This window comes from Megasphaera sp. ASD88 (assembly GCF_002287425.1).
GTDB lineage: Bacteria > Bacillota > Negativicutes > Veillonellales > Megasphaeraceae > Megasphaera > Megasphaera stantonii.
Genome location: NZ_NQXW01000009.1, coordinates 1 through 55419 on the forward strand (window position 1 = coordinate 1; position 55419 = coordinate 55419).

Annotated in this window: 66 protein-coding genes, 1 tRNA gene and 1 pseudogene (1 of these 68 only partly in view); 58 read left to right on the forward strand and 10 right to left on the reverse strand. The window is 50.7% G+C overall.

The genetic code is table 11. From position 1 onward, the window contains the following. The 36 genes and pseudogenes from tuf to CJ260_RS06485 all read left to right on the forward strand — a co-directional run. A pseudogene (gene tuf, locus CJ260_RS06305) lies at positions 1-290 on the forward strand (elongation factor Tu); the annotation flags it as partial. Positions 291-603: 313 nt separating this feature from the next. Further along, positions 604-915 carry a 30S ribosomal protein S10 gene (gene rpsJ / locus CJ260_RS06310; protein WP_006791160.1) on the forward strand — a complete coding sequence of 104 codons (312 nt, stop codon included), beginning with the start codon at positions 604-606 and terminating at the stop codon, positions 913-915. A gap of 14 nt (positions 916-929) precedes the next feature. Beyond that, positions 930-1568, forward strand: a complete 639-nt coding sequence (gene rplC / locus CJ260_RS06315; RefSeq protein WP_087478761.1) for a 50S ribosomal protein L3 — start codon at positions 930-932, stop codon at positions 1566-1568. A gap of 32 nt (positions 1569-1600) precedes the next feature. Then, entirely contained in the window at positions 1601-2224 is a 624-nt protein-coding gene (gene rplD / locus CJ260_RS06320; RefSeq protein WP_087478760.1) for a 50S ribosomal protein L4, read from the forward strand. Then, positions 2224-2508 (forward strand): 50S ribosomal protein L23, encoded by a 285-nt coding sequence (gene rplW / locus CJ260_RS06325; protein ID WP_087478759.1) that lies wholly within the window; start codon positions 2224-2226, stop codon positions 2506-2508. Before rplD ends, rplW begins: the two co-directional genes overlap by 1 nt. A 31-nt stretch (positions 2509-2539) precedes the next feature. After that, complete coding sequence (gene rplB, locus CJ260_RS06330) at positions 2540-3367, forward strand: 50S ribosomal protein L2 (RefSeq protein ID WP_087478758.1); 828 nt, start codon at positions 2540-2542, stop codon at positions 3365-3367. Between the two features lie 23 nt (positions 3368-3390). Continuing rightward, a complete protein-coding gene (gene rpsS / locus CJ260_RS06335; protein WP_087478757.1) occupies positions 3391-3666 on the forward strand; it encodes a 30S ribosomal protein S19 in 276 nt (91 codons plus the stop codon). 14 nt (positions 3667-3680) lie between these two features. Continuing rightward, a complete protein-coding gene (gene rplV / locus CJ260_RS06340; RefSeq protein ID WP_087478756.1) occupies positions 3681-4016 on the forward strand; it encodes a 50S ribosomal protein L22 in 336 nt (111 codons plus the stop codon). A 13-nt stretch (positions 4017-4029) separates the two neighbouring features. Further along, positions 4030-4701, forward strand: coding sequence for a 30S ribosomal protein S3 (gene rpsC / locus CJ260_RS06345; RefSeq protein ID WP_087478755.1), 672 nt, complete (start codon positions 4030-4032; stop codon positions 4699-4701). Further along, entirely contained in the window at positions 4701-5126 is a 426-nt protein-coding gene (gene rplP / locus CJ260_RS06350; RefSeq protein ID WP_087478754.1) for a 50S ribosomal protein L16, read from the forward strand. The genes rpsC and rplP overlap by 1 nt, the downstream gene beginning before the upstream one ends. A gap of 1 nt (position 5127) precedes the next feature. Then, entirely contained in the window at positions 5128-5328 is a 201-nt protein-coding gene (gene rpmC / locus CJ260_RS06355; protein WP_014015743.1) for a 50S ribosomal protein L29, read from the forward strand. A gap of 44 nt (positions 5329-5372) precedes the next feature. Next, positions 5373-5627: a 30S ribosomal protein S17 gene (gene rpsQ, locus CJ260_RS06360; RefSeq protein ID WP_087478753.1), complete on the forward strand. Its 255-nt coding sequence runs from the start codon at positions 5373-5375 to the stop codon at positions 5625-5627. A gap of 26 nt (positions 5628-5653) precedes the next feature. After that, positions 5654-6022: a 50S ribosomal protein L14 gene (gene rplN / locus CJ260_RS06365; RefSeq protein WP_007391728.1), complete on the forward strand. Its 369-nt coding sequence runs from the start codon at positions 5654-5656 to the stop codon at positions 6020-6022. Positions 6023-6049: 27 nt separating this feature from the next. Continuing rightward, positions 6050-6358: a 50S ribosomal protein L24 gene (gene rplX / locus CJ260_RS06370; RefSeq protein ID WP_162860324.1), complete on the forward strand. Its 309-nt coding sequence runs from the start codon at positions 6050-6052 to the stop codon at positions 6356-6358. 23 nt (positions 6359-6381) lie between these two features. Continuing rightward, positions 6382-6921 carry a 50S ribosomal protein L5 gene (gene rplE / locus CJ260_RS06375; RefSeq protein ID WP_087478751.1) on the forward strand — a complete coding sequence of 180 codons (540 nt, stop codon included), beginning with the start codon at positions 6382-6384 and terminating at the stop codon, positions 6919-6921. An 18-nt stretch (positions 6922-6939) separates the two neighbouring features. Then, on the forward strand, positions 6940-7209 hold the full coding sequence (gene rpsN / locus CJ260_RS06380) for a 30S ribosomal protein S14 (protein WP_087478750.1): 270 nt from the start codon (positions 6940-6942) through the stop codon (positions 7207-7209). 29 nt (positions 7210-7238) lie between these two features. Further along, positions 7239-7631, forward strand: coding sequence for a 30S ribosomal protein S8 (rpsH, locus tag CJ260_RS06385; RefSeq protein WP_087478749.1), 393 nt, complete (start codon positions 7239-7241; stop codon positions 7629-7631). A 17-nt stretch (positions 7632-7648) separates the two neighbouring features. Further along, positions 7649-8191, forward strand: coding sequence for a 50S ribosomal protein L6 (rplF, locus tag CJ260_RS06390; RefSeq protein WP_087478748.1), 543 nt, complete (start codon positions 7649-7651; stop codon positions 8189-8191). Positions 8192-8226: 35 nt separating this feature from the next. Continuing rightward, complete coding sequence (gene rplR / locus CJ260_RS06395; RefSeq protein WP_087478747.1) at positions 8227-8589, forward strand: 50S ribosomal protein L18; 363 nt, start codon at positions 8227-8229, stop codon at positions 8587-8589. Between the two features lie 18 nt (positions 8590-8607). Then, positions 8608-9108 carry a 30S ribosomal protein S5 gene (gene rpsE, locus CJ260_RS06400; RefSeq protein WP_087478746.1) on the forward strand — a complete coding sequence of 167 codons (501 nt, stop codon included), beginning with the start codon at positions 8608-8610 and terminating at the stop codon, positions 9106-9108. 18 nt (positions 9109-9126) lie between these two features. Next, complete coding sequence (gene rpmD / locus CJ260_RS06405; protein WP_087478745.1) at positions 9127-9306, forward strand: 50S ribosomal protein L30; 180 nt, start codon at positions 9127-9129, stop codon at positions 9304-9306. Between the two features lie 21 nt (positions 9307-9327). Further along, positions 9328-9768: a 50S ribosomal protein L15 gene (gene rplO / locus CJ260_RS06410; RefSeq protein WP_087478744.1), complete on the forward strand. Its 441-nt coding sequence runs from the start codon at positions 9328-9330 to the stop codon at positions 9766-9768. A 1-nt stretch (position 9769) separates the two neighbouring features. Then, entirely contained in the window at positions 9770-11032 is a 1263-nt protein-coding gene (secY, locus tag CJ260_RS06415; protein ID WP_087478743.1) for a preprotein translocase subunit SecY, read from the forward strand. A 16-nt stretch (positions 11033-11048) separates the two neighbouring features. Then, positions 11049-11699, forward strand: a complete 651-nt coding sequence (locus tag CJ260_RS06420; protein WP_087478742.1) for an adenylate kinase — start codon at positions 11049-11051, stop codon at positions 11697-11699. A gap of 2 nt (positions 11700-11701) precedes the next feature. Next, positions 11702-12451, forward strand: coding sequence for a type I methionyl aminopeptidase (gene map, locus CJ260_RS06425; RefSeq protein WP_087478741.1), 750 nt, complete (start codon positions 11702-11704; stop codon positions 12449-12451). Between the two features lie 282 nt (positions 12452-12733). Then, positions 12734-12952 carry a translation initiation factor IF-1 gene (gene infA, locus CJ260_RS06435; RefSeq protein ID WP_007391714.1) on the forward strand — a complete coding sequence of 73 codons (219 nt, stop codon included), beginning with the start codon at positions 12734-12736 and terminating at the stop codon, positions 12950-12952. A 24-nt stretch (positions 12953-12976) separates the two neighbouring features. Next, positions 12977-13090 carry a 50S ribosomal protein L36 gene (gene rpmJ / locus CJ260_RS06440; protein ID WP_007391661.1) on the forward strand — a complete coding sequence of 38 codons (114 nt, stop codon included), beginning with the start codon at positions 12977-12979 and terminating at the stop codon, positions 13088-13090. A 22-nt stretch (positions 13091-13112) separates the two neighbouring features. Beyond that, a complete protein-coding gene (gene rpsM / locus CJ260_RS06445) occupies positions 13113-13481 on the forward strand; it encodes a 30S ribosomal protein S13 (RefSeq protein WP_087478740.1) in 369 nt (122 codons plus the stop codon). A 28-nt stretch (positions 13482-13509) separates the two neighbouring features. Then, the gene (rpsK, locus tag CJ260_RS06450) at positions 13510-13902 is read left to right on the forward strand and encodes a 30S ribosomal protein S11 (protein WP_087478739.1); all 393 of its coding nucleotides are present in this window, start codon (positions 13510-13512) and stop codon (positions 13900-13902) included. Between the two features lie 49 nt (positions 13903-13951). After that, positions 13952-14929 (forward strand): DNA-directed RNA polymerase subunit alpha, encoded by a 978-nt coding sequence (locus tag CJ260_RS06455; protein ID WP_095629603.1) that lies wholly within the window; start codon positions 13952-13954, stop codon positions 14927-14929. Positions 14930-14946: 17 nt separating this feature from the next. Continuing rightward, on the forward strand, positions 14947-15285 hold the full coding sequence (rplQ, locus tag CJ260_RS06460) for a 50S ribosomal protein L17 (RefSeq protein ID WP_087478737.1): 339 nt from the start codon (positions 14947-14949) through the stop codon (positions 15283-15285). 60 nt (positions 15286-15345) lie between these two features. Beyond that, positions 15346-15780 carry a DUF3783 domain-containing protein gene (locus CJ260_RS06465; RefSeq protein WP_233127907.1) on the forward strand — a complete coding sequence of 145 codons (435 nt, stop codon included), beginning with the start codon at positions 15346-15348 and terminating at the stop codon, positions 15778-15780. Continuing rightward, positions 15777-16262 (forward strand): 8-oxo-dGTP diphosphatase, encoded by a 486-nt coding sequence (locus tag CJ260_RS06470; RefSeq protein WP_087478736.1) that lies wholly within the window; start codon positions 15777-15779, stop codon positions 16260-16262. The genes CJ260_RS06465 and CJ260_RS06470 overlap by 4 nt, the downstream gene beginning before the upstream one ends. A 122-nt stretch (positions 16263-16384) precedes the next feature. Continuing rightward, positions 16385-17218 carry a hydroxyethylthiazole kinase gene (gene thiM / locus CJ260_RS06475; protein WP_095629604.1) on the forward strand — a complete coding sequence of 278 codons (834 nt, stop codon included), beginning with the start codon at positions 16385-16387 and terminating at the stop codon, positions 17216-17218. After that, positions 17218-17523, forward strand: a complete 306-nt coding sequence (locus tag CJ260_RS06480) for an MTH1187 family thiamine-binding protein (RefSeq protein ID WP_095629605.1) — start codon at positions 17218-17220, stop codon at positions 17521-17523. Before thiM ends, CJ260_RS06480 begins: the two co-directional genes overlap by 1 nt. 61 nt (positions 17524-17584) lie before the next feature. Then, a complete protein-coding gene (locus CJ260_RS06485; protein ID WP_095629606.1) occupies positions 17585-17896 on the forward strand; it encodes an MTH1187 family thiamine-binding protein in 312 nt (103 codons plus the stop codon). Positions 17897-18082: 186 nt separating this feature from the next. On the opposite strand, the gene CJ260_RS06490 is transcribed toward CJ260_RS06485, so the two are convergent. The 3 genes from CJ260_RS06490 to CJ260_RS06500 form a co-directional block, all read right to left on the reverse strand. Continuing rightward, positions 18083-18173 (reverse strand) — tRNA-Ser (locus CJ260_RS06490). A gap of 59 nt (positions 18174-18232) precedes the next feature. Then, positions 18233-19204 carry a YafY family protein gene (locus CJ260_RS06495; protein ID WP_095629607.1) on the reverse strand — a complete coding sequence of 324 codons (972 nt, stop codon included), beginning with the start codon at positions 19202-19204 and terminating at the stop codon, positions 18233-18235. Between the two features lie 68 nt (positions 19205-19272). Beyond that, positions 19273-19563, reverse strand: coding sequence for a hypothetical protein (locus tag CJ260_RS06500; protein ID WP_095629608.1), 291 nt, complete (start codon positions 19561-19563; stop codon positions 19273-19275). Positions 19564-20304: 741 nt separating this feature from the next. Here CJ260_RS06500 and CJ260_RS06505 point away from each other — a divergent pair. From CJ260_RS06505 to CJ260_RS06535, 7 genes are all read left to right on the forward strand, one after another. Further along, positions 20305-20985, forward strand: coding sequence for a class I SAM-dependent methyltransferase (locus CJ260_RS06505; protein ID WP_158221378.1), 681 nt, complete (start codon positions 20305-20307; stop codon positions 20983-20985). A 2-nt stretch (positions 20986-20987) separates the two neighbouring features. Then, positions 20988-22529, forward strand: a complete 1542-nt coding sequence (locus CJ260_RS06510) for a radical SAM protein (RefSeq protein ID WP_158221379.1) — start codon at positions 20988-20990, stop codon at positions 22527-22529. 13 nt (positions 22530-22542) lie between these two features. Further along, positions 22543-23751, forward strand: coding sequence for a radical SAM protein (locus CJ260_RS06515; protein WP_095629611.1), 1209 nt, complete (start codon positions 22543-22545; stop codon positions 23749-23751). A 625-nt stretch (positions 23752-24376) separates the two neighbouring features. Next, positions 24377-24613 (forward strand): DNA translocase FtsK, encoded by a 237-nt coding sequence (locus CJ260_RS06520; protein WP_158099967.1) that lies wholly within the window; start codon positions 24377-24379, stop codon positions 24611-24613. A gap of 210 nt (positions 24614-24823) precedes the next feature. Further along, positions 24824-26389 carry an AbgT family transporter gene (locus CJ260_RS06525; protein ID WP_095629612.1) on the forward strand — a complete coding sequence of 522 codons (1566 nt, stop codon included), beginning with the start codon at positions 24824-24826 and terminating at the stop codon, positions 26387-26389. A gap of 27 nt (positions 26390-26416) precedes the next feature. Beyond that, positions 26417-27679 (forward strand): peptidase T, encoded by a 1263-nt coding sequence (gene pepT, locus CJ260_RS06530; RefSeq protein ID WP_095629613.1) that lies wholly within the window; start codon positions 26417-26419, stop codon positions 27677-27679. 104 nt (positions 27680-27783) lie between these two features. Next, a complete protein-coding gene (locus tag CJ260_RS06535; protein WP_198947411.1) occupies positions 27784-29097 on the forward strand; it encodes a serine dehydratase subunit alpha family protein in 1314 nt (437 codons plus the stop codon). Positions 29098-29171: 74 nt separating this feature from the next. On the opposite strand, the gene CJ260_RS06540 is transcribed toward CJ260_RS06535, so the two are convergent. Both CJ260_RS06540 and CJ260_RS06545 read right to left on the reverse strand, forming a co-directional pair. Beyond that, on the reverse strand, positions 29172-30254 hold the full coding sequence (locus tag CJ260_RS06540; protein WP_095629614.1) for a BMP family protein: 1083 nt from the start codon (positions 30252-30254) through the stop codon (positions 29172-29174). Positions 30255-30336: 82 nt separating this feature from the next. Next, positions 30337-31095: a DeoR/GlpR family DNA-binding transcription regulator gene (locus CJ260_RS06545; protein ID WP_095629615.1), complete on the reverse strand. Its 759-nt coding sequence runs from the start codon at positions 31093-31095 to the stop codon at positions 30337-30339. A 236-nt stretch (positions 31096-31331) separates the two neighbouring features. On the opposite strand from CJ260_RS06545, the gene phnX reads away from it, so the two are divergent. The 4 genes from phnX to CJ260_RS06565 all read left to right on the forward strand — a co-directional run bounded on the left by phnX (position 31332) and on the right by CJ260_RS06565 (position 35785). Further along, on the forward strand, positions 31332-32099 hold the full coding sequence (gene phnX, locus CJ260_RS06550; protein WP_095629616.1) for a phosphonoacetaldehyde hydrolase: 768 nt from the start codon (positions 31332-31334) through the stop codon (positions 32097-32099). Positions 32100-32256: 157 nt separating this feature from the next. Then, positions 32257-33039 carry a xanthine dehydrogenase family protein subunit M gene (locus CJ260_RS06555; protein WP_095629617.1) on the forward strand — a complete coding sequence of 261 codons (783 nt, stop codon included), beginning with the start codon at positions 32257-32259 and terminating at the stop codon, positions 33037-33039. Further along, positions 33039-33506, forward strand: coding sequence for a (2Fe-2S)-binding protein (locus tag CJ260_RS06560; protein WP_095629618.1), 468 nt, complete (start codon positions 33039-33041; stop codon positions 33504-33506). Before CJ260_RS06555 ends, CJ260_RS06560 begins: the two co-directional genes overlap by 1 nt. After that, the gene (locus CJ260_RS06565) at positions 33503-35785 is read left to right on the forward strand and encodes a xanthine dehydrogenase family protein molybdopterin-binding subunit (RefSeq protein WP_095629619.1); all 2283 of its coding nucleotides are present in this window, start codon (positions 33503-33505) and stop codon (positions 35783-35785) included. Before CJ260_RS06560 ends, CJ260_RS06565 begins: the two co-directional genes overlap by 4 nt. Before the next feature lie 78 nt (positions 35786-35863). Here CJ260_RS06565 and CJ260_RS06570 read toward each other — a convergent pair whose 3' ends face one another. Next, entirely contained in the window at positions 35864-37045 is a 1182-nt protein-coding gene (locus CJ260_RS06570) for a cation diffusion facilitator family transporter (protein ID WP_095629620.1), read from the reverse strand. A 184-nt stretch (positions 37046-37229) separates the two neighbouring features. On the opposite strand from CJ260_RS06570, the gene CJ260_RS06575 reads away from it, so the two are divergent. Continuing rightward, positions 37230-37907 carry an HAD family phosphatase gene (locus tag CJ260_RS06575; protein ID WP_095629621.1) on the forward strand — a complete coding sequence of 226 codons (678 nt, stop codon included), beginning with the start codon at positions 37230-37232 and terminating at the stop codon, positions 37905-37907. Further along, on the forward strand, positions 37904-39100 hold the full coding sequence (locus CJ260_RS06580) for a multidrug effflux MFS transporter (RefSeq protein WP_095629622.1): 1197 nt from the start codon (positions 37904-37906) through the stop codon (positions 39098-39100). Before CJ260_RS06575 ends, CJ260_RS06580 begins: the two co-directional genes overlap by 4 nt. A gap of 110 nt (positions 39101-39210) precedes the next feature. On the opposite strand, the gene CJ260_RS06585 is transcribed toward CJ260_RS06580, so the two are convergent. Next, entirely contained in the window at positions 39211-40470 is a 1260-nt protein-coding gene (locus CJ260_RS06585; RefSeq protein ID WP_095629623.1) for a M20 family metallopeptidase, read from the reverse strand. A gap of 18 nt (positions 40471-40488) precedes the next feature. Then, entirely contained in the window at positions 40489-41016 is a 528-nt protein-coding gene (locus CJ260_RS06590; protein ID WP_095629624.1) for a cob(I)yrinic acid a,c-diamide adenosyltransferase, read from the reverse strand. Between the two features lie 169 nt (positions 41017-41185). On the opposite strand from CJ260_RS06590, the gene CJ260_RS06595 reads away from it, so the two are divergent. The 8 genes from CJ260_RS06595 (at position 41186) to CJ260_RS06630 (ending at position 52297) form a co-directional block, all read left to right on the forward strand. Next, positions 41186-41620, forward strand: a complete 435-nt coding sequence (locus CJ260_RS06595) for a MarR family winged helix-turn-helix transcriptional regulator (protein ID WP_087478336.1) — start codon at positions 41186-41188, stop codon at positions 41618-41620. A gap of 98 nt (positions 41621-41718) precedes the next feature. Continuing rightward, on the forward strand, positions 41719-43143 hold the full coding sequence (locus CJ260_RS06600) for a CCA tRNA nucleotidyltransferase (RefSeq protein ID WP_095629625.1): 1425 nt from the start codon (positions 41719-41721) through the stop codon (positions 43141-43143). Next, positions 43140-45122 carry a penicillin-binding transpeptidase domain-containing protein gene (locus CJ260_RS06605; RefSeq protein WP_095629626.1) on the forward strand — a complete coding sequence of 661 codons (1983 nt, stop codon included), beginning with the start codon at positions 43140-43142 and terminating at the stop codon, positions 45120-45122. Before CJ260_RS06600 ends, CJ260_RS06605 begins: the two co-directional genes overlap by 4 nt. A gap of 13 nt (positions 45123-45135) precedes the next feature. Continuing rightward, complete coding sequence (locus CJ260_RS06610; protein WP_095629627.1) at positions 45136-45975, forward strand: bifunctional 5,10-methylenetetrahydrofolate dehydrogenase/5,10-methenyltetrahydrofolate cyclohydrolase; 840 nt, start codon at positions 45136-45138, stop codon at positions 45973-45975. Between the two features lie 22 nt (positions 45976-45997). Next, positions 45998-47164 carry a class I SAM-dependent methyltransferase gene (locus CJ260_RS06615; RefSeq protein ID WP_095629628.1) on the forward strand — a complete coding sequence of 389 codons (1167 nt, stop codon included), beginning with the start codon at positions 45998-46000 and terminating at the stop codon, positions 47162-47164. A gap of 193 nt (positions 47165-47357) precedes the next feature. Then, positions 47358-50891 carry a pyruvate:ferredoxin (flavodoxin) oxidoreductase gene (gene nifJ, locus CJ260_RS06620; protein ID WP_095629629.1) on the forward strand — a complete coding sequence of 1178 codons (3534 nt, stop codon included), beginning with the start codon at positions 47358-47360 and terminating at the stop codon, positions 50889-50891. 128 nt (positions 50892-51019) lie between these two features. Continuing rightward, complete coding sequence (locus CJ260_RS06625) at positions 51020-51595, forward strand: histidine phosphatase family protein (RefSeq protein WP_095629630.1); 576 nt, start codon at positions 51020-51022, stop codon at positions 51593-51595. 105 nt (positions 51596-51700) lie between these two features. Further along, complete coding sequence (locus tag CJ260_RS06630; protein ID WP_198643554.1) at positions 51701-52297, forward strand: nitroreductase family protein; 597 nt, start codon at positions 51701-51703, stop codon at positions 52295-52297. A gap of 62 nt (positions 52298-52359) precedes the next feature. Here CJ260_RS06630 and CJ260_RS06635 read toward each other — a convergent pair whose 3' ends face one another. Together CJ260_RS06635 and CJ260_RS06640 are read right to left on the reverse strand one after the other, a co-directional pair. Next, positions 52360-53883: an L-lactate permease gene (locus CJ260_RS06635; RefSeq protein WP_087478329.1), complete on the reverse strand. Its 1524-nt coding sequence runs from the start codon at positions 53881-53883 to the stop codon at positions 52360-52362. Between the two features lie 311 nt (positions 53884-54194). Continuing rightward, positions 54195-54836: a lactate utilization protein gene (locus CJ260_RS06640; protein WP_095629631.1), complete on the reverse strand. Its 642-nt coding sequence runs from the start codon at positions 54834-54836 to the stop codon at positions 54195-54197. 375 nt (positions 54837-55211) lie between these two features. On the opposite strand from CJ260_RS06640, the gene CJ260_RS06645 reads away from it, so the two are divergent. Beyond that, positions 55212-55419 carry the start of a rhodanese-like domain-containing protein gene (locus tag CJ260_RS06645; protein ID WP_198947412.1) on the forward strand. The gene runs 215 nt beyond the window's last position, so only the first 208 of its 423 coding nucleotides appear in the window; the start codon lies at positions 55212-55214; the stop codon falls past the right edge of the window.

A 55419-nucleotide genomic window follows, 5' to 3' on the forward strand; every position in this document is an offset into this window, starting at 1 on the left:
TTCATCCGCACACGACGTTCAAAGCACAGGTATACGTATTGACGAAGGATGAAGGCGGCCGTCATACGCCGTTCTTCAACGGCTACCGTCCGCAGTTCTACTTCCGCACGACGGACGTAACGGGCGTTATCAAATTGCCGGAAGGCACGGAAATGTGCATGCCTGGCGATAACGTAAAGATGGACGTAGAACTCATTACGCCGATCGCTATTGAACCGGGCCTCCGCTTCGCTATCCGCGAAGGCGGCCGTACGGTAGGCGCAGGCGTCGTATCCGAAATCGAAGCATAATTCGCCGTAAGATTACGAGCAAATTAAGACATAGAAAGAGCTGCAAGCATTGGCTTGCAGCTCTTTTCTTTACCATGATTTTACAGAATAAATTCCATGCAAAATTGATTTGGCTCCCTGGAAAAAGTACGGAAAAACGTAGAAAAATCCTTGCATGCCCGCTCTTTTTGTAGTAAACTATCTAAGTACGCGACAACAGGGGATGCCCTGACTATGCGTAAAAAAAACTATGATATAGGATGTTGCCCGCCCTGCGGGGAAACTCCTATGGAGCAGTCTATTCTAAGAAATGGACGTTAGGAGGAATTAAGTAATGGCAAAACAGGAAAGAATCAGAATTCGCCTCAAAGCTTATGACCACAAGACGTTGGATCAGAGCGCGGCGAAAATCGTCGATACGGCGAAACGGACAGGTGCTATGGTATCTGGCCCGATTCCGCTTCCGACGGAAAAGAACATCTTCACGATTCTGCGTTCGCCCCACGTAAACAAAGATTCTCGTGAACAGTTCGAACTGCGTACGCACAAACGCTTGATCGATATTCTCGAAGCTTCCAATAAAACTGTTGACGCTTTGATGAGACTCGACCTGCCGGCTGGCGTAGACATTGAAATCAAATTATAGGAGGAGGTGCGATTATGTCTAAAGCTATTTTGGGGAAAAAGTTGGGTATGACTCAGATTTTTACTGAAGAAGGCGCAGTCATCCCCGTAACAGTCGTCGAAGCTTCGCCGAATGTCGTTGTCCGCGTAAAAACCGTTGATACGGACGGATACAACTCCATTCAGCTGGGCTATGGCGAAATCAAAGAAAAACATCTGACAAAACCCGTTAAGGGTCAATTCGACAAAGCAGGCGTAGCTCCTGTTAAGTATCTTCGCGAATTCCGTTTGACAGATACGCCGGAATACACGGTAGGCCAAACTCTGGCAGCTGATATATTCGCAAGCGGCGATCTCGTCGACGTAATTGGCACCAGCAAGGGGAAAGGTTTTGCAGGTACCATCAAACGTCACGGCTTCCATCGCGGGCCAATGACTCACGGCTCTAAATCTCACCGTGAACCTGGTTCTCTCGGACCTATGATCAGCGGCGGTGGCGGTAAAGTCATCAAAGGTAAAAAACTTCCTGGACAAATGGGTGGTAATCAGGCAACGGTTCTTCATCTCTCCGTCGTAAAAGTCGACATGGATAAAAACCTTATCTTGATCAAAGGCGGTATTCCGGGTGCTAAAGGCAGCCTTGTCATGATCCGTGATACTGTAAAACCCCGCTAATTGTTGTCACACAGGAAGGAGGATAAATAATAATGCCAAAAGTAAGCACGTATAATATTGCCGGCGCACAGACCGGTGAAATCGAATTAAACGATAGCGTATTTGGCGTTGAAGTAAACGAAGCTGTCATGAGACAGGCCGTTCTTCGTCAGCTCGCTAACGAACGTTTAGGCACGCACTCCACGAAAACCAGAGGTTTGGTTCGTGGCGGCGGCAAGAAACCTTGGAAACAAAAAGGAACCGGCCGGGCCCGTGTAGGCAGCACCCGCAGCCCGTTGTGGGTTGGCGGCGGCACCATTTGGGGTCCCCATCCGCGCTCTTACGCTCAGAAAATGCCTCGCAAGGCAAGACGTTTGGCTGTTAAATCCGCTCTGAGCGATAAAGTAAATACGAATGAATTGTTCGTATTGGACGAAATCACCTTGGCAGCTCCGAAGACGAAAGAAATCGTCAACATCATCAACAACTTCAAGTTTGCCGGTGAAAAAGTTCTCTTCATTACGGATAATGACGAAATCGTCGCGCGCTGCGCCCGTAACATCACTGGCGTCAAAGCTGTTTCCACTGAAGGCGTGAACATCTTTGATTTGCTCCACCACACAAAATTGTTTGTCACAAAGAGCGCTGTAGCCAAGATTGAGGAGGTGCTCGCGTAATGATGATGCATGATATCTTGTTAAAACCGGTTATTACTGAAAAGACAACGATGATGATGTCTGATGGCAAATATACTTTCAGAGTACCGCTCCATGCCAATAAAATCGAAATCCGTAAAGCTGTTGAAGCTGTGTTCGGCGTAAAAGTAAAGAGCGTCAACACGATTCGTATGATGGGTAAATTCAAACGCATGGGCAAATATATCGGCAAACGCCCGGATTACAAGAAAGCCATCGTAACACTTCAGGAAGGCGAAACAATCGAATTCTTTGAAGGAGCTTAAGGGATAACGAAATAAAGGAGGAGGCACTACAATGGCCATTAAATCATTTAAACCGTATTCCGCCGGCCGTCGTTTCATGACTGTTTCGACTTTCGAAGACATCACGACGTCCAAACCGGAAAAATCCTTGCTGGCTAAAGTAAGCAGCAAGGGCGGTCGTAATAACAGCGGCAGAATGACAGTCCGTCATCAGGGTGGCGGTCACAAACGCCGTTATCGTTTGATCGACTTCAAACGTATTAAAGATAACATTCCTGCAAAAGTAGCGACGATCGAATACGATCCGAACCGCTCTGCTAATATCGCCCTGCTGTTCTATGCAGACGGCGAAAAACGCTATATCATCGCTCCGAACGGCCTTAAAGTAGGCGACGTTGTTTACAGCGGCCCCGAATCGGATATCAAGATCGGCAACGCATTGCCCTTGGCTAATATTCCTCTCGGTACGTTGGTACACAACGTTGAATTGAAAATCGGCAAAGGCGGCCAGATGGTTCGCTCCGCCGGTGAATCGGCACAGCTCATGGCTAAAGAAGGCAATTATGCGCTGCTCCGTCTTCCTTCGGGCGAACTTCGTCAGGTCCATATCAAATGCCGCGCTACGGTAGGCGTAGTCAGCAATACGGACCATGAAAACATTACCGTTGGTAAAGCCGGCCGTTCCCGCTGGAAGGGCATCCGTCCGGGCAACCGCGGCGTCGTTATGAACCCGTGCGACCATCCGCATGGCGGCGGCGAAGGCAAGTCTCCTGTCGGCCGTAAACGTCCGGTTACTCCTTGGGGTAAACCTGCTTATGGCGTTAAGACTCGTGAATCTAAAAAAGCTTCCAATAAATTTATTGTGAAGAGACGTAAATAAGATTGTGGAAAGGAGATAATTAAGTGTCCAGATCCGTTAAAAAGGGCCCATTCGTAGCATTCCACCTGCTGAAGAAAATCGACGCTATGAATGAAGCTAATGAAAAGAAAGTAGTAAAAACCTGGTCTCGTGCATCCACGATTTTGCCTAGCTTCGTAGGTCATACGATTGCTGTTCACGACGGCCGGAAACACGTTCCTGTATATGTTACAGAAGACATGGTAGGTCATAAGTTGGGCGAATTTGCGCCGACTCGTACATTCAAAGGCCACGCTAAATCTGAAAAAGCAACGAAATAAGGGAGGTAACATCAATGGAAGCAAGAGCAATTGCTAGACATATCCGCATTGCCCCCCGTAAAATTCGAATCGTAGCTGATTTGGTTCGGGGCAAAAATGTAGGCGAAGCTTTCTCTATCTTGAAATTTACGCCGAAAGTCGGTTCCCGCGTAGTTGAAAAAGCACTGCGCTCCGCCGTAGCGAACGCGGAACACAACAACGACATGAATGTAGATAAATTGTATGTTTCGGAAATTTTTGTCGACCAGGACTCCACGATGAAACGTATTCATCCGCGCAGCCGTGGACAGGCTTTCAAGATTTTGAAACATTCCAGTCATTTGACTGTTGTCGTAAAAGAAAGAGCATAAGGAGGGAAACGTAGTGGGTCAAAAAGTTAATGCCCATGGATTTCGTGTTGGCGTTGTAAAACCCTGGGATGCGAAATGGTATGCTGAAAAGGATTATGCAACACTTCTGAATGAAGACGTAAAAATCCGTGAATTCTTAAAGAAACAGTTGTTCATCGCAGGCGTTTCTCGTATTGAAATCGAACGTTCTGCAAAACGTATCAAATTGATTATCCATACTGCTAAACCGGGCATGGTTATCGGCCGCGGCGGCGCAGGCATTGAAGATATTAAGAAAGCGCTGAAAGCTTTCACGACGAAAACTGTCGACGTTAACATCGCCGAAATCAAACAGGCTGAAATGGACGCAACCCTCGTTGCTGAAAACGTAGCCAGCCAGCTCGAACGCCGTATCGGCTTCCGCCGCGCTATGAAACAGTGCGTAGGCCGTACGATGCGCATGGGCGCTAAAGGCGTTAAAATTATGTGCTCCGGCCGTTTAGGCGGCGCTGAAATCGCTCGCAGCGAAAGCGTTCGCGACGGCTCCATTCCTCTGCATACGCTCCGCGCCGATATCGACTACGGCTTTGCCGAAGCTCATACGACATACGGCTGCATCGGCGTAAAATGCTGGATCTACAAAGGTGAAATCCTGCCGGAAGCTAAAAAAGCTCCGCAGAAAAAACACGAAGGGAGTGAAGCATAATGTTAATTCCAAAACGTGTTAAATATCGTAAACAGTTCCGCGGCCGCATGAAAGGTCAGGCTCAGCGCGGCAATAAAGTCGCTCACGGCGATTTCGGTTTGGTAGCAGCAGAACCGTCTTGGATTACAAACCGTCAGATCGAAGCTGCCCGTATTGCTATGACTCGTTATATCAAACGTGGCGGTAAAGTTTGGATTAAAATTTTCCCGGATAAGCCGATTACGGCTAAACCGGCTGGCACTCGTATGGGTTCCGGTAAAGGCGCTCCCGAATACTGGGTAGCCGTTGCTAAACCGGGCCGCGTACTTTTTGAAATGGGCGGTGTAAGCGAAGAAGTAGCTCGCGAAGCTATGCGTCTTGCAAGCCATAAACTGCCGATTAAAACGAAGTTTGTTGTTAGAGGTCAGGAATTAGGTGGTGAATAAAATGAAGGTTAAAGAAATCCGTGCTCTGAGCGCTGCCGAAATGGACGAAAAGGTGGTTAGCCTTAAAGAAGAATTGTTTAACCTCCGTTTTCAACATGCGACCGGCCAATTAGAAAATCCAATGCGTATCCGCGAAGTTAAAAAGACTATCGCCCGCATCAAAACGGTACAGCGTGAAGCAGAATTGAAAGCGCAGGCGTAAGATAACGTACTCGATTGGAATCTAAAAGGAGGTTACAAGCACAGATGGAAAGAAACGAACGGAAAATCCGCGTAGGTAAAGTTGTCAGCGATAAAATGGACAAAACCGTTGTTGTTGCTGTAGAATATAAGACGCAGCATAAGCTGTACAAAAAACCGATTATTTCGACTGTAAAATTCAAAGCGCATGATGAAAACAACGAATGCCATATCGGCGATATCGTACGCATCGAAGAAACCCGTCCCCTGTCCAAGCAGAAACACTGGAGAGTTGTGACGATCGTAGAAGCAGCTAAATAAGCTTGAATTAACTAGGAGGTTAAGCCATGATTCAGCAAGAAACTATGTTGAATGTTGCCGATAACACCGGTGCCAAAAAACTTTTGTGCATCCAGGTCATGGGTGGCTCATATCGTAAATATGGCAACATTGGCGATATCATTACAGCGTCTGTTAAAGATGCATCACCCGGTGGCGTTGTCAAGAAAGGCGACGTAGTAAAGGCTGTTATCGTTCGTTCTAAAAAAGGATTGCGCCGCGTAGACGGTTCGTACATCCGTTTCGACGAAAATGCAGCTGTCGTAATCAATAATGATAAAAGCCCTAAAGGCACTCGTATTTTTGGGCCGGTTGCCAGAGAACTGCGTGAAAAAGATTTCATGAAGATCATCTCCCTGGCTCCGGAAGTATTATAATCGGAGGAGGTGTTCTCGATGGGAAAAATGCACGTTAAGACAGGCGATACGGTTATCGTCATCGCCGGCAAAGAAAAAGGCAAAAAAGGCAAAATCATTGCAGCATATCCGAAAAAGGACCGCGTTGTAGTAGAAGGCCTTAATCTGGTTAAGCGCCATACGAAACCGAGTCAGAACAATCCTCAAGGCGGCATTATCACGAAGGAAGCAGCTATCCACGTTTCCAACGTTATGCTCGTAGATCCTGAAAGCGGCAAGCCGACCCGCGTCAGAACGGTTCAGCAGGCCGACGGTACGAAAGTACGCGTTGCCGTTAAGAGCGGCAAGAACATCTAATTGAGAAGGGAGGCCCTTGAGAAGTGTCCAGATTAAAAGATAAATATCTTTCCGAAGTCACTAAAGGCTTGCAGGAAAAATACAATTATAAAAATGTAATGCAGATTCCGAAGGTTACAAAAGTTGTCATCAACATGGCTGTTGGCGAAGCTGTTACCAACTCCAAAGCTTTGGACGCTGCTGTAAACGATATGACGATCATTTCCGGTCAGAAGCCGATCATTACGAAAGCCAAGAAATCCATCGCGGCCTTTAAAATCCGCGAAGGCATGAACCTGGGCTGCAAAGTAACGCTCCGCGGCGAACGGATGTATGAATTCCTCGATAAATTGATGAATTTGGCTCTGCCTCGCGTCCGCGACTTCCATGGCGTAAGCGCAAAGGGATTTGACGGCCGCGGCAACTACACCTTGGGCTTAAAGGAACAGCTCATATTCCCGGAAATCGAATATGATAAGGTCGATAAAGCCCGCGGTATGGACATCACCATCGTTACCACAGCTACGACGGACGAAGAAGGCCGCGATATGCTGACGATGATGGGTATGCCGTTTGAAAAGTAATTAAGGAGGATAACATACATGGCAAAGAAATCTATGCTTGAACGTGAAAAGAAACGTGAAAAAATGGTTGCCCGCTATGCAAAGCTCCGTGCTGAACTGAAAGCTAAGGGCGACTATGAAGCGCTTTCTAAGTTGCCGGCCAACTCGTCCCCGGTACGCCTGCACAACCGTTGCAAAGTAACCGGCCGTCCTCACGGTTATATGCGTAAGTTCGGCATCTGCCGCATTACATTCCGTGAACTGGCTTACAAAGGACAGATTCCTGGCGTTAAAAAAGCCAGCTGGTAATGTATTTCACGAAGGGAGGTTTTTAGACAATGGCAATGACCGATCCGATTGCGGATATGCTCACCAGAATCCGTAACGCCAATTCGGCTTATCATGAAAAAGTAGAAATGCCCGCTTCCAAGATGAAGGCCGCTGTCCTCGAAATCTTGAAAGAAGAAGGCTTTGTTAAGAATTATGAATCCGTAAACGAAGGCAAAACGCTGAAAGTTACGTTAAAATATGGTTCCAATAGAGAAAAAGTAATTACCGGCATCAAGAGAATTTCTAAACCGGGCCTGCGCGTATACGCCGGCAAAGAAGAACTGCCCCGCGTTCTCGGCGGTTTGGGAATCGCTGTTATTTCTACGTCCCAGGGCGTTATGAGCGATAAAAAAGCTCGTAAACTCGGCTTGGGCGGCGAAGTTATCGCTTACGTCTGGTAATATTTGGAGGTGTCAATATGTCCCGAGTAGGTAGAATGCCTATTGATATCCCGGCAGGCGTAAATGTCAACCTCGATGGCCACGTGATTACCGTCAAAGGCCCGAAAGGCGAACTCACTCGTACGCTTCACCCGGATATGAAAATTACAGTTGCTGACAACGTCATTACTGTAGAACGTCCGTCTGACGAAAAAGAACATCGTGCCCTGCACGGCTTGACCCGCGCTCTCGTTGCCAACATGGTAACAGGCGTTACGACAGGCTTTAAGAAAGAATTGGAAATCGTCGGCGTTGGTTACAGAGCACAGATGAAAGGCAAGAAACTGGCCTTGACTCTTGGCTTCTCCCATCCCCTCGAATTAGACGCTCCGGAAGGCGTTACGGTCGAATGCCCGACGGCAACGACGATCGTCGTATCCGGCGCTAATAATGAAACTGTCGGCGAATTCGCTGCTAAAATCCGCGGCTATCGCCTGCCTGAACCGTACAAAGGAAAAGGTATTCGCTACGCTGGCGAACATGTACGTCGTAAAGCCGGCAAAGCTGGTTCGAAGAAATAATTAACGTAAGCTTATCATAGAAAGGAGTGAATTCCTTGAAATCCAGTAAGAATGCAATTCGCTTGAAACGTCATTGGCGCTTGCGCAAACACATCAACGGTACGGCTGAACGTCCTCGTCTGAATGTTTTCCGCAGCCTTTCCAATATTTATGCTCAGGTCATCGACGATACGAAGGGCGTTACCTTGGTTTCCGCCAGCTCGTTGGATCAGGAAATTAAAGCTCAGAACGTCAGCGGTGGCAATGCTGAAGGCGCAAAATTAGTTGGCGCATTAGTTGCAAAACGTGCTCTTGAAAAAGGTATCACGACGGTCGTATTCGACCGCGGCGGTTATATTTATCATGGCCGTGTTGCCGCTCTTGCTGAAGCCGCTCGTGAAGCTGGCTTGAAATTCTAATCAAGGAGGAAATAACACATGGCAAAAGTTGACCATGCAGGTCTCGAATTACAAGAAAATGTCGTATTCATCAACCGTGTTGCTAAGGTAGTTAAAGGCGGCCGCCGTTTTTCCTTCAGTGCGTTGGTTGTTGTCGGCGACGGCAACGGCAGAGTCGGCGCAGGATTAGGTAAAGCCGGCGAAGTTCCCGAAGCTATCCGCAAAGGTGTTGAAGACGCTAAAAAACATTTGGTAACTGTTTCCTTGAAAAACGGTTCCATTCCCCATCCGATTACAGGTGTTTTCGGCGCTGGCAAAGTATTCCTGAAACCGGCTGCCGAAGGTACTGGAGTTATTGCAGGCGGTCCTGTACGTGCCGTATTGGAATTGGCTGGCGTCCGCAACATCCTTACAAAATCCATCGGTTCTTCCAACCCGAACAACATGGTTCAGGCTACGATCGAAGGCTTGAGCCGTTTGAAGGATGTCAACAAAGTTGCTGAACTCCGTGGCAAAACTGTAGAAGAAATTTACGGTTAATAAGGGAGGATACACAAGATGGCTCAAGTAAAAGTTACGCTCGTAAAGAGTCTCGCAGGCCGTCCTGGCGACCAGCGCGCAACTGTCGTTGCCCTGGGTCTCCACAAGACGAATTCCAGCGTAGTAAAAGAAGTAACCCCGCAGATCAAAGGGATGCTTCATAAAGTAGAACACTTAATCAAAGTAGAAGAAATCTAAGATAGAAGGAGGTGCGCTGAATTGAAACTTCATGAAATGAGTATTGTTCCTGGTTCCAAGAAAAAACGCAATCGCGTAGGCCGCGGTATTGGCTCCGGCAACGGCAAGACGGCCGGCAAGGGCATGAAGGGCCAGCTTTCCCGTAGCGGCGGCGGTAAACGCCCGGGCTTTGAAGGCGGCCAGATGCCTCTGTACCGTTTGCTCCCGAAACGCGGTTTCAAAAATATCTGGGCTAAACAGTATGCAGAAGTTAACGTTTCTGTACTGAATTGCTTTGAAAACGGCACGACGGTAGATCCTGTTGCATTGGTAGAAGCAGGTATTCTTAAAAACGTATGCGACGGTGTTCGTATCCTCGGCAACGGCGAATTGGAAAAATCCCTTACCGTTGTAGCGCAGGGCTTCACGAAATCGGCGCAGCAAAAAATTGAAGCAGCTGGTGGTAAGGTAGAGGTGATCTAAGGTGTTAGAGAACATCCAGAATGTGCTGAACGTTCCGGAGTTCCGGAAACGCGCAGTTTTCACCTTGATCATGTTCATTATTTTCAGACTAGGTGTCCACATCCCTGTTCCGGGAGTAGACGCCTCAGTCATTGAAAATCTTTTCAGCAGCGGCAACTTATTTGGCCTGTTGGATTTATTTTCCGGCGGCGCCTTGAGTAAGTTTTCTATCCTCGCTATGAGTATTACGCCGTATATCAACGCGTCCATTATCATGCAGCTCCTCACGTCGGTCGTTCCGACCTTTGAGCAATGGGCGAAGGACAATCAGGACGGCCGTGAAAAAATCCAGAAGGTCACCCGGTATGGCACGGTAGTCTTAGGTTTCATCCAGGCCTTTGCCATGAGCTATGCGCTGAAAGTAAACAACGCTTTCGTAAACGACAGCTGGGCCATGGTATTTATGGTAGCAGTGATTCTGACGGCCGGCACGTGTTTCCTCATGTGGCTGGGCGACCAGATTACGGCAGGCGGCATCGGCAACGGCATTTCGCTGATCATCTTCGCCGGTATCGTAGCGCGGTTCCCCGATGGCTGCATGACTGTATACAAATATATTCAGGCAGGTTCCATCAATATTTTCCAGGTGCTGTTGTTTGCCTTGATCGCCCTCTTCATGATTGTCGTAGTCATTGAGGTGACGCAGGGACAACGGCGCGTCGTTGTGCAGTATGCGAAACGGATTGTCGGCCGGAAGATGTACGGCGGCCATTCGACGCATATTCCTTTGAAAGTCAATCAGGCTGGCGTTATCCCCATCATCTTTGCCTCGTCCGTGCTGATGTTCCCGATTACGATTGCACAGTTCGTACAGAATGAAACGGTACAGATGATTGCCGGATGGTTTGCATGGGGTACGGTGACCAACACCATTATGTACGCCATTTTGATTATCTTCTTTACTTATTTTTATACCGCTATTTCGCTGAATATTCCGCAGCTTACGGAAAACATGCAGAAGTACGGCGGCTTTATCCCCGGTATTCGTCCGGGCCAGCCGACAGCTTTGTATATCGATAGAATTATGACGCGTATTACCTTGGCAGGTTCGTTCTTCCTCGCCTTCATCGCCATTCTGCCGAACTTCATCGGCTGGATTACGGGTATTGAAGGTGTGTATTTCGGCGGTACGGCGCTGCTGATTGTAGTCGGCGTTGCTATCGATACGATGAAGCAGGCCGAATCGTTGTTGCTCAACAGACAGTATCAGGGCTTTATGAAATGATAAGGGGGTAGTTTACATGTACATTCTTTTAATGGGGCCTCCGGGTGCCGGCAAAGGTACGCAGGCCGAACGATTGATTGAAAAATATGGTATTCCCCAGATTTCAACGGGCGATATGTTCCGAGCAGCTGTTAAAGAACAGACTCCCCTTGGTTTGGAAGCTAAGAAGTATATGGATAACGGTCAGCTCGTACCGGACGCCGTTACTGTCGGTATCGTAAGAGAACGCCTGGCAAAAGACGACTGCAAGAAAGGGTTTATCCTCGACGGATTCCCGCGTACGACGTCCCAGGCCGTATCCCTCGACGCGATTCTCAGCGATTTGGGCATTAAGCTCGACGGAGTCGTCAACATTTCCGTTCCTGATGAAGAACTGATTAAGCGGACGACAGGCCGTCAGATTTGCCGCTCCTGTGGCGCGACATATCATATTTCTTTTAAACCGTCTAAGGTAGAAGGCGTTTGCGATAAATGCGGCGGAGAATTGTATCAGCGCGACGACGATAAGGTCGAAACCGTTGAAAAACGTCTCAGCGTATATGCTGCTCAGACCAAACCGCTTATTGATTACTACAAAAATTCCAACTTGTACATCGAAGTCGACGGCAAGCAGGGGATGGATGCAGTCTTTGATGATATCGTAAAGAGCCTTGAAAAGAGTAAATAATTATGATTATTTTAAAGTCTAAACGGGAAATAGAGTATATTCGCGAAGCTGGTCGCATTACTGCCAACGCATTGCAGCTGATGAAAAAGCTGGCGAAGCCGGGCGTCACGACAGGCGAGCTGGATCAGCGTTGCGAAGAATACATCCGCAGCTGCGGCGCCTTTCCGAGCTGTAAAGGCTATTACGGATATCCGGCGACTATCTGCGCTAGCGTAAACGAAGAAGTCGTTCACGGTATTCCGGGCCGGCGCAAGCTAAAAGATGGAGATATAATCAGTGTTGACTTAGTTGTAAACAAAAATGGCTATCATGGAGACTCGACGGTGACGATTCCTATCGGTCACGTTGACCCGGCCGTTCTTCAGTTGCTTAAAGTGACGGAAGAATGTCTCTATAAAGGCATTGAGCAGGCAGTAGCTGGCAACCACCTGGGCGACATCGGGCATGCCGTTCAATCCTATGCCGAATCATTCGGTTACGGCGTTGTCCGCGATTATGTAGGACACGGCATCGGTACCGACATGCATGAAGAACCGGAAGTGCCGAATTATGGCGTTGCCGGTCACGGAGAACTCCTGGAACCGGGTATGGTTCTGGCCATTGAGCCGATGATCAACATGGGTACGGAAAAGGTCCGGCAGTTGAAAAACGGTTGGACTGTCGTTACCTGTGATAAGAAGCCGGCAGCCCATTTTGAACATACAGTAGCTATTACTGAAAACGGTCCGGAAATCCTGACCTTACCGGAATGATGGAGCGGATAGAGATACCTGTCTGCACAGTCGTTAAAAGCTGTGCGGGCAGAGATAAAGAGGGCCTGTATGTCGTTGTCGGCAAGTTGGATTATCCCTATGTATGGATTGCTGACGGTCGAAAGTACAAATTGGATAAGCCGAAGAAAAAAAATTGCCGGCATCTCCAGATAGTGGGAACGAGCGTATCCAGAGGAAACGCTGGTCCCCTGAGAATCAGCAATGAATGGATACGGTCCGTTTTGAACCGGGCCAAGATGGAATTGACCAGGGAGGGTACACATGTCTAAGGAAGATGTCATTGAAGTAGAAGGCGTCGTCGTAGAAGCACTGCCAAACGCTATGTTTAAAGTTAAGTTGGAAAACGAACACATCGTACTGGCTCACGTTTCCGGAAAAATGCGTATGAATTTTATTCGTATTCTTCCCGGCGACAGAGTTACGATGGAATTGACACCGTATGATCTGAATCGCGGTCGTATTACGTATCGCTTCAAGTAAGATTGTTTACGCAGGAGGTTAACTATGAAGGTAAAACCGTCAGTAAAGAAAATTTGCGAAAAATGCAAAATCATTAAACGCAAAGGCCGCGTTATGGTCATTTGCGAAAATCCGAAACATAAACAGAAACAGGGTTAATCGACAGGAGGTGGATGATTAGATGGCACGTATAGCCGGTGTGGATTTACCACGTGACAAACGAGTTGAAATTGGTTTAACTTATATTTTGGGGATCGGTCTTTCTTCGTCCCAGGAAATCTTGAAAAAAACAGGCGTTAATCCGGACACGCGCGTTCGCGACTTGACGGAAGATGAAGTTCAGAAAATCCGTGAAGTAATCGGTTCTGATTATAAAGTAGAAGGCGACCTTCGCCGTGATACAGCGCTCAACATTAAACGTCTGATTGAAGTTAACTCTTACCGGGGCAAACGTCATCGCGCAGGTCTTCCCGTTCGCGGTCAGCGCACGAAGACAAACGCACGTACGCGTAAAGGTCCGAGAAAAGCAGTAGCAGGTAAGAAGAAATAAGATTTTCTAAGTAAGGAGGGAAACGATTTTGGCTAAGAATAACGCAAGAAGCAATAAGAGAAAAGAAAAGAAACATGTAGAATCGGGTGCAGCACATATTCGTTCTACCTTTAATAATACGATTGTTACTATCAGCGATACGAAGGGCAACGCTTTGTCTTGGGCAAGCGCCGGCGGCCTCGGCTTCCGCGGTTCCCGTAAGAGCACTCCGTTCGCCGCTCAGATGGCTGCTGAACAGGCTGCTAAAGCCGCTATGGAATACGGCCTTCGTCAGGTTGAAGTATATGTAAAAGGTCCTGGCTCCGGTCGTGAAGCCGCTATCCGCGCATTGCAGGCAGCAGGCCTGGAAGTAAATTCCATTAAAGACGTAACTCCTATCCCGCATAATGGCTGCCGTCCGCCGAAACGCAGACGTGTATAAGAGATATTCAACCAAGTTGTTTTGATTCTGGAATGGGAGGATTTTCCTGATGATCGATGATAACAAATTTAAAGTTAAGACCGTTGATAGAAGCGACGACGGCACTTATGGAAAATTCGTATGCGAACCTCTCGACAGAGGGTACGGAATCACGTTGGGCAATAGCTTACGGCGCGTCCTCTTGTCTTCGCTGGACGGCGTAGCAATTACCTCCATTAAAATCGATGGAGTATTGCATGAATTTTCGACGATACCTGGCGTTCGGGAAGACGTTTCGGAAATTATCCTGAACTTAAAACAGCTTAGTCTGAAATTCACTCGCGACGAAGTCGATGAATTGGATATCACGGTTGATATCACTGGTGAATGCGAATTTACTGCAGAAGATTTGAACGTAAGCACAGACATTGAAGTTTTAAACCCGGATCTTCATATTGCAACCCTCGACTCGGATGCGCACATTTATATGCAGTGCCATATCGAACGGGGCAAGGGCTATGTTCCGTCTACAAGAAATAAGAAAGATACGGATATGATCGGCGTAATTCCCATCGATTCGATCTTCTCTCCGATTGTAAAGACGAACTACCAGGTTAACAATATCCGGGTCGGCAACGAAATGGACTACGATTCGTTGACGCTTGAAGTGACGACCAACGGCAGCATCGCTGCTGAAAACGCCGTGGCTAAAGCTGCGTCTATCATGGTCAGCTATTTGGATTACTTCCAAAAGATCGCTTCTGATCCGAAGGCTAATGAAGCAGCCGCTCCCTTTACGACTCCCGACGGCGAAGAACCGGAAGAAGATAACGGACCGGAGCTCAGCCAAGTTAAAATTGACGTATTGGATTTGTCCGTTCGCGCGTCGAACTGCTTGAAACGGGCTAACATCTACACGTTAGGCGATTTGGTTGAACGGACGGAAGATGACTTGTCTAAGATTCGCAACTTGGGCAAAAAGTCTGTAGATGAAATTATTGAAAAACTGAAAGATTATGGATTTGATTTGAAATCCAACGAAGAATAATTCGAGGAGGATGAACGATGGCTTATAGAAAGTTGGGACGTGACAGCTCTGCACGTAAAGCATTACTGCGCAGCATTGTTACCTCTTTATTCCAGCATGAACGCATCGAAACGACGGAAGCAAAGGCAAAAGAACTCCGCAAAGTAGCAGAAAAAATGCTTACCTTGGCTAAACGCGGCGACTTACACGCTCGCCGTCAGGTATTGGCTTACGTAAGAGACGAAAGCGTAGTTAAGAAAATGTTTGATGAAATTGCGCCGAAATACAAAGACCGTCAAGGCGGTTATACGCGTATTATCAAAACTGGCGTTCGTCAGGGCGATGCAGCTCCGATGGTAATCATCGAATTAGTGTAATAGCTTACGAGACCGCTGTGGCACAGTGCCGCAGCGGTTTTTTTACAAGGAGATGAGACAATGGCCTATAGAATGATGCTGGCTGTAAACTTTACGCCGGAACGGCTCAGCCTGTTAAAGCTCTTGGGATTGCTGACGAAATCTCAAATTAAGGTTGTGGCAGAAGAAGAAAAGACGGAAACGGTCGGCAAGCTGTTGGGGTTAAGCGACGATGAAATTGCCGAAATCGCTGCCAATAAGGTGGAGACAAGCGAGACCAAGGTTCATGAAGACCTGGGCGAAGACGAAGCGTTGGAACCTGTAACCAAGGAAGCCCTTATCCTTTGCGGCTTTGATAATAAAGCTGTCAATCTGCTGCTGGATGGAATTCGCCGCGGCCGTTTAAAAAGCGTGCCTCTTAAAGCTATGGTAACGCCTAATAATATTTCCTGGACTATCGATACGATTTTGCAGGAATTGGCTAAAGAGCACGCCTATTTCCATAAAAAACGATGAGAGATACGACGCTGTGCTTTCCTGTCGACGAGAGAGGGAGAATCCTGCTGGGACGAAAAAAACGCGGCTTCGGCGTATCGAAATGGAATGGCTTTGGTGGGAAAATCGAGCCGGGTGAGACCTTTCGCCAGTGCGCCGTCCGTGAGCTGCAGGAAGAAACGGGCCTTCAGACGAAAGCGGAAGATTTAGAATTAGTAGGCTTGCTGGACTTCCGGTTTACGGCCGAACCGGAGTTAAATCACTTGGGATACGTCTATTTCGTTCGCCAATATGAAGGAACCATTGTAGAAACGGAGGAAATGGAACCGCAGTGGTTTTCAGCAGATACCCTTCCCTACGACGAGATGTGGAAAGGAGATCGGACGTGGATTCCCATGATCTTAAGGGGCAGAAAAATACAAGGCACCGTTAATTTTGCCGCTGACAACGATACGGTCGAATCATTGGATATAGACTACGTATCGTCTATAGAGGAAGGTTGATGAAGAAAGCGCATTGATAACGTCTATGCATAGACATCGTCAATGCGTTTTTTGTATTTTTAGGTTGAGATGAATCCGGACAGCGCTTATAATAAGAATAGCAGAAAGAAGGCGATGATTTCGTGAATACGGCGTATATACGGGAACAAATAAGGCTGGCGGCGGAGAACGCAAGAAAATCAAAGCCCTTGGCCGGCTCTATTACGAATTTTGTGACGGTTAATTTTGTAGCCAACGCCCAGTTAGCCGCAGGCGGCTCAGCGGCGATGGTCTATCTGCCTGATGAAGGAGAAGGCCTGGTGAAGATGGGCGACTCGATGTATATCAATGTGGGAACCTTGCTTCCTATTTATGAGGAAACGGTTCCCCGTACGTTGAACGCCCTGTGCAAGCTGGGAAAGCCGTGGGTCCTGGACCCTGTTGCCGTTGGGCTGGGTGAGATGCGGACGAAGCTGCTGCTTCAATGCAAGGAATATAAGCCGTCGGTTATTCGCGGCAACGCGTCGGAAATCATTGCGTTGGCTGGCTTATGGCAGGTAGGCGGCAGAGCCTCCTCGAAGGTCCGAGGCGTCGACTCAACCGATACAGTAGACGAGGCCGTGGCGGCTGCGAAAGCGTTGGCTGCATGGACCGGCGGCGCTGTCGCCGTGTCAGGAGCAGAAGATTTCATTACTGACGGCCGCCATGATGCAGTTTCTTATGGCGGCTCGCCGATGATGGAATGCGTCACTGGTTCGGGATGCTCCTTGGGAGGGGTCATCGCCGTATATGCGGCTGTCGCAGACCCGTTCATAGCGGCGCTTACTGGGACGGCGGCGTATAATCTTGCCGGCAGGCGGGCCGAGGTAAAAGCTGCCGGGACTGGCTCATTCCAGCAGATTTTTCTGGATGAGCTGTATCAAGCCTCGCCTGAGGACATAAGTCAAAATCCTATTTCATATAAGGAGGAACCGTAATGAATGTTTTAGCAGCTGTTTGCATTGCTCCCTGCGGTATTGGCGATGAATTTGCCCCCTATGTCGCGCCGGTCATCCAGATTATTCGGGAATCAGGATTGAAAAATCGGACGAATTCTATGTTCACGGAAATCGAAGGCGAGTGGGATGATGTCATGGCTGTCGTCAAAAAAGCCACCTTTTATTTAGCGGAACAAGGATTGCGGACAGAAGTGATCCTGAAAGCAGACATTCGGCCGGGCCATACGGAGATGATGGAGCATAAAACGGCGATTGTGGAGCAGCTTTTACAGGAAAATAAGTAATTTTTAACGCCTTTGTTATGAATTGGAGACGAATTATAGTTGCATTAGGAGGGGTTATATAATGAATACGTTAGTAGCCGTTTGCATTGCTCCCTGCGGTACGGGAGACTCTTATTCGCCATATGTGGCGCAGGTGGTAAAAATTATCCGCGAGTCAGGCTTGACGAGCCGTACGAATTCCATGTTTACGGAAATCGAAGGCGAGTGGGACGACGTCATGGCTGTCGTCAAAAAAGCCACCTTTTATTTGGCCGAGCAGGGATTGCGCACGGAAGTCGTGCTGAAAGCCGATATCCGGCCGGGCCATACGCATATGATGGAGCATAAGCCCGCTGCCGTAGAAGCCATACTGCAGAAGGAAACACAAGCATAATATTCTCGAAGTATATGTGCAAGAGGACGACGCAGGCGCCGTCCTCTTGTGTGCTTTTCTAAAAGAAGTAGTATGCGATGATAGAATTGGATAGACCATGCATGTATCATGGCGTTCCTGACGGATTTCTTTGCACAAAAAAATGAGCAGCCTTGAATTTCTTCAAGACTGCTCATTTCAATAATTTGGCGGAGTGAGAGAGATTCGAACTCTCGCAGGCCTTGCGACCTCTAACGATTTAGCAAACCGTCCTCTTCAGCCTCTTGAGTATCACTCCACATCGTCGGCTGACTAGATAAGTATACTATAGATATCAGTAGATGTCAAGGGGAAACATTACGGTAATACGTGAATATTTTTGCCTTGGCTTCGCAGCCACATAGTAATGCCTTCGCCAAATACTTCGGCTGAAATAGTATACATGTTTTCAGTTTCTTTTTCGATGACAGCCGTGGGCAGGCGATCTAAGATAGCTTCGACATCTGGCCCTGAATAAGTAAACCGAATGCGCTGCAGCCGGCCGCCGTACATGAATTGTACCCGTTTGCGAAATTCTCCTTCTTGAAACCGGTCGGCGTACAGCACGCGGAACGTATCAGGCAGGACTTTTAAGTCGGCGATTCGATCTATGCGGTATATCGTTGGGAAGGCGTCGTTGATGACGTCGAAATGCTGCTGCACGTCCTTGTCCTCAATAAAGGCAGTCAAATAGAAATAGTATTCGGAAAACATAATGGCTGCCGGTTTTAATTTGCGTGCGACCAGCTTTTTGTCTTTTGAGCGCGTATAGGCAATTTCGATATAATGATGGCTGCGGATAGCCTGCCCTATAGTCCAAAGCTTATCGATGAAAACTTTTTTATGATGCGGTTCGATGTAATGGAAGGCTTCGTTCTTTATGAGTTCGCGAATGACGTCCCGATTTTTGGCAGTTACGCAATTTGTTACTAATTTATCCAGCATAGCCGTCATTTCTTTTTTGGTAAAGGCTCGGCTGTCCAGGAGAATCTTGCAGATTGCCAGAATTTCGCTGTTGGAAAATGTAGATACATCTGTCGTTTTCATCATATAGCCTTTTTGTCGTCTGTCGTAGAATATGACATAGCTCAGCAACGTATCCTCTTCCTGCTGATATTGCAAATATTCCTGCAAATCCTTGATGTCACGCTGGATGCTGCGGACGGTTACTCCATGCCGTTTCGCTTCTTCGTCGGCATGAATGCAGCGGCCTTCCCTAAGCTTTGTATACAGACTGAGGATGCGATTGATTTTATTTGGCGTTTCTTTGCCATTATGTACTTTATACATGCGGACCACCTCATAGGTAAAGAAATTCCTTGCCTTTATTATAATCCATTCCGGCAGTCTGGCAATGGTCATGTTTTTGTCTGGGAATGTTCCGTTTCTTTTAGATGCCGCAGTATTTTTACTTGCGACGAATAGGGAAATCCGTGCTTGGGAATAGATAAATAATAACTTTCGTTCTTCCGGTCGAACAGAAGGGACATATTGGCGTGTTGTTCTTCCAGACAGTTGCGGATTGTCTGGATATCTCGTTCGACGGAACGCTCCGTTACATGATGCTCAAAGGCAAAATTTGCTTTATGAATCCGCTCGCCTTTTAACAAGCGGTAAAATAACAGCAATACGCGATGGGCTTTTTCCATATACTCACATCTTTCTTCCATGTAGTTATACAAAGATAGTATCATATGAGTACGACGATATTTGTCGTCTCAAGAAATTTTTCTATATTCTAGTGACTTTTGCAAAGGGCTTAATAGACGACAATGTTTGTTGAATATGTGGGTAATGGCAGCAGGCTATGTGCTATGAATCGTCAAAGAAATCTTTATATTTTGTCAAAAAAAAGTCAGCCGTCCTTATATTACCGGCTATTCCTGAGAGGAAACATATATGCTTTTATAAAAAGGGGGGTCATAGTAATATCGAAGTACTTTGAAAAAAGGTATAATATGATATACTTATGCCATAAATCGGTGATGTGTTCATTTTTTGATTCACGTCGACGGGGATGCGAAGCATAGCTTTTTTTGAGAATGTTATTGTTAAAATGGGGATCAACGGCAGATTGCTTAGGTAAATCTGGAGGTACATTTCTATAAAATATAAAAGGAACTTGTAAATAGCCTTTTGTGTATATGTTTTTATTTTAGTCATATGTAGAAAGACCGAAAGGTGAATTTATCTATCGGAAAGGAGGCAGAGCGTATGGAAGATAATACTCCGACTTTAATTTGTGTCACAACTTCGGAGGAAGTGGTAACGGCTTGTCACACTGATTGCGGTCCTTTCTGGAGTGATGATTAAGTTGCTTATGGTTTGTGTGCAAGGAATGGAAGGTATAGCGTATCTTTCATTCCTTCATTTTATTTATGGAGAAATGTATGATTGACAGTGTGCTTTTAAAGCTGGCAGTAACGGCAGAAAATATTTCTATATACTTGAAAAGATATCTTAGGCGTAAATATGTAAATAAATTTTTGGTAAAATATAACCTTCAAGATGGCAAAGCGACTAAAAAAAGCAATATTCATTATAATCCCTATGAAGGAACCAATGTGATGTTAATAGAACAGCTTATCCAAAGCGGAGAAATACAGCATACAGACAAAATTCTGGATATTGGCTGCGGTGCAGGGATTTTTCTTCTCTACTTAGCGGATAGAGGATTTCAAAATCTGCAAGGAATTGAAATTGATAAAGGCTTGCTTGATGTATGCAGGAAAAATATTATTCGGTACCAAAATAAAACATCTATTTTGGGGCAACGTATAGATGTTTTTCATGGGGATGCCCTTGCGATGGATATAGATGAGGACGTTGACTGTTTTTATTTGTTCAATTCTTTTTACGATGAATGTACCTATTTGAAATGGCTGGAGCAAGTAAAGGCAAGCTTGCATAAAAAGAACCGTCCTATAAAAATTATCGTCCTGTTTCCTACTGTGGCTTCCATGGGGGCTTTAAGGCAGTGCAGCTGGCTTCGGGAAAAAACGAGGGTATTATGCGAGGCTCAGTTATGCCATAGATGCGTTTATTTTTTGATATACGAAAGCGTAGGATAAATATGCGGATTCTGCTTGTTTCTATTATTCAAAGCTATAAATATGGCAATACAGGCGTTGATTATATTGCCCACTATATACGTCAAAGCTGTAAAACAGCGAGTGTAGATATTAAATATTACCATCACTTTGAAACGTGGGAAACGATCATAAATGATTTACATACCCATGACAGCTATGACATTTACGGATTTTCCATTTTTGAAACGAATTATGTGCTGTCTAAAAAAATAGCTGAATATTTAAAAAGAACACAATCCTGTCTTGTTGTTTTTGGGGGACAGTTCGTTACTATGAATTATCGTGAAATTGTTTCCGATGCGCCTATGGTGGATTATTTTATTCTTGGTGATGGAGAAGCTCCGATGCTGAGAATTATCCATTCGTATGGAAATAGAACAATTCAAAATGATGAAAATATTGCAGCAATGCATGATATCGAAGATAAGAAGGAGAATGTGGAGCAAGACATAAACCGAAAGGCCAGCTTTGATTATTATACGCAGGATACTGCAGAAGCAAATATGCAAAAGACTCACTGCATGATGACTAAATCCAACGTATGTACCGGCGCATGCACGTTTTGTTGTTCCCGAAAAGGAAGAGTGGTTTATAAAGATCCGGAGCGAATTGTTGAAGAAATTGCTTATTTAGCGACGACCTTTGGCGTAAAAAAATTTTTTATCTGTGACGATGATTTGTTTGACATTGATGGAGATGAAAACAGAGAGCGGCTCATGGTGCTGTTTGAAAAAATAGAGCAGCTGAATTTCAATTTGGCCTTTTCAGGATTTGCAAAACCAAAGGCGATTTGTAATCCCCAAAATTACGAAGTATTACAAAAAATGAATAAAATAGGATTTCATCATCTATTTTTAGGTATTGATGCCGGAAATGAATGGGATCGGAAGCTATATAACAAACGGGCTACCTTAGAAGAAGGTAAAAGGGCATTGCAACTTCTTGATGATATTGGAATTTCTCCTAGATACGGAATGATTTTTTTTAATCCGTATTCGACATTGGATTCTTTACGTCAGTCGTATCAATATTTAATAGAATTGCACTCGACGAATTACTATCATTACGGTGGACTTAGGGTTCAAGTATTGAATGGTACGAAGTTGAAAACCATGCTTCAACAGGATCATTTATTAGATCGTGAGTATTCCTTTTTGAATACCCAGGCGTATCGTTTTAAAGATCCCTCCATACAACCCATTGCTGATTTTATGGCCGATACCTTTATACCAGCAGCCGATGCCGTTACGTATCAGTTCAACACGCTGAAAAGAAAATTTGAATTAGTAAGGCATATGAATAAAGCGGCAGAAACATATGCTCCGTTAGTACATGAGTATGGAGAACGGGAATTTGAAGCAATTAAGAAATTTTTCTATTATCTATATGTTCAGCAGGATGTAATGTATTGCCAAAATCATATGAATGATTTCATTACGTCTATGAAAAGGAACGCAGAAGTTTATAAACCCATTATTCGAAAGTTAGACGAGATGTTTATTTCTACCCCTTTAAAGAAGTGAGGTGATAAGCCATATGTACGAAATAAATCAAGACGTTATTTTTGTACCAGGGACCGTTCATGGGGCAATTTATGATTTTAATTCTGGAAAGGTATATTCCGTAAATGATGCGGCCTGCAGCATTATTCATCGATACGTTGAACATAGCACTGTGCCGTCTGATGAAACCTACCTGACGGAATTGAAAAGATGCTTTTTGATATCTGAAAATTTTATCCCCCGGAATTTTAGGTTACGTAAAGATAAGACAATTCAGTTAGAAATGGCTTGGATTGAAATAACGCAGCGATGTAATCTAAGGTGTATTCATTGCTATGAAGGAAATGTCCATGTTTCTTCTGAAAATTCGTTAAGCCTGGCGCAGTGGAAAAAATGCATAGATCAATTGGCGGACTTGCACATCAAGCGGCTAATTGTCATTGGCGGGGAGCCTTGCTGCCGTAAGGATTTAGTGGATATCCTTGAATACGCATCTCAGTATCCGATGGATATTACGTTATTTACAAATGCAACGGCGTTTTCAGAGCGATTAGTACATTGCGTAGTGAAGCATGCCATTCGTGTGAAAATTTCCATGTATGGGCCGTCTGCTGAGATTCATGATAAAATTACCAATGTGAGAGGCAGCTTTAAGAAAACGACCGAAGCTGTGCAGGCGCTTGTTGCGCAAGGCGTTTCCGTTTCAGCGGCAGTTATCGTGATGAAGGAAAATGAAGCATATGTAGACGAAACGATGCAGTATGTTCGTGAATTAGGCATGAAATGCTCTCGATACGATATCATACGTAATGTGCATGGAGGGACTCAAAAGCTCCATGCACCGACCAACAAAGAGGTAATACAAAAGGTTTATCTAACGAAGCCTAATTTTAAAGCAAAGAAAGAGCAATTTTATCATAATTATAGCAGAAATTCCTGTTGGTACGGCAAAATTACAATTATGGAAAACGGCGACGTCATTCCATGTGAATTCGAGAGAAACTATAGGTATGGCAATATATTACAGGACTCTTTAGAAGAGATTATTCATAATGAGAAGACGATGTCAAAGTGGTTCTTCGATTTTAGTACCATTGAAGGCTGCAAAGATTGTGAATTTCGCTTTGCTTGCCACGATTGTCGTCCCCTTGGCCTTTCCGTTTGCGGCAGTATGAATACTAAGAATCCCAGATGTTGTTATGATGTTTATCGCGGAGTATGGGATTTAGATAGTCTGCAATAAGCGGATATAAATGTGTAGGGGTATCATACAGATGTTACCCCTACTAGATTTGAAGAACGATTGCAAATGTATAGTATTGCTTTTTAATAAAAATGCACGTATACTAATTACAGAAAGCGCGGGCAGCAAAGGCGTGTACCGTGCCGTTTTTGACAGGCATGTTAAACCGTATTCAGTGCGTTCGTACAATGTTACTTGTCAAATATCAAATACGGTAGTAGCAAGCCGTTTGAAACGAAGTATTATTATGAGGAGTTTTAGCATGTTCCATCGGTTGAGAAATTATGCAGATATAAAGAAATACGGGATAGCTCAGCTTTCGTATGAGATTACATATTCACGGGGGGGGGTATAAATATACTGTAACACATAAACAAATAAGGAAAAACAGAGGAGACGAAGGTCTCGCTATGGGTATTTTGCAAGGCAGCAGGGGGTGTATGCTGTCTTTTTTGTGCTGCAATCAAGGCACGGCGTCACTGTATATCTAGCTATACATCGTCATAGGAGAGCTTTTTTTGGCGTGAAGAGGTTAGTTTTTATACTAACGACAGATAGTGTCGTTTTGATATTGTATACTTGCCATATGCAGACAAGGATCGATAGATTGCAAGGAGGAATGACAATGAATTTTTTTGAAGACGAACTCATGAAAGCGGCTGTACAAGAAGTACTGCATCAGCAAAAAGCTTCGACGACGATGCTGCAGCGGCGGTTTCATATCGGATATAATCGGGCCCGTCGTCTTATTGAGCATATGGAAGCTGCGGGAATTATCAGCGGAAAGAATGGATATGAAGCGCGGAAGATTATCATGGATGAGACGGAAATACGGCGAATGATTCAGGATAAAAATAAATAAGGCGGCGCGAGGCAAAAAATTTGCCCAGCGCGATATGGCCCCTTTGGCAAGACGGCGCAGGTTCTTGTAAAAGGGGCGTTTTTTGTAATACTGTAAAAATAGAGAATAACTTAAATTTTAATTGTATATACATTGTTTTGTCTACTATCTTGTGGTATGATATACCACGTGACTTTATAAGAATTTAGAATATAAGAAAGGATGATATGTATGTCGCAACAAAGTCAGCCGTCTGCAGAGATTCATTCCGTAGGCGGTTTTTTGGGCTGGATTGAACGAGTAGGGAATAAAATCCCTGATATTACGATGCTGTTCATCGGAGCCTTTTTTATTACATGTATTTTGTCGGCAATTTGCTCGACTATCCATTTCGGATATATTCATCCGACGACAGGGGAAGAAATCAAGGTTACGAATATGCTGTCGCCGCAGTCGTTGGTCACGCTGATGACTAAAATGGTCAGCAATTTCGCTTCGTTTCCGCCGTTAAGCATGGTCATCGTCGCGACTCTCGGTATTGGGATTGCACAGGGATCCGGGTACATCAGCACGGGATTGAAAAAACTCCTTATCATTACGCCGAAATTCCTGCTTACGCCTATTGTCATTCTCGTCGGCATGCTCAGTCATTTAGCGCCGGACAGCGGGTATATGATTATCATTCCGATTGCAGCATATTTATTTTACGCATCTGGAAAACATCCGCTGGCAGGTGTAGCTGCTTCGTTTGCAGGGATTGCCGGTGCGTTTGCCGCCAATTACACGCCATCGGCGATCGACCCGGTTATCCAGGGATTTACGCAGATGGCTGCGCAGATTATTGACCCGACCTATGAAGTCAACGTATTGTGCAATTATTTTTACGCCTTCGGTTCGACGTTCGCGGTTATTGGCAGCTGTTGGTGGGTTACGGAAAAAATTACTGAACCCTGGTGCCGCAAGGCCTGTCCGATTGATGCGGATTTAGACTTGTCGGAAGAAGGTGTAGGAGAGATTACGCCGCAGGAAAACAAAGCTTTTTACATTGCGTCGGCAGTGCTGGTCTTAATGCTTCTCGGATTGTTTGCCGCTCTCGTGCCGGCAGATTCAATTTTCCGCGATCCCGACGGCAATATAGCCAGCTTTAAAGCGCCGGTTATGCAGTCTATCGTGGCGATTATCTTTCTGCTCGTCGGTATCCCCGGCATAGTATACGGCGTGATCAGCGGCACCTTCCGCAGTTTTAAAGATTTTACGAAATCCATGGAAGATATTACGCATACGCTGGTTCAGTTAATCGTCTTTTATTTCTTTGCTGCGCAGTTTATGTATGCCTTCGGCGCTTCGAATTTGGGGGCGCTCATTGCGATTGCCGGTGCGGAATTTTTGAAATCCTTGGCGCTGCCGCCGCAGATTACTATTTTCGGCATCATCGTATTTGTTGCCTTGCTGAATCTGCTTATCACGTCGGCTTCGGCAAAGTGGTCCATTTTGGCTCCGATTTTCGTGCCGATGCTCATGTCCGTAGGCATTGCCCCGGAATTGACGCAGGCAGCGTATCGCGTCAGCGATTCGGCGGTCAACGTCTGCACGCCTATGTTTGCGTTTTATCCGTTGATCATTATTTATTGCCAAAAGTATTATAAAAAGACCGGCGTCGGTACACTGAGCAGTTTAATGCTGCCTTATACGATTACCTTGCTCGTCGTATTGACTGTTATGCTGTATGTATTCTGGGCCCTTAACATCCCTTTGGGATTCCAGGCAGATTACGTATATCCGCGGCAAATGTTTTAATTTGCCGCAGTTTAAGGAGGGAGTATCATGAAAGATGCACGTCATGAATTAGTAGAACGGTTTTACCGATATGTAAGCGTTCCGTCGCAGAGCCGCGACAACGGCGGCGTACAGGTTCCCAGCACGGAAGGGCAGTGGGATATGGCTGAATTGTTAAAAGCCGAATGCGAAGCCTTGGGGCTCGTCGATTTGGAAATCAGCAAAGCCTGCGTGCTGACGGGAAAGTTGCCGGCTCGTTTGCCGGAAGGCTTTGCCGGCTCCGTGCCGTCGGTTGGCTTTTGTACGCATATGGACACAGTAGATGTCTGTTTGTCGCCGGAAATTCATCCCCAGATGATTGCTAACTATGACGGAGGCGATATTGTCTTAAACGAAGAACAGCAGATTGTCATGGCCGCCGCGGAGCATCCGGAATTACGGAAATTTGTCGGACAGGATATTATCGTCACAGACGGAACAAGCGTGCTGGGCTCTGACAATAAAGCGGCTATTGCCAACGTTATGACTGCCTTGTCAACACTTGCCGGCGACGATTCGCTGTATCACGGCGATATATACGTAGCCTTTGTCCCCGACGAAGAATGCGGCTTGTTCGGCTCGAAGAATATGGACTTTTCTAAATTTCCCGTCGACTTTGCGTATACGATTGATTCCTGCGACGTCGGTGAAGTCGTGTATGAAACGTTCAACGCCGGCAGCGCCGAAGTCGTAATTCACGGTGTCAGCGCTCATCCGATGAGCGCGAAAGGCGTGCTGATTAATCCGACGCTTCTTGCTGTAGACTTTATTAATATGTTCGACCGCCGGGAAACGCCGGAATGTACGGAAGGGAAGGAAGGATATATTTGGTGTCAGGCCGTGCAGTCGAATCAGTCGACGGCGACGGTACACCTCAATATTCGTGACCACAGCAAGGAAAAATATGAAGCAAAGAAGCAGAAAATACGCGATTGTGTAGCAGCTCTTCAGGCGGCGAATCCGAGAGCTTCTGTGGAATGCCGTATTACCGATACATACGGCAATATTGCCGATGCCGTTACTGAGGACAACCGCAAGGCCATTGATTATATTTATGAAGCCATGCGCCGTCTGGATATAGAGCCTAAGACGATTGCTATGCGAGGCGGTACGGACGGTTCTTTTATATCGACAAAAGGCATTCTGACTCCCAACTATTTTACGGGAGGCATGAATTTCCATTCCCGATACGAATTTTTACCAGTACCGTCGCTCCAAAAATCTTATGAAATGACGATGACGCTGATTCATTTAATTTACGAAGGAAAATAACTGTACTTGATATTTCTTGTAAACACTCCCTTGACTGAACGACAGGGGAGTGTTTGCCTTATCTGGTATAATAAAGAGGACTGGCTGTGGGAGGAGAAATGTATATGGAACAGAAAGATATAGCGGATTTGATTAAACTGCTCCGCGACGACATGAAGCCGGCGTTGGGCGTGACTGAGCCGGGGGCAATTGCGTTTGCAGCGGCTAAGGCGCGGGAGTTTGTGAAGGGGGATGTGGAGCGCGTCGACGTCGTGCTGAATTCCGGCATGTATAAAAATGCGTTTACGTGCGGGATTCCCCATTCCGACGCCGTAGGGAACGCCTATGCCGCGGCGTTGGGCGTCGTGGCCGGCGATGCGGCACTGGGGCTGGAAGCGCTGGCGAAGGTCGACGACCAAGCGAATGAAGCGGCGAAGGGGCTTGTCGAAGGGGGAAAGGTATCCGTGCAGGTCGGGGAGATTACGCCGGATATTTACATCCGCGCAGAAGTGGCGACGGCGTCGGATTGCTGTGCCGTCACGATTGCCCATACGCATACGAATATCGTAAATATCGTCGTCAACGGCGACGTCGTATTTCAGAAAGACGACGAAGGGCAGCCGGGGCAGGAAGATGTGGGCGGCGCGCCCATTCACGAATATACGCTGGCCGAATTGTATAACTTTATACAATCGGTGCCTATCGAGGAGATTTCCTTTATCCAGCAGGCCTACGACATGAACCTGGCCTTGTTCAACGAAGGGCTGGGCCATGAGCGGACGACCTTTCTCAAGGCTTTGTGGGATATGAACGGCGGCCAGATGATTTCCGGCGACGAGGTGACGACGGCGCAGCTGCTGTGCGGCGGCGCTATCGAGGCCCGCGTCCTGGGCCTGGACAAGCCGGCCATGAGCATTACGGGATCAGGCGCCCACGGGATCATCTGCACGATGCCTTTATACGCAGTCTGTCAGGTCCAAGGGATTTCTGCCGAGCGGCTGCTGCGGGCGACGGCGCTGAGCTATTTGATTACCATGTATATCAAGGAATATTCCGGCCGCTTGTCGGCGTTCTGCGGCTGCGCTATTGCTGCCGGCACGGGCATGGCCTGCGCCATGGCCTGGCTGAAGGGCGGCGATTTAGCCGTCATGGAGCGCGTTGTCGCCAATATGGCAGCCAGCATTACGGGCATGATCTGCGACGGCGGAAATCAAGGCTGCACGATGAAGGGCGTCACCGCCGTCGATACGGCGTTCCGTTCGGTACGCTTTGCCTTGTCGGGCGTCGGCGTAAACCCAGTTCACGGCGTATTGGGCCCGACGCCGGAGGACACGTTCCGCTACATGGGCTGCATCGCATCGCCGGGTATGGTCGGAACGGAGCAGACGATGATCGATATCTTAAAGGATAAATCGCAGAAGGGAAATCGTATTTCCTAAACAAAAAGCCGTCTCATCGGGAGCTGGTGCTTCCTTTGAGACGGCTTGTTTGCGTTTTTTAATCGGCAGGAACCTTATTTCTTAGCTCTACGCTGGTTTTTGGCATCCTGGCTGACAAAGGTTTTAGTTGCCGGATCAAATTCCGGACCGTCGTAGGTCGTGCTGATCTGCACTTCGCCGGACACGACTTTTTGGTGCAGGTCGTGTAACCTGTTGACGGCTTCGGCCGGAACGAAGGGCGCGACGGCTAAGCGGACGATATCCGGCTTTTCCAGGCCGATTTTCGTAATATCGTGGGTCAGGGCGCCGGCTTTGTAATCCTTTGCCGCATTGAACAGGGCTTCGCTGGAGTCAGCGACAGCCGAGCCGACGAAAATAGGTGATTCTTTTGTCCAGTCGATGACGTTGCCGATTTCCAATACCTGTCCGTTGGTCTTAGCGATGACCTGGTTGACGGCGCTGCGCCCGCTGTTGAGCATCGTATAGATGACGTCGACGCCTTCGCCGATCTGCGCTTCTGCCGCTTTAGCGTTTACCTTCATATTATCCAGGTCTCCCGTGAAGGTCGAATAGAACTGGGCGTGGGGATTGGCGTACTTCACGCCGTTGTAGAATGCTGCCCGGGCTTGGAGTCCCGGTTTGGGCCAGGCGCCGGAAATGTGGCCGACCTTGCCGGTCTTTGTCATATAGCCGGCCAGGGCGCCGGCTAAGAAGGCTGACTGTTCCTGGTCGACGACGTAGCTGCTGATGTTGTCGCCCTTTACGCTGCCTTGGATGACGACGAACTGGATTTGCGGATACTCCTTGCTGACGGCGGAGACGGGGCCGTTCATCTGCCCGCCGTGGCCGATAATCAGCTTCGGCTGTTCCTTGGCTAATTTCTGCAGCTCTGCTGTCAGGACGGCGGCGTCGGACGTGGCAGACACGTCGGAGACGCATTTTACATTCGCCGTGACGCCCTTGGCAATGCGTTCGTAGCCGCGGTAGCCCGCTTCCATGAAGCCGTTGTCGTGGGCCTTGCCGGGCAGGAGCACCGTGATTTCCGGAGCCGTCGCTGCCTCCGGGCTGGCCGTTTCGACGACGGCTCCCTGGGCAAAGGCGGGGAAGCAGGCTGCACATGCTAACAGAAGTACGGATTTTTTCAATGATACTTTCATAGGAACACCTCTTTGTCGTAGTATAGATGAGTCCGCAGCAGAAGAATACCCGCTGCCGGACGAATGGCTGTAGCTTACCTCGTCATTGGATTTCAATGCCGCCGTCCTTGTAGCGCTGCAGGTCGTCTGTCCCGATATCGCTGTCCATGATGACGACAGGCGTCTGCGACAGGGGGAAGACCTGCTTTTTGGCCAGGCGGTCCAGCTTGGTAGAATCCATGACGGCGTAGGTTTTCCAAGCGTTGCGGGCCATGGCCTGCATGATGGGGATTTCACGGAAACGGAAATCTGTCAGGCCGGCCTGCACATCCAGCGAATTGACGGCTAAAAAGCAGATATCGGGGAAATACGTTTCCGCTTCGCGAAGGCAGCGGCTTCCCCAAGTGGACTGCTCTGCCCCGTCCCAATCGCCGCCGAGAAGGTGGATGCGGCATTTCGGATTGGCTGCGGCGGCCTCGGCTGCGGCGATGTTGTTGGTCACGATGGAACACGTAAGGTCGGCCTGGGCGATTTCTTCGGCCAAAATCGTCGTCGTCGTGCCGGAATTGAGCATGACCAGATCGTTGGGCTGAATAAGCTGTACGGCCTTGCGGGCGGCTTCCCGCTTGAGCTCGTTGTGTATGACCTTGCGGCCGTTGAAATGGGCGAATTGATGAGACTCGTGGACGGCTTTTGCGCCGCCGCGTATATATTGAACCAAACCGGCCCGGTCTAAGGCCTTCAGGTCGCGCCGTACCGTATCGATCGATACGTTCAGCTGCTGGGACAAATCTTCTAGCTTGACGACGGAGGTACGGCTCAGTTCCTGCAAAATAATATGCTTGCGTTCTTCCTGAATCATGAATGCTGCTCCTTTGCGTTTGCTCTGTCATAGTTTATTGTATATCAAATCCGTTTGCGGCGACAAGGATAGTTTTGTAAAATCCTTTTGCGAGAACTTTACAAAATGTGCTGTAATTTACATATATTTTGCCGTTTATTTGCAGAATTTAGAAAAAAATGTCATAATATAAGTATATAAATGGAATTATCCGAAACTATTACGGCAGATATTGGTAAATGGAAAGGGGCAGACGCATGAAGTGGGAAGGAATTATTTTTGATTGGGCCGGTACGACTGTCGATTTTGGGTCGATGGCTCCGGTCGTCGTCTTTCGGGAAATTTTTGCCAAACGGGGCATTGCCGTGACAAATGAGGAAATCCGCCGGCCAATGGGCATGCTGAAGTGGAATCATATCCAGGCGATGCTGGACATGCCGCGGATCCGCGGCGAATGGCGGCGGCGGTTCCGCAGCGAGCCGCAGGACTGGGACGTCGATACGTTGTACGACGATTTTGAGCCGATGCTGCTTGCCTTGCTGGCCCGGGGGACGGAGGTCAAGCCGTATGTGACCGACACGATAGTCGAACTGCGACGCCGGGGCTATCAAATCGGCAGTACGACGGGTTATACGAATATTATGATGAAATCCGTCGTCAAGGCTGCTGCCGCGCAGGGCTATGAAGCGGACTTCTGGATTACGCCGGACAGCGTATCCGGTTTCGGCCGGCCCTACCCGTATATGATTTTCCGAAATATGGAGCATTTCAAATGGCAGCAGACGAGCCAGGTGTTGAAAGTCGGCGACACGGTGACGGACATCCTGGAAGGAAAGCATGCCGGCGTCAAGACGGCGGGCATCATCGTCGGCAGCTCTGTCATGGGGCTGAGCCGGGAAGAGTATGACGGCCTGACGGAAGGCGAACGGCAGGCGGCCTGCGAGCAGGCACGCGCCGTATACGAAGAGGCCGGCGCAGATTATGTGCTTCACGATATACGGGACATATTGAGCATAGCAGAATAAGGATATGAAGGCGGCTAAATGGCGGACACGGCGTCGTTTAGCCGCGTTTTTTGTTTTTTTGCCCCTGCTGGGACTTGAAAGGCCGAGGTGCCTATTGTTACAATGTATATAAGAAGGTATAATGAGAAGCGTTGCTTTTAGATTAGGAGGAAACTATATGCATATTGCGCAATACACGAAAGCGCAGACCTTGGCTGAGGCTTGGGAGCTCCATCAGAAAAAAGGCTCCGTCGTCCTCGGAGGCTGCTGCTGGCTGCGCTTGTCGCCGCGGCGCATCATACGGCAGGCCGTCGATATATCGGCCCTGCCGCTGTATGATATAGAGGAAAGGGAAACAGAATTCCGCATCGGAGCTATGGTCTCGCTGCGGGACCTGGAGCTTTGCCCGTCTTTCGCCGCCTATACGCAGGGCGCTTCCAAGGAAGCGCTGCGCCATATCGTAGGCGTGCAGTTCCGCAACTTGGCTACCATTGGCGGCAGCCTGTGCGGCCGCTTCGGCTTTTCCGACGTGCTGACGCTGCTGCTGGCCTTAGACGCCAGCGTCGTCTTGTACAAAGGCGGCGAGATCAAGCTGGCTGATTTTGCCGAAGCCGGGCCGGGGAGCGATATCCTGACGCACGTCGTCGTGCCTAAGACAAACCGGCATACGGCCTATGCGTCGCTGCGGCTCAACGCGACAGATTTTCCCGTTCTTGCCTGCGCCGTTTCCTGTACAGACGGTGAGGTACGCTGCGCCGTCGGCGCCCGTCCGGCCAGAGCGAAGGCTCTTTGTGCGGCGCGGGAAGAGGCGGAACGGGCCGGCGCAGACGAAACGGCGCGGCAATGGGCCGACGCGCTGACCTACCAGTCCAATACGCGCGGTTCGGCAGAGTACCGCCGCGATATGGCCGAGGTCTTGTGCCGCCGGCTGTTGAAGCAGGTCTTGGAGGAGAGTAAATGATGAACATAACCTATTGGCTTAACGGAATAAAACAAAGCGATGAAATCGAAGCCGGTGTGATGCTCCTCGATTTCCTGCGCTCCAAAGGCTGCTACAGCGTGAAATGCGGCTGCGAGACGACGAACTGCGGCCTGTGTACGGTGTGGATCGACGAAAAGCCCGTCTTGTCCTGCGCCGTCCTTGCCGCCCGCATCGACGGCAAACGGGTGACGACGCTGGAAGGGCTGCAGGAGGAAGCGACGGAGTTCGCCATGTACATGGGACGCGAAGGCGCCGACCAGTGCGGCTTCTGCAATCCCGGCTTCGTCATGAACGTCCTGGCCATGGCCCGCGAGCTGGAAGGGCCGACGGAAGAGGACATCAAGGAATACCTGGCCGGCAATTTGTGCCGCTGCACGGGATACGTCGGCCACATGCGGGCGATACGAGATTATTTGCAGGCTAAGGGAAAGGCGGTGCAGGAATGAAAGCAGTCAATCAGCCTATTATGAAGAAAGACGCCGTCAGCCTGGTTACGGGCCAGCCGGTGTATACGGAGGACATCGCGCCGAAGGACTGCCTGGTCGTCAAGGCCCTGCGCAGCCCCCATGCCCACGCCTGGGTCAAGTCGGTGCAGGCTGACGCGGCGAAAAAGGTGCCGGGAATCGCCTGCATCGTCACGGCCGACGACGTGCCTCATACGAGGTTTACCATTGCCGGCCAGACTTATCCCGAATTGAGCCCCTACGATAAGCTCATCCTGGATAAGCACATCCGCTATGTCGGGGACCCGGTGGCCCTCGTTGCCGGCGTGACCGAAGAGGCCGTCGACAAGGCGCTGCGGATTATCCGCGTCGAATACGACGTATTAGAGCCTCTTCTCGATTTTACGAAAGCAAAGGATAACCCCATCGTCGTCCATCCGGAAGAGGATTGGAATCCCGTCGTCGACGTCGGCGGCGACAACAAGCGCAACCTCGTGGCCCAGGCCGAAGAAAACTGGGGCGACGTCGAAGGGACGCTGGCTTCGTCGGACATCGTCATCGACCGGACGTACCACACCAAGCAGGTGCAGCAGTCTATGATGGAAACCTTCCGGGCCTATTCGTATAAGGATATGTACGGACGCCTGACGATCGTCAGCTCGACGCAGGTTCCCTTCCACGTGCGGCGCATCGTCGCGACGGCCCTGGAAATTCCTAAATCGCAGGTCCGGGTTATCAAGCCGCGCATCGGCGGCGGCTTCGGCGCGAAGCAGACCGCCGTCATGGAAGTGTATCCGGCTGTCATTACCCATATTACGGGCAAGCCGGCCATGATGATTTACACCCGCGAAGAATCGATGACCGTATCGTCGCCGCGTCATGAGGCGGCCGTTCACGTCAAGGTCGGCGCCTCTAAGGACGGGCGTATCCGCGTCATTTCCGTCGAATCTTTGTGGAATGCCGGCGCCTACGGAGACCACAGCCCGACGACGGTTACCCTTTCGGGTCACAAATCCATTCCGTTGTATAACCAATTTGAAGCCTTCCGCTTTGCCTATGAAGCGGTGTATACCAATACGATTGCCGCCGGCGCATACCGGGGCTACGGCGCGACGCAGGGCATCTTCGCCCTCGAATCGGCTGTCAACGAACTGGCGGCGGCCCTGCAGATGGACCCCGTCGAGCTACGGCTGAAAAACATGGTCCGCCAGGGCGAAACGATGCCGGCCTACTTCGATGAAACGGCCCTGAGCTGTACGCTGGACCAGTGCCTGCTCCGCGTAAAGGATATGATCGGCTGGGATGAAAAATATCCGAGAAAGGTCCTGCCGAACGGCCATATCCGCAGCGTCGGCCTGTCGCTGGCCATGCAGGGCTCGAGCATTTCCAACGTCGACGTAGCTTCCGTTACGATCAAGGTCAACGACGACGGCTTCTATTCCCTCAATATCGGCGCGACGGACATGGGTACGGGGTGCGACACCATATTGGCCCAGATTGCCGCCGAGTGCCTGCAATGTCCCGTCGACAACATCGTGACGTACGGCGTCGACACGGATACGTCGCCGTACGACAGCGGTTCCTATGCGTCGTCTACGACGTACCTGACCGGCAAGGCAGTGGAAAAGACCTGCCAGACCTTGATTCAGCGCATGAAGGAACGGGCGGCCTTGGTACTGAAGCCGGCTGCCATAGAGGATCTGGACTTTACAGGCGAAGCGATTGTCGACGTCGTTTCGGGCAAGGCCATTACCCTAAAGGATTTGGGCAACGGCGCCATGTGCGGCAATGAAATCGCCTTGGAAGCTACGGAATCCCATTACTCGCCGACGTCGCCGCCGCCGTATATGGCCGGGGCTGCTGAAATCGACTTAGACCCCGAGACAGGTCATATTGAGCTCGTCGACTTTGCCGCCGTCGTCGACTGCGGCACCGTCATCAATCCGGCCTTGGCCCGCGTGCAGGTCGAAGGCGGCCTGGTTCAGGGCATCGGCATGGCCCTCATGGAAGATGTGACGATTACTGAGACGGGACGTATTCAGCAGAATTCGTTCATGCAGTACCGCATTCCCAGCCGCATGGATTTAGGCAGCATCCGCGTAGAATTTGCGCCCAGCTACGAGCCTAACGGTCCCTTCGGTGCGAAATCTATCGGCGAAATCGTCATCAACACGCCGTCTCCGGCCATCGCCGACGCCGTATACAATGCCGTCGGCGTCCGCTTTACGGACCTTCCCATTACGGCGGAAAAAGTATATATGACTTTGAAGCATAAACAATAAAATCAATACGATCATAAAAAGACACGACCTGTCGATATGGAAATGCTGACAGGTCGTGTTTTGTCATATGTTTGTATATTATTTTGGTTGTCCTTCTGGCAGGATGCGGGCCAGGACGATGTGGTACCGTTCTCCGTATTGCTTCATCGCTTCGGAAATGTGCTTCCGTATGGTGCGGATGTGCTTCTTCGTGTATTCCTGCGGCGGGATATGGAGGTCGCAGATGATATTGAGGCGGACCTTTCCCGACGTGATGCGGAGGTTGTCCGTATGGTACTGGGGGTATTCCTTTTGGATGAACGTATCCAGCAAGCGGCGCGTCTGCGTGATGACCTGCTGGTCCGTACACAAGGGGTCCATGTGGATGCTGAACTCGATTTGGAATTTTTCCTGGATTTCGTCTTCCAGTACGTCTAAAGCCGCGTGGACTTCGACTAAATCAGCCGTGTCGGGGATTTCAGCGTGAAGGGAGCCGAACATGCGCCCCGGGCCGTAGTCGTGGATCTTGATGTCGTGGACGCCTACGACGTAATCGCACTGCAGGGCCATCTGGACGATTTCCTTGACGAGCTGTTCATCGGGAGCCTGGCCGAGGAGAATGTTGACGACTTCTCTTACGATGCCGTATCCGGCGTAGATGATCATGAGGCCGATGAGGGTCCCGGCGGCGGCGTCGACGGGCAGGGTCGTAAATTGCTGGGCAATCGTCGCGACCAGGACGCCTGTCGTGGCGATGGCGTCGTTGATGCTGTCGGCTGCCGTGGCTTCGTTGACGCCGGAGTTGATTTTTTTGCCGATGTAGCGGTTATAGCAGTACATCCAGCCCTTTACGGCGATAGATAAGACGAGGACGCCGATGCTCCAGTAGGAAATTTCCATCGGCTCCGGCGCGAAGAACTTGGCAATCGACGTTTCGCACAGCTTGTAGCCGACGACGAGGATGATTATGCCGATGGTCAGGGACGCTAAGTATTCGAACCGGCCGTGGCCGAAGGGGTGGTCCTTATCGGGCGGGCGGTTGCTCAGCTTGGCGCTGATAATCGAAATGGCCGACGACCCCATGTCCGTAAGGTTGTTGAAGGCATCGGATAAGATGGCGATACTGTTGGACATCATGCCGACGGCAAATTTGCTGGCAAATAAAAAGAGGTTGCAGAAGATGCCCAGGAGACCGCCGAGAATACTGTACTTTTCCCGGACCTTTTTATCCGCCGTATTTTCATAATCTTTTATGCAGAGGCGTATGATTGGCTCTATCATATCAAGTCACCTTTCTTCAAACGTTTACGTACTATTGTAGCAAATTCTGCAAAAGAAACAAGAGGAAACGAGAAAGAATTTGAGAATGAACGGCATAGCTTCCAGGTATAAACGGCGAAGACTTGAAATGGTAAAACTGTTTTCATATAATAGTATACATCGCATAAAAGAAAGGGGAATGCCTATGCATATACCGAAAGTATTTATCTTCGACATGGATGGAACGATGTTTGACACCGAGCAGATTTCTTATATATGCTGGCGGGACGTTTGCCGGGAATACGGGTACGAGTTGCCGGAAGACCTGTTCCGCAGCGTCATCGGCATGGACAACCGGCGCATCGCCGCCGTGTTCGGACGATACTTTGGACCCGATTTTCCGTACGAGCCGATTCGCGAGAAAAAAGTAGCTGATCAGCTGCAATATTATAGAGATCATGTTATTCCTGTAAAGCCTGGATTACGGGAAATACTGGCGTATGCGAAACGGGCGGGCAGCTGTTGCGCCGTCGCGTCGTCTTCGCCGGAATCGCAGATTCGCTTTTTGCTGGAAAAGGCCGGCGTCGCTTCGTATTTTTCCGTCGTCCAGAGCGGCGAAGACGTAGCTCATGGCAAGCCGGCTCCGGATATCTTTTGGGAAGCCTGCCGCCGTGCCGGCGCGGAGCCGGAGCAGTCCCTCGTGCTGGAGGACTCGCGAAACGGCTTGCTGGCCGCCCATGCGGCGCATATTCCGTCGGTCTTTATTCCCGACATCGCTCCCGTGTCCGACGACGTCGCGGCTTTAGCCTGGAAGCGCTGCCGGACACTGGCCGACGTGCCGGCCTTGCTGGAAGCGGAAGAAAAGGCGGTGGAGAGAGGATGACGCAGCGAAAGAGAATGATGGCCTTCCTGACGGTCTTTTTAGGTATGCTGGCGGCTATCGCGCCGTTATCGACGGATATGTATCTTCCGGCTCTTCCGTTTATGATGGAGGATTTCTCCGTCACGCCGTCTATGATCCAGCTGACGCTGACGGCGTCGATGGCCGGCATGGCGGCCGGGCAGATTATCGCCGGGCCGGCCAGCGACGATATGGGGCGGCGCAAGCCTCTCGTCATCGGCATGGCCGTATTTACGCTGTCTACGATAGGTTGTATTTTTTCTTCGTCTATTTATCTCTTTTTAGCCTTTCGCTTTGTACAGGGCTTTTCCGGCGGGGCCGGCATCGTCATTGCCAGGGCGATTGCCCGCGACGTATGCAAGGGGCCGGCCCTGACGCGGTTTTTCTCCATGCTCATGCTGGTCAACGGGCTGGCGCCTATTTTAGCGCCGGTCATCGGCGGGCAGATCCTGCGGTTTGCGGCCTGGCAGGGCGTGTTTGTCCTGCTGGCCTTCATTGGGGCCGCTTTAACGGCCGGCGCGTTTGCCATGGGAGAAACCCTGCCGGCGCGGCGGCGGGCTGCCGGCGGTGTCCTGTCCAGTTTGAAAGGATTTGGCGGATTGTTTCGCCAGTCCTATTTTATGGGCCACTGCCTGATGCAGTGTTTTGCTTTTGCCGCTTTTTTTGCTTATATATCGGGGTCGTCCTTTGTGTTTCAAAATGTATATCACGTATCGCCGCAGGGATTCAGCCTCATCTTTGGCACGAACGGCATCGGTCTCATGCTGAGCGGTGCGCTGACAGGCCGCCTGGCCGGCACGGTAGCCGACTGGAAAACGCTGCGGGCGTCGCTATGGATTGCCGTCGTCGGCAGCGCCGTATTGCTGGCTTCTTTCTTTGCGCAGGCGCCGCTGCCCGTCATCGTCGTCGTCCTCTTCATCACCGTGTCAACCCTGTCGGCTCTGGGGACGAGCAGCTTTTCCCTAGCGATGCAGTCCCAAGGCCGCAATGCCGGCAGCGCGTCGGCTCTCATCGGCTTCTTTTCCATGGTATCCGGCGCCGTCATGGCTCCCGTCGTCGGCATTGCCGGCAGCTATACGGCTATTCCCATGGGCGTCGTCATGGTAGTGGGAGAACTGGGGGCGTTGCTGTCGTTTTACGGGCTGATTTATCCGGCTCATAAGAATGAATGGTAAAGCCGTACAAGAAATAACTAATAGAACCGCAATGCAGCAAAAGCTGCCGTCTGAAGAAAACATAGATTTTCTTCAGCGGCAGCTTTTTATAATGATGCAGTGAAATTGTATTAGATATTCCGCGAGGCGAGGACTTCCAGAGGCTCGTCAGGCCGCGTGAAGGAAATATCCGGTGCCTGGGTCAGGTAATCCAAGGCGTAGCCTATGCAGGCCGCAGCTCCATAGATCAAGCCGTCTTCGTCGAGGTCGAATTCCGGCGTGTGGTGGTTGGCGCCGCAGCCTTTGTCGGCGTTGGCAATGCCCGTAAAGGTCAGGACGCCAGGGTAGAGGCGGGCTGTGATGGCGAAGGTTTCCGAGGCCATCCAGGGCGTGCAGTCAGTCAGGGCATCAGGGCCGATATAGGAAGCGACGGCTTGTTCGGCGAGTTTTGCGCAGACCGGGTTGTTCTGTACTTCGAATAAGGGCTTGGGCATGTGTAGGATATCGTAGGTGCAGCCGTAGGTGCGGCAAGCGTTGTCAAGGATGCGCAGGAATTCTTCGTAAAACCGTTTGCCGGCCTGGTCGTAACTGAAGAAGCGGCACGTACCGGCAAAGGTCAGGTCATTGGGGATGACGTTGAGGGCGCTGCCGCTGTGGAGTGAGCCGATGGATACGGTAAGCCCGCTCAGGGGCGGCACGACGCGCATGCGCAGGGCCTGCAGATCGCTGTAAAAAGCGTGGAAGCAGTCGATAGGGCTTTGGGCCAAATCAGGACGGGAGCCGTGGCCGCCGTGGCCATTGATCCTGATTTCGAAGCCGAAGCCGCCGGCCATGGGCGCTTCGCGGCAGACGGCGATTTTTCCCGTCGGAATGTCCCAGCGCACGTGGGTAGCATAGCAGGCGTCGATGTGCCAGCCGCTTTTTTCTTCTATATAGTGAAGGAGATAGGCCAAGGGGCCCGATTCTTCTTCACCTTGCTCGAACATGAGGATGATTTTGCCGTTCCAGCGGTCCTTCCACTGGTTCAGCAGTTTGGCGGCGACGAGCTGCATGGCGATGTGACCGTCGTGGCCGCAGGCGTGCATGACGCCGGGGGTATGGGACCGGCAGCTGCGCTGCTGAGACAGGTTGCAGTCGCTTTCCTCGATAGGCAGGGCGTCGATATCGGCGCGCAGGAGCAGGGTCTTCCCCGGATTTTGGCCGTCTATCCAGCCGAGGATGCCGCCGTGCTCTATATGGCGGCTGGCGATACCGTATTCGGCAAGCTTTTCCTGAATATAGGCCATGGTCTGCGTTTCCTGACGGGACAGCTCGGGATGTTCGTGGCAGCGGCGGCGGATAGCTGTCAATTCTGCCGCTTCTTGCTGTACTGCTTGTAATATATGATGCATGGTCAACACTCCTTTGGGTTATTCTTCAATGCCGGCGCGGGCTGGTATTCCCCTGTCGTAGGGATGACTGCGCTTGTGGATTTCCGATACGTAGTCGGCCAGGGCGAGCAGGTGCTCCGACGGGCCGCGGCCGGTCAGGACGACTTCCAGCGTATCGGGCCGGGTGCGGAGAAAGGAAAGCAGTTCGTCTTCCGGGAGCAGTCCCAGACGGCACGCCGGCAGGGCTTCGTCCAGTACGAGCATGTCCGGCGTTTCCCGGCGGCAGTGCTCGACGATTTCATGGAACAGGGCTCGCTGCTGCCGTTTCGTCTCTTCTAGCTCGTCCGGCGTCATCTGAAAGGTGAATTTGGAGGGGCCTTCGCCCCGCATCACCGTGACGGCGTCCAGCTGCTGCAGGACGGCCAGCTCGCCTGTTTCTCTGGTTTTGAGAAACTGAGCGAATACGACGCGGCCTCCCCGGCCGACGCAGCGGATAGTCAGGCCGACGGCGGCCGTCGTCTTCCCCTTGCCGTCGCCGCAATATATATGAATCAATCCGGTGTCCATAACAGGTCTCCTCATAGGATAGTCAAGAATAAAATTTTATAGTTTCCAGTATAGCATATTACGCTATTTTCTCATAGAAAAAAGCATAGCTGAAATTTGCAGGTAATTTTGACAAATAGGGAAAAGAATTCTATAATGTCTTAATTACATTTTTACAAGAGGAGGCTTTATGGACGAAAACGAACTGCACGTTCTCTTGATGCTGGGCTTTTATCGCTCCAACAGGGAAATCGTGAAGCAAACGACGAACAGCGGGCTGATGCCGGGACAGCCTAAGATTTTGGAATTTTTAAGCTCCAACGACGGCTGCAACCAAAAGGAAATCAGCCGGGGCTGCGTATTGGATAAGTCGACGGTGACGAGCCTGCTGAAGCGCATGGAAAAGATCGGACTCATCCGCAAGGAGTTTCATCAGGACGATTTGCGGTGCGCCCGCATTTATTTGACGGACGCGGGAAAGGAAAAGGCCGCCTGGGTGCGGTCGGTCATGCGGGATATCGACGGTCAGGGCTGGCAGGGCATATCCGACGAGGAACGCCGGTGCTTTATGAACGTGTTCCACAAGATTATCCGCAATCAGAAAAAATGGGATGAACGGTATTGAGGACTGCCTGGGCCGGATTCCGTTCTAAGCTACTCATCAAGGTGTAATCGTGGTATAATACATAAATTAACAGGACTAATGGAAAGGGGGCGTCGGCTGTGGAACCTGTCGTACGCAGCGTGTTGGAGGCGTTGAACGAAGCCGGGTATGAAGCGTATATCGTCGGCGGCGCCGTCCGGGATTTGCTCATGAAACGAACGCCTCATGACTACGACGTGACGACGTCGGCCCGGCCTGAGGAAATACGGGCCGTTGCAGCGGCCCGGGGCTGGCATACGGCGGAGATACAAAGCGAGCGCTTCGGCATCGTCGTCCTCGTCGTCGACGGCATGACGATCGAAACGGCAACCTTTCGCGGCGAGGCCTACGGCGACGACGCCCACCGTCCCGAGCAGGTCTGGTATGCTTCGACGCTGCGCGAGGACGTGCTGCGCCGCGACTTTACCGTTAACGCCCTGGCTATGGATAAGGACGGCCATATTTACGACTATACGGGCGGGCAGAAGGACATCCGCAAGAAACGGCTGGCTACGGTCGGCGACGCGCGGCGGCGGTTTCAGGAAGACGCGCTGCGCCTGTTCCGGGCATGCCGGTTTACGGGGCAGCTTGATTTCCTTCCCGATAAAGAACTGATACAAGCGATGCCTGAGGCATTTCACCGCGTTGCCGGCCTGTCCGTCGAGAGGGTCGTCGGCGAAATCGACCGCCTCATGACGACGCCGGCGGCTTATAAAGGACTGGACGTGCTGGTGCGGACCGGTCTCGGCGCCTGCAGCTGCCGGCGCAGGGAAAACGGCGCGTATCAAGACGTGCCCATCTTGCCGGAGTGCAGCCATTTGCCGTCGACGCCCCAGTCGCGTCCCTTTCACCTGTTCGACGCCTGGTTTCATACGCTGGCCGTCGTGGCCCATACGCCGCCGGATTTGACTATTCGCTACGGAGCCTTTTTCCACGATGTCGCCAAGGGCATGCCGGGAATACGGGGCGTTCACAAAGGCCGCTATACGGACTACGGCCACGATGCCAAGGGTGCCGAAGTGGCTGAGGCTGTTTTGCTGAGGTGGCGCAAGCCGCCGGATTTTGCCAAGCGGGTAGCCTGGCTGGTAAAGACCCATATGAAATTTCATTATTTTGCCAATACGGGGCAGGGTGACGTAGATAAGTGGCTGCGGCGCGAAGCGCTGGAAGGGCCTTTTCGCCGGACAGATGAGCTGGTGGAAGCCGTTCGGCAGGCGACGGCCGTAGCCTGCGGCGATGTCCTGGGCTGCGGCCATCGGGATGCAGATACGAGCGGCACCGAATCGTTCGGCGAGTACATGGCCTTGTTAGCCAGCCAGATGCCGGTCGGCACGAAGGATCTGCGCTACGACCGGCGCATACCGGATGCCTGCGGCCGCCGGACAGGCGAGTGCCTGCGCGTCCTGCTCAAGCGCGTGCAGAATAAGGAACTGCAGAACGATGCCGATATACTGGCCGAGGCAGCGGAGAAGTGGCTCAAGCGCCATACTGGAGATAGTACATGACGGAAGATAAGGATATAAAGCAATACAAAAAGATTCGAAAACGTATAGGAACGTGCGTATTGGTGCTGTTTGTATTCTGCGCTTTTATCAGCATGCGTCTCGTATATCTGCAGGTCGTCCAGCGGGGAGAGCTCACGGAGATGGCCGACAGCCAGGCCGAAACGGATCGAAAGCTCCAGTCGCCGCGGGGCACGATTTTTGACCGCAACGGCAAGGTGCTGGCCATCAGCGAAATGGCGAAATCCTTATACGCCGACCCGACGATGCTCAATAAGCCGCCTGCCGATATCGCCCGCATGCTGGCGCCGTATTTGCGCATGCCGGAGGAGGACATCCGAAAGGCCTTGGAAGAGGATACGGCTTTCGTGTGGCTGGAGCGGACCATGGATCACGAAAAATACGAAGGCGCGGCCCAGGTCATCAAGGAGCAGAAGCTGGAAGGGCTGCGGTTTATCGACGAAAACCACCGCTTTTATCCCAATAACGGCTTAGCCGCGCAGGTCATCGGGTTCGTCGGGGAAAACGACGAGGGCCTGGACGGCATCGAAATGATTTTGGATGAAGAAATACGGGGCAACGTGCAGACCTTCCGGCTCATGACCGATAAAAATAACATTCCTATTTTTGATTCGGCCCTGGAAAAGATACTGCCCGACAAGGAACGGTCTGTCCGGCTGACGCTGGACAGTACGATTCAATTCCTGGCGGAAAAAAGTCTGGACGGCATCATGGAGCGGAGCCGTCCCGAAGGCGCGGCAGTCATCGTCATGGCCCCCAAGACCGGCGAAATCCTGGCTATGGCCAGCCGGCCCGGGTATAATTTGAACGAATTCGGCAAGGGAAGCGCCGAACAGTATCGCAACCGGGCCGTCGTCAACTTGTACGAACCGGGGTCGACGTTCAAGCCGATTATGGCCGCCGCGGCTATCGATTCGGGAAAATGGGATGTAAACCGCGTATATCACGACGTCGGGTATATTCAGGTTGCCGACCGGACGATTCAGAACTGGGACGAAGAGGGCCTGGGCGACGTTACGGTAAAGGATATATTGAAATTTTCCATCAATACAGGTATGGTTAAAATGGGGCTGACCACAGGCGGACAGACGATGATCGACTACGCCAAGCGCTTCGGCTTCGGCAAGGCGACGGGCATCGAGCTGGCCGGCGAAGGGTCGGGCATCCTGTTTGATGCCGACGATATGAGCGAAGTCGACGAAGCGACTATGGCTATCGGCCAGAGTATCGCCGTCACGCCGCTGCAGATGGTGCAGGCTTTCGGAGCCATCGCCAACGGCGGCCATATGATGAAGCCTTTTATTATCAAGGAAATCGACAATCCCGACGGCAGCGTATACCAAAAAACGGAGCCTCAGGAAGTCGGGCGGCCTATTAAGGAAGAAACGGCTTCGTTAATCAGCAAGATATTGGCGGAGGAAATTTCTTCCGGCGGCGGCCAGACGGCGAAGATTGATGGATACGAATTCTGCGGCAAGACCGGTACGGCCCAGAGGCTGGACCCGGTGCATGGCGGGTACGCCGAAGGGCAGTATATCGGTTCCTTCGTCGGGTTCGGCCCGCTGGAAGATCCGCAGTACGTCGTCCTCATCGTCGTAGATAATCCGAAAGGGGCCTATTACGGGGCGGAAGTGGCAGCTCCCGTATTTAAGGAGATGATGACGGACATCGTCCGCATCAAGGGCATCCGCCCGTCCCAGCCTGTAGCATGGATGATAGAAGCGGGCAAGAAGCCGCGCGAGCCGAAGAAGACGCGGGACATACCGCCGATTCATCGGACTGATGAAGGCGTCCTGCTTCCGTCTTTTATAGGCTGGGACAGCCGCGAAGTCAACGACTGGCTGAACGAGGCCGGCCTTGGCTTCGTACCGAACGGCACGGGACATGCCGTATATCAGGTTCCGCAGGGAGGAAGCTACGTTCCTCCGGGGAACAATGTCACAGTAACATTTATGCGTTAAAGGAGGAGTGGATGTGAAGCTGTTGGACGGAAAGGAAGTGGCTGCGTTTCACCGCAGCCGTATAGAGCGCCGTATCGCTGAGCTGCAGAAGGGGCACATCCAGCCGAAACTGGTTATCTTTTTAGTAGGCGGCGACAAGCCGTCGGCTATGTATGCCGCGTCTATGCAGAAGACGGCGCGTTCCGTCGGATTACAGGCAGATGTGTATCAATATGAGGCGGCGGTGCAGGAGGCGGAGCTGATTGCCCGTATAGAACAGTGCAACGCTGACAGTTCCGTGTTCGGCATCTTACTTATGATGCCCCTGCCGCCGCATCTCGACGCCCAGCGCGTCGTCAACGCGATCCGTCCGGACAAAGACGCAGACGGTCTTACGGACTGCAATGTGGCGCGCTTATTTACGGGGCGGCCGGCTTTTGTGCCTTGTACGCCCCAGGCCGTCATGGCGATTCTGGATTATTACGGCGTCGAGCTGGCCGGCAAGGAAGTCGTCGTCATCGGCCGGAGCGCTGTCGTCGGCAAGCCTCTGGCGCAGCTGTGCCTGGCCCGCAATGCTACGGTTACCCAGTGCCATACGGGCACGGCGGATTTAAAGGCCGTGACGAGACGGGGCGACGTCGTCATCGCCGCCGCAGGCAAGGCCGGTCTGGTTACGGCCGATATGATTAAGCCGGGAGCCGTCGTCATCGACGTAGGCATCAACCGCGTGGACGGCAAAACCGTAGGCGATGTCGCTTTCGAAGAGGTGGCAGGCGTCGCAGGGGCCGTGACTCCCGTACCCGGCGGCGTCGGAGCGGTGACGACCATGATGGTATTGGCAAACGTCATCGGCGGAACAACGCACAGCATGTAAGATTTGAATTGAGGTGGAAGAAATGCATATTTTGGATACGTTTTTAATTCATTATTTACATCGGTTTGACAAGTACTGCTTTACAGTAGAACTGCATGATAAAAAGTATACCATTGGCAGCGGTCAGCCCTTATTTAACGTCGTCATTCATAAGGATATTCCCAAGCGCGAGCTGCTGTCCTCTACGTCCCTGGCCTTGGGCGAAGCGTATATGCGCAAGGATTTGGAAATCGAAGGCGATTTGTTCACGGCACTGCAGTGCATTTTGAGCCAGACCAGCCAGTTTTCCCTGGACAAGAGTGCGCTGAAGCGGATTTTATATACGCCGGAATCTAAGTCCTATCAGAAGCAGCAGGTTTCGTCTCACTACGATTTGGGCAACGATTTTTATCAATTATGGCTTGACCCGTCTATGAGCTATTCCTGCGCTTATTTCAAGCAGGAAGACGATACGCTCGAACAGGCCCAGCACAATAAGGTCCACTATATTTTGGAAAAGCTGCATCTGCAGCCGGGCATGAGCCTCCTCGACATCGGCTGCGGCTGGGGCTACCTGCTCATCGAAGCGGCGCAGAAATACGGCGTAAAGGGCTATGGCTGCACGCTGAGCCACGAACAGTGGAAAAAGGGGCAGGAACGCATCGAAGCCCTGGGACTGCAGGGACAGGTGCAAATCGACCTGATCGACTACCGCGACCTGATTAAAGAAGGCCGGACTTATGACCGTATCGTCAGCGTCGGCATGCTGGAACACGTGGGCCGTTCCAACTATTCTGTCTACATGGAAACGGCAGATCACCTGCTGAAGGACGGCGGCTTGTTCCTTCTCCATTACATCAGCGGCCTCGACGAAAGCGTCGGCAATCCCTGGATGCGCAAGTACATCTTCCCCGGCGGTACCTTGCCGTCGCTGCGTGAAATCATCAACGTCGCCTACAACTGCGATTTCCGGGTCATCGACGTCGAAAGCCTGCGCCGTCACTATTACAAGACCCTCATGTGCTGGTACGATAATTTCCAGAAGGTCCATGATCAGATTGCAGCCGAACGGGGCGAAGAATTTGTCCGCATGTGGGATTTGTATCTCTGCGGCTGCGCCGCAGCATTTTACATCGGCAACATCGACCTGCATCAAGTGCTCATGACCAAGGGCGTCAACAACGAATTGCCCATGACTCGCTGGTATTAATTTCATAAGCATAAAAAATGCGCTTTTCTTTATGTGAAGGAAAGCGCATTTTTTTTGCTTATGCATGTATAAAACGCAAATGTCCTATGCTTGACTTTTATAATAAATGAGATTATACTGTAATTAAGTTAAACGTTATACGAATTTCGCGAAATCTATTGTGAGGCTGTTTATCAGAAAAGGAGTGTACTATATGATTAAGCAGATTATTAAAACTGTAGATGGAAATGAAGCAACGGCTGATGTAGCATACGCTTTTACGGAAGTAGCTACGATTTATCCTATTACGCCGTCGTCTCCCATGGCGGAGCATGTCGACGTATGGGCGGCCAACGGAAGAAAGAATTTGTTTGGCCAGCCGGTCAAGCTGGTAGAAATGCAGTCCGAAGCCGGCGCTATCGGCGCCGTTCACGGCGCGTCGGAAACGGGCAGCCTGTGTTCGTCCTTTACGGCGTCTCAAGGCCTTATGCTCATGATTCCCGTCATGCACCGCTTATCGGGCGAATTGAAGCCCGTCGTCCTCCACGTGGCGGCCCGTACGGTCGGGACTCATACCATGTCTATTTTCGGCGACCATTCCGACGTCATGGGCTGCCGCAATACGGGCTGGGCCATGTTGTGCAGCGCCAGCGTGCAGGAATGCGCCGATTTGGCGGCAGTGGCTCATTTGTCGGCGATTAAGGGCCACGTTCCCTTCATGCACTTCTTCGACGGCTTCCGCACGTCTCATGAAATCCAGAAAATCAGCATGCTGCCGGAAGACGAATTAAAAAAGCTGATTGATCAAGACGCCCTGTATGACTTCAAGCATCACGGCTTAAATCCGGAACATCCGGTCATCCGCAGCACCGTCACCAACCCGGACATGTTCTTCCAGTCCCGCGAAGCCAATAACTCCTGGTACGACCGCCTTCCGTATATCGTAGAAGACTATATGGACAAGATCAGCGAGCTGACAGGCCGTACGTACAAATTATTCAACTATTACGGCAATCCGGAAGCTGAGCACGTCGTCGTCGCCATGGGTTCCGTTACCGGCGCGATTCAGGAGGTCGTAGACTCGCTGAACGCCCAGGGCAAGAAGGTCGGCTACGTGCAGGTACACCTGTTCCGCCCCTTCTCGCTGGAGCACTTCATGCAGGCCTTGCCGGAAACGGTTCGCTCCATTACCGTTATGGACCGGACGAAGGAACCGGGCGCCTTAGGCGAGCCGCTGTTTGAAGATGTCTGCGCCGCCGTAGAACATACGGGACGCTACATTCCTATCATGGCCTGCCGCTACGGCTTGTCGTCCAAGGACGTGCCGCCGGCGTCGATTCACGCCGTGTTCCGCAATATGGAGTCGCTGCAGCCGAAGAAGCACTTCACCTTGGGCATCATCGACGACGTAACGCACCTGTCCTTGCCGGACGTACCCATTCAGATCGACGACCAGGGCACGGTAAGCTGCAAGTTCTGGGGCTTCGGCTCGGACGGTACAGTCGGCGCAAACAAAAACTCCATCAAGATTATCGGCGACAATACGGATATGTACGTTCAGGCCTATTTTGAATACGATACGAAAAAATCGGGCGGCGTGACGAAATCCCATCTCCGCTTCGGCAAGAATCCGATCCGCTCGACCTATTACATCAAGCAGGCTGATTTCCTGGCATGTCATAAACAGGCGTACATGGATTCGTACGACATCGTCAGCGAAGTAAAGGACGGCGGCATTTTCCTGCTGAACTGCAGCTGGAGCCCCGAAGAGCTGGATCAGCATCTGAGCAATAAGGTAAAACGGCAGATTGCCGAAAAGGGACTGCGCTTCTATACGATTGACGCGACGAAGATCGCCGAAGAAATCGGCCTCGGCAGCAATCGGACCAATACGGTTCTGCAGGCTTCCTTCTTCAAGCTGACGGAAATCCTGCCTATTGAAGACGCCGTCCGCTACATGAAAGAAGCTATTGCCAAGACGTATCTGGCAAAGGGCGAAGCCGTCATTTCCATGAACCAGGCCGCCGTGGACCGGGGCATTACGGGCCTCGTCGCCGTCGACGTGCCGGAAAGCTGGAAGGACCTGCCGGCGGATCCGCCGAAGGCCGAAAGCGGTCTGCCCGATTTCATTACGAAAATCGTCGAACCGGCGAACGCTCAGCTGGGCGATACGATTCCCGTCAGCGAATTTGTCCAGTATGCCGACGGTTCCTATCCCCTGGGCTCGACGAAATATGAAAAGAGAGGCATTGCTTCGACGGTGCCGGAATGGATCGTTGAAAACTGCATCCAGTGCAACCGCTGCGCCCTCGTTTGCCCGCATGCCGCTATCCGCCCGTACTTGGTAACGGCTGATGAAAAGAAGGCGGCTCCGGCTGATTTCACGACGAAAAAGGCCGTCGGCAAGGGCCTGGAAGGGTATGAATTCCGCATGCAGGTATCACCTCTCGACTGCTACAGCTGCGGCACCTGCGTCAACGTCTGCCCGGCCAAGGAAAAAGCGCTGGTCATGAAGCCTCTCGACACGCAGCGCCATGAAAGCGCAAACTGGGATTACGCCCAGACGATTGCGCCGAAGGATACGGGCCTCGATAAGTTCTCCGTCAAGGGCAGCCAGTTCAACCAGCCTCTCCTCGAGTTCTCCGGTGCCTGCGCAGGCTGCGCGGAAACGGCGTACATGAAGATTTTGACCCAGCTGTTTGGGCCGCGCATGCTCGTAGCCAACGCGACGGGATGCACCCAGGCCTGGGGCTCCGCGATGCCGAGCATTCCCTATACGACGAACAGCGAAGGCTTCGGTCCGGCTTGGTCCAACTCCGTATTTGAAGACAACGCTGAATTTGCCCTCGGCATGTCCTTGTCCATGACGCAGCAGCGCGACGATATCCGCCTCAAATCGGAACAGCTTCTGCCGCTGACGGACGGCGCGCTGTACGACGCGATTCAGGCATGGCTCGACTCCATTGGCGTTGCAAACGAAGGCGAAGTCACGGAAGGCATCAGCCGCGCATATATTAAAGCGCTGAGCGAAGCTGAACTGACCGGCGAAGCTGCCGATCTGCAGAAATACATCTTAGCCCATAAAGAACATATTATCAAAAAGACGATTTGGATGTACGGCGGCGACGGCTGGGCCTACGACATCGGCTACGGCGGCTTGGATCACGTCATGGCTATGAACGCCAACCTGAACGTCATGCTCGTCGACACGGAAGTGTATTCCAATACGGGCGGCCAGTCGTCCAAGGCTACGCCTGTCGGCGCAGTGGCGCAGTTCGCCGCGTCGGGCCGCAAGTTCAACAAGAAGGATCTGGGACGCCTGCTCATGACGTACGGCCATATCTACGTCGCCCAGGTCGCTCTCGGCGCCGATCCGAACCAGCTTATCAAGGCTATCAAGGAAGCGGAAGCCTACGACGGGCCTTCCATCATCATTGCCTACTCGCCGTGCATCAACCACGGCATCCGCGGCGGCATGGGCAACGCCCAGGAAGAAATGAAGCGGGCCGTAGACTGCGGGTATTGGCACCTGTATCGGTACAACCCCTCGCTGGAAAAAGAAGGCAAGAATCCCTTCATCCTCGACTCGAAGGAACCGAAGGAATCGTTCCGCGAATACCTCATGGGTGAAACGCGGTACGCTGCCTTGACCCGGACCTTCCCGGATATTGCCGACGAACTGTTCGCCAAGGCCGAAGAATTTGCCAAGAAGAAGTATGAAATCTATAAAGAATTAGCAGATAAATAACTCGACGATCCTTAGGGTACATTATCTGTGACGACGGAGCTGCCGCGATGCACGAGGTGTCGCGGCAGCTCGTTTCATTTTATGGCTTCTCATGGTACAATACATACAAGAAAAGGCTGGTGATACGTATGAAAAAAATTTGGCTTATCCGGCATGGCGAGAGTATTGCCAATGCCGGCGAACCGACACAGGACCATGCGGCCATCCCGCTGTCGGAAAAGGGGCTTCAGCAGGCCCAGGAGCTGGCTCTTGCCATCCCGTCGGCTCCAGATTTAATCGTCACGTCTCCTTTTTTGCGGGCCCAGCAGACGGCGATGCCGACGATCGGGCGGTTTCCTCAGGCTCATACGGGGATTTGGGACTTCATTCATGAATTTGTATATCTGGCGCCGGCGACCTGCGTCGGCACGACCTTTGCCCAGCGGCGTCCCCGGGTCATCGCCTATTGGCGGAAGCTGGACCCCGACTATGTCGACGGCGAAGGCGCCGAAAGCTACCGGCAGCTTATGGAGCGGATTCAGACGACGATAAGCCTCCTGCAGCGGCGTCCGGAACAATTTATCCTCCTGTTTACTCATGCGCAGTTTATACGCAATTTCCTTCTGGCGTATGAGCATCCGCAATGGACGGCAGAGCAGTGCATGGCTTCGTTCCGGCGGAGCGAGCCGGTCCGCAACGGACAAATCATAGAAATCTTCATGTAAAATGTACTATCATAGTGTTGTTTTATGCTGTCTCCCATGATATGATGAAATCAATAGTAAAGAATAATTATTATTGCTTGAAAATCATGATAGGAGATGATCGGCATGGCCAATTTTATAGATGCCGTTAAGCAGAGACGGACGAATTATGCTTTGGGGAAAGAAATCCCCGTTTCAGAAGGGCAGATTGTAGAGACGATTCAGACGGTGGTACGGGAGGTCCCGTCGGCATTCAACATGCAGTCCGGCAAGGTCGTCGTGGCCCTCGGCGCCGTGCACGACAGGATATGGGATATTACGATGGATACGCTGCGTCCTATCGTGCCGCCGGCCAATTTTGCCGCGACAGAACAAAAAATCCATTCCTTCGCCGCGGCCTATGGGACAGTCTTGTTTTTTGACGACACGTCCATCGTAGACGACCTGGCCCGGCAATTTCCGACGTACGCCGATAATTTTCCCGTTTGGGCCCAGCAGGCTAACGGCATGATGCAGTTTGCTGTCTGGACGGCCCTGGCTGATTTGGGATTGGGCGTAAATATACAGCATTATAATCCCCTCATTGACGACGAAGTAAAACAGCTCGTCCATGCGCCGGAATCGTGGAAGCTCATCGCCCAGATGCCCTTCGGACAGGTGTTGGAAGCTCCGAAGCCGATTCAAAAAGTCCCTGTAGAAGAACGGGTGAAGATTCTAAGATAAGACGCCATATAAAAAACGCATTCGCAACGGTTGCTGCGAATGCGTTTTTTTGTATTGTTCAGTTAGCTAATAAAGAGTTGTCCGAAATATACGATACAGCCTAAAATAATGGCGTACGGAACGTATACTTTGATAATAGCTTTGAGGATTTCGCTGTCTTTTCCTACTAGGGAAATAGCGCCTACGGCGATGGCGATGCTTTGCGGCGAGATCATCTTGCCGACGCATGTGCCGGCAGAATTTGCCGCTGCCAGCCAGGCCGCGTTGGCGCCGATAGCTTTGGCGGCATCGGTCTGCAAGTTGCCGAATAATACGTTGCTCGACGTGCCGGAGCCGGTAATAAAGGTGCCGACAGAGCCGATAATCGGAGCGATGAAGGGATAAAAGTTGCCGGTTACGTCGACGGCCGTGCTGGCGATATCCGACGTCATGCCGCTGTAGCCCATGACCTTAGCCGTGGCGATAACGGCGATAATGGTGATGATCGTATTGCGCAGGCCGCGGATCGTTTGAAGCAGCACAAAGAACATTTCGCTGAATGAAGCCTTTTGTATGTATCCGCTGATAAATGCAGCCAGGAAAATAAGCACGCCCGGCGTAGCTAACCAAACGAAGGTATAAGGAGAAGCGCCGGGGCCGGTATATATGACGACGGAAGTTTTGATAGCGCTTAAGGGAACGTTGATGACAGGGACGAATTTAGAAGTCAGCAGAAGGAAGACGAAGATGAGGATAAAGGGCAGGCAGGCTAAGAATCCGCCGTGCAAGGGTACGTGGGCCGGATGGATGTCCATGTGGTACGTTTCATCCTGGGAAGGACGGTATTTGGAGTACAGGACGATGATGCCCATGATGACGACAGATGAAATCATAACGGCCAGCTCCGGACCCGCAACAGCTGAAATGAGCAGTTCCGGCACAGCCAGGCCCAAGCCGCACAGCAGCGTCAGCAGCGTTACGCCTTTTAAGGCCTTGATGGAGCCGCCGACGATTATGACCATGAGAAATGGACAGATGATGTTGAGAGGCAAGAGCTGCAAGCTGATGTAAGTAGACAATTGGACAGGGTCCAGGCCGGTCAAATTTGCCAGCGTGCTGGCCGGGATGCCGATAGAACCATATGTCGTCGGTACAGAATTGGCAATCAGGCAGAGCAAAATAGCCTTTACAGGATTGAAGCCCATGGCGACGAGCATGCTGGCCGGAATGGCAATAGCCGTGCCGAAACCGGCCATGCCTTCCATGAACGCGCCGAATCCCCAGCCGATGAGCAGCGCCAGGACGCGCTGGTCTTTGCTTACCGTCGTCAGCATGTGTTTTACAATGTCCATGGATTTTGTATATAACGTCAAATTATATGTAAAAATAGCGGCGATGATGACTAATAAGATAGGCCAGCAAGCTAATGCGACGCCTTCTAAAGCCGCCGTGCCGGCATGGAGCGCCGGCAGATGATAATACCAAAGCGCTACGGCAAAGGAGAGGAGCAAGGCAATAGGACAGGCCTTAAAACTTTGCATTTTGAGAAATCCCAGAGAAACGATGAGCCATAAAATAGGAGACAAGGCTAATACGAAGGTTAGCATAATACGTTCCATCCTTTCTTATAGTATGTGAAATTTTTCCCTTAAATAAGGAGAGATAGGAATGCGTTTCACGCTTAAAATATAGTTTCATTCGTTATTCGCATAGATAAAAATGAAAAACTATTCGTGAAAACAATAACTATATTTTACTATAGATTTATAGAATTAATCAATACATAATACGATTCGTAAATGGCATGGATAAAAAAGGAGGTATACGCATTTGTCATAGGTATGCTAGCAGGGAATATAAAAAAGCCGCCATGTGCAATGACATGGCGGCTTGCAGCATCCAAAGGGACGCAGGATAATTAAAACCCGAGGTTTTCTCCGACGAGAATGACTTTGATGCGGCCGGCCGGGCTGCAGCGGCGCGTGCGGACGAATTGGTTGCAAATGCTGCCTTCGCTGTTGCAGTCGGCGCACATGCCCGTGACGATGCACGGCGTCGGAGCGGCGAAGCGCTGTTTGTTGATGGGAGCGGCTACTGTGCGGGCCCGGACGACAGCATCTTCCAGGGTCGGCGCGACCTTGTTCATGCCGACGATGACGACGACCTGTTTCGGGCCGTATACCAGGGCGGCGACGCGGTTTCCGTTGCCGTCGATATTATAGAGCTGGCCGTCTTCTGTTGCGGCGTTCGTTCCCATGATGAACGTGTCGCAGAGCAGAGCCTTGCGCATCAGCTCGACTCGTTCCTCCGGCGAGCCGGCGGCGTCGCGGTCGATGACCTGGTAGTGCTCCAGCACATAGGGCCGCAGGCCGATTTCGTTAATAGAAACGGAACCGCCCCAGGACACGACGTGGTCTGCCGGAATGAGGGCCAGCGCTTTTTGCAGCGCTTCTTCCTTGGTGGGACAGTAATAGGCTTCAAATCCGCGCTTAGCAAAGTTTTCCGCTACTTTCGGGCCTTTCTTATCGTACATTACGTACATCATATCGGATCGATCCATAATAATAACCTCCTCTTAATACATACCTTTTGTATATATTAAGAGTAGCCTATTTTTTTATTCTTGGCAATGAAGATATTTGTCTGAATTCCGTAAATTTTTGATGCTGCGCGGCAATGCGCGCGTTGCGTCGATAGTTTCCTGAGACGGCTGCGAAGCGAAGTTCCACTGGTCGTGTTTTTAGTAGGATGGACCGATACCATGATGCTGGCAATGGGAGGAAAGAGGTCGACAAACATTTTGCATGGCGGCAACGGGCGTAACTGCGCAGTGCGGTATCGGCGTATCTGATGAGAAGGAGCCGTTTTGCCGTTGACATAGTAATTTTATACTTTTTATAATAATAGATATATTGATGCACAAGGAGTGATGACCATGAAAAAACTATTGGTATGTATTGCTATTGCGGCATTTTCAGCGGCCTCGGCCTGCCTTGCCGCTGATGGGCTGAACGCGGCTCCTGCGGCAGCGGCAGCCGTCCCGTATCGGACGCTGACGCCGCAGGAAGCAAAGCTGCAGATGGATCAGCAGACAAATCTCGTCGTCGTCGACGTGCGCACTCAGGAAGAATATGCGGCAGGCC

What these genes read in the sequence shown, in the direction of transcription:
- rpsJ (WP_006791160.1), top strand. Translation starts at nt 604, where the DNA reads ATGGCAAAACAGGAAAGAATCAGAATTCGCCTCAAAGCTTATGACCAC.
- rplC (WP_087478761.1), top strand. Translation starts at nt 930, where the DNA reads ATGTCTAAAGCTATTTTGGGGAAAAAGTTGGGTATGACTCAGATTTTT.
- rplD (WP_087478760.1), top strand. Translation starts at nt 1,601, where the DNA reads ATGCCAAAAGTAAGCACGTATAATATTGCCGGCGCACAGACCGGTGAA.
- rplW (WP_087478759.1), top strand. Translation starts at nt 2,224, where the DNA reads ATGATGATGCATGATATCTTGTTAAAACCGGTTATTACTGAAAAGACA.
- rplB (WP_087478758.1), top strand. Translation starts at nt 2,540, where the DNA reads ATGGCCATTAAATCATTTAAACCGTATTCCGCCGGCCGTCGTTTCATG.
- rplV (WP_087478756.1), top strand. Translation starts at nt 3,681, where the DNA reads ATGGAAGCAAGAGCAATTGCTAGACATATCCGCATTGCCCCCCGTAAA.
- rplP (WP_087478754.1), top strand. Translation starts at nt 4,701, where the DNA reads ATGTTAATTCCAAAACGTGTTAAATATCGTAAACAGTTCCGCGGCCGC.
- rpmC (WP_014015743.1), top strand. Translation starts at nt 5,128, where the DNA reads ATGAAGGTTAAAGAAATCCGTGCTCTGAGCGCTGCCGAAATGGACGAA.
- rpsQ (WP_087478753.1), top strand. Translation starts at nt 5,373, where the DNA reads ATGGAAAGAAACGAACGGAAAATCCGCGTAGGTAAAGTTGTCAGCGAT.
- rplN (WP_007391728.1), top strand. Translation starts at nt 5,654, where the DNA reads ATGATTCAGCAAGAAACTATGTTGAATGTTGCCGATAACACCGGTGCC.
- rplX (WP_162860324.1), top strand. Translation starts at nt 6,050, where the DNA reads ATGCACGTTAAGACAGGCGATACGGTTATCGTCATCGCCGGCAAAGAA.
- rpsN (WP_087478750.1), top strand. Translation starts at nt 6,940, where the DNA reads ATGGCAAAGAAATCTATGCTTGAACGTGAAAAGAAACGTGAAAAAATG.
- rpsH (WP_087478749.1), top strand. Translation starts at nt 7,239, where the DNA reads ATGGCAATGACCGATCCGATTGCGGATATGCTCACCAGAATCCGTAAC.
- rplF (WP_087478748.1), top strand. Translation starts at nt 7,649, where the DNA reads ATGTCCCGAGTAGGTAGAATGCCTATTGATATCCCGGCAGGCGTAAAT.
- rpsE (WP_087478746.1), top strand. Translation starts at nt 8,608, where the DNA reads ATGGCAAAAGTTGACCATGCAGGTCTCGAATTACAAGAAAATGTCGTA.
- rpmD (WP_087478745.1), top strand. Translation starts at nt 9,127, where the DNA reads ATGGCTCAAGTAAAAGTTACGCTCGTAAAGAGTCTCGCAGGCCGTCCT.
- CJ260_RS06420 (WP_087478742.1), top strand. Translation starts at nt 11,049, where the DNA reads ATGTACATTCTTTTAATGGGGCCTCCGGGTGCCGGCAAAGGTACGCAG.
- map (WP_087478741.1), top strand. Translation starts at nt 11,702, where the DNA reads ATGATTATTTTAAAGTCTAAACGGGAAATAGAGTATATTCGCGAAGCT.
- infA (WP_007391714.1), top strand. Translation starts at nt 12,734, where the DNA reads ATGTCTAAGGAAGATGTCATTGAAGTAGAAGGCGTCGTCGTAGAAGCA.
- rpmJ (WP_007391661.1), top strand. Translation starts at nt 12,977, where the DNA reads ATGAAGGTAAAACCGTCAGTAAAGAAAATTTGCGAAAAATGCAAAATC.
- rpsM (WP_087478740.1), top strand. Translation starts at nt 13,113, where the DNA reads ATGGCACGTATAGCCGGTGTGGATTTACCACGTGACAAACGAGTTGAA.
- CJ260_RS06455 (WP_095629603.1), top strand. Translation starts at nt 13,952, where the DNA reads ATGATCGATGATAACAAATTTAAAGTTAAGACCGTTGATAGAAGCGAC.
- rplQ (WP_087478737.1), top strand. Translation starts at nt 14,947, where the DNA reads ATGGCTTATAGAAAGTTGGGACGTGACAGCTCTGCACGTAAAGCATTA.
- CJ260_RS06465 (WP_233127907.1), top strand. Translation starts at nt 15,346, where the DNA reads ATGGCCTATAGAATGATGCTGGCTGTAAACTTTACGCCGGAACGGCTC.
- CJ260_RS06470 (WP_087478736.1), top strand. Translation starts at nt 15,777, where the DNA reads ATGAGAGATACGACGCTGTGCTTTCCTGTCGACGAGAGAGGGAGAATC.
- CJ260_RS06480 (WP_095629605.1), top strand. Translation starts at nt 17,218, where the DNA reads ATGAATGTTTTAGCAGCTGTTTGCATTGCTCCCTGCGGTATTGGCGAT.
- CJ260_RS06485 (WP_095629606.1), top strand. Translation starts at nt 17,585, where the DNA reads ATGAATACGTTAGTAGCCGTTTGCATTGCTCCCTGCGGTACGGGAGAC.
- CJ260_RS06495 (WP_095629607.1), bottom strand. Translation starts at nt 19,204, where the DNA reads ATGTATAAAGTACATAATGGCAAAGAAACGCCAAATAAAATCAATCGC.
- CJ260_RS06500 (WP_095629608.1), bottom strand. Translation starts at nt 19,563, where the DNA reads ATGGAAAAAGCCCATCGCGTATTGCTGTTATTTTACCGCTTGTTAAAA.
- CJ260_RS06505 (WP_158221378.1), top strand. Translation starts at nt 20,305, where the DNA reads ATGATTGACAGTGTGCTTTTAAAGCTGGCAGTAACGGCAGAAAATATT.
- CJ260_RS06510 (WP_158221379.1), top strand. Translation starts at nt 20,988, where the DNA reads ATGCGGATTCTGCTTGTTTCTATTATTCAAAGCTATAAATATGGCAAT.
- CJ260_RS06515 (WP_095629611.1), top strand. Translation starts at nt 22,543, where the DNA reads ATGTACGAAATAAATCAAGACGTTATTTTTGTACCAGGGACCGTTCAT.
- CJ260_RS06520 (WP_158099967.1), top strand. Translation starts at nt 24,377, where the DNA reads ATGAATTTTTTTGAAGACGAACTCATGAAAGCGGCTGTACAAGAAGTA.
- CJ260_RS06525 (WP_095629612.1), top strand. Translation starts at nt 24,824, where the DNA reads ATGTCGCAACAAAGTCAGCCGTCTGCAGAGATTCATTCCGTAGGCGGT.
- pepT (WP_095629613.1), top strand. Translation starts at nt 26,417, where the DNA reads ATGAAAGATGCACGTCATGAATTAGTAGAACGGTTTTACCGATATGTA.
- CJ260_RS06535 (WP_198947411.1), top strand. Translation starts at nt 27,784, where the DNA reads ATGGAACAGAAAGATATAGCGGATTTGATTAAACTGCTCCGCGACGAC.
- CJ260_RS06540 (WP_095629614.1), bottom strand. Translation starts at nt 30,254, where the DNA reads ATGAAAGTATCATTGAAAAAATCCGTACTTCTGTTAGCATGTGCAGCC.
- CJ260_RS06545 (WP_095629615.1), bottom strand. Translation starts at nt 31,095, where the DNA reads ATGATTCAGGAAGAACGCAAGCATATTATTTTGCAGGAACTGAGCCGT.
- phnX (WP_095629616.1), top strand. Translation starts at nt 31,332, where the DNA reads ATGAAGTGGGAAGGAATTATTTTTGATTGGGCCGGTACGACTGTCGAT.
- CJ260_RS06555 (WP_095629617.1), top strand. Translation starts at nt 32,257, where the DNA reads ATGCATATTGCGCAATACACGAAAGCGCAGACCTTGGCTGAGGCTTGG.
- CJ260_RS06560 (WP_095629618.1), top strand. Translation starts at nt 33,039, where the DNA reads ATGAACATAACCTATTGGCTTAACGGAATAAAACAAAGCGATGAAATC.
- CJ260_RS06565 (WP_095629619.1), top strand. Translation starts at nt 33,503, where the DNA reads ATGAAAGCAGTCAATCAGCCTATTATGAAGAAAGACGCCGTCAGCCTG.
- CJ260_RS06570 (WP_095629620.1), bottom strand. Translation starts at nt 37,045, where the DNA reads ATGATAGAGCCAATCATACGCCTCTGCATAAAAGATTATGAAAATACG.
- CJ260_RS06575 (WP_095629621.1), top strand. Translation starts at nt 37,230, where the DNA reads ATGCATATACCGAAAGTATTTATCTTCGACATGGATGGAACGATGTTT.
- CJ260_RS06580 (WP_095629622.1), top strand. Translation starts at nt 37,904, where the DNA reads ATGACGCAGCGAAAGAGAATGATGGCCTTCCTGACGGTCTTTTTAGGT.
- CJ260_RS06585 (WP_095629623.1), bottom strand. Translation starts at nt 40,470, where the DNA reads ATGCATCATATATTACAAGCAGTACAGCAAGAAGCGGCAGAATTGACA.
- CJ260_RS06590 (WP_095629624.1), bottom strand. Translation starts at nt 41,016, where the DNA reads ATGGACACCGGATTGATTCATATATATTGCGGCGACGGCAAGGGGAAG.
- CJ260_RS06595 (WP_087478336.1), top strand. Translation starts at nt 41,186, where the DNA reads ATGGACGAAAACGAACTGCACGTTCTCTTGATGCTGGGCTTTTATCGC.
- CJ260_RS06605 (WP_095629626.1), top strand. Translation starts at nt 43,140, where the DNA reads ATGACGGAAGATAAGGATATAAAGCAATACAAAAAGATTCGAAAACGT.
- CJ260_RS06615 (WP_095629628.1), top strand. Translation starts at nt 45,998, where the DNA reads ATGCATATTTTGGATACGTTTTTAATTCATTATTTACATCGGTTTGAC.
- nifJ (WP_095629629.1), top strand. Translation starts at nt 47,358, where the DNA reads ATGATTAAGCAGATTATTAAAACTGTAGATGGAAATGAAGCAACGGCT.
- CJ260_RS06625 (WP_095629630.1), top strand. Translation starts at nt 51,020, where the DNA reads ATGAAAAAAATTTGGCTTATCCGGCATGGCGAGAGTATTGCCAATGCC.
- CJ260_RS06630 (WP_198643554.1), top strand. Translation starts at nt 51,701, where the DNA reads ATGGCCAATTTTATAGATGCCGTTAAGCAGAGACGGACGAATTATGCT.
- CJ260_RS06635 (WP_087478329.1), bottom strand. Translation starts at nt 53,883, where the DNA reads ATGCTAACCTTCGTATTAGCCTTGTCTCCTATTTTATGGCTCATCGTT.
- CJ260_RS06640 (WP_095629631.1), bottom strand. Translation starts at nt 54,836, where the DNA reads ATGGATCGATCCGATATGATGTACGTAATGTACGATAAGAAAGGCCCG.